We start from the raw sequence: 57,671 nt of genomic DNA, 5'->3' as shown, positions 1-57,671 counted from the left end.
TGCTGACGTGGCAGAAGAAGTAGCAGTTGCTGTTGAAAAAATGCCGGCACAGAAGCCTGTTGTCAAAACGGTAAAGGGCGGCAAGCTGCCAAACACCGCTTCGAACTACCTGCAAAACACTTTAGCTGGCCTGGCAATCATCCTTCTTGGTGCATTTGTATTCAGGAAAGTGAATGTTAAACGTGTTTAATTTTAATGGTAAAAAAAGAAGAACCAGTAAAGTGGTTCTTCTTTCGCTATCTGTTGCTGTTATCGCCTTTGGAGTGTGGTTCAGCGGGTCAAATGCCTATAAGTTCATGAAGGGCTATTTGCTTTTTAAAACCGAGCAGGCAGAACCAAAGCAAGTGCTCGCAAGCAAGCCTGAAAAAGCAGCGCCAAAAGCCGTAAGACGAGACAGTCTGTATCCGGAAGCACCGGAACAGGGTGAAGTGATCGGCAACCTTTCCATTCCTAAGTTAGAGGCAAATCTGCCAATCTATCACGGAACAGATGAAGACGAGCTGGAAAAAGGCGTCGGACATTTCGCCGGCAGCGTGCTACCTGGCGAAAAGGACAACTCCGTCCTATCAGGCCATCGCGACACTGTTTTCCGTAAACTGGGCGAAGTCGGTAAAGGTGATCTATTAGTAGTCTCCACTGAAGCCGGAAAATTCACCTATAAGGTTAGAAAGGTTCGCATTGTTGACGCCGACGACCGGACCGTCATCGTGCCAAAACCGCGGGCGACGCTGACTGTCACTACCTGCTATCCATTCAATTTTATCGGTGACGCTCCGGAACGGTATATTCTTGTGGCAGACCTGGTTAGCCAAAAGTAAGACGAAATCACGTGGGATGATTTCGTCTTTTTTTCTATTTATTCCAGGAAATCAATTCCGTCTCCGGCCGATCGGCAACCGCCCTCGTTCCCGGATCACGGTATGGCCCGCGAATCAAATCAGCAACCTTTGGCGGGTGGGATGATCTTAAAGCATGGACCCGTAAATTTTTTTCAAGCGTTGTGAACGAATATCCCTTCAAAACCTTGTGCCAATTATCTCCCTTCTGCTTGTTCACCCTAAAACTATCATAGTAGCTTTTTGCAATGGCCAGCAATGCGTCTACCTCCGCTCTCTCCATAAAACCACATCCTTTTTAGATTGACTCATCTTCTATATACTTAAAGACTTTGCAAAAAGACATCCCTATTTAAGCTTCCTTAAATTATCTGACAATCAGGCAAAAAGCAATTTTTGACGGCAGAAAAAATCTAATTTCCTATGCGAAATTGTGTTTTTCACCCATTTTCCTCTCCAAAAATAAATTTTCTTGAATTAGCTAACAATTTAACTTTCTTTTATGGTAAAAGCACCCGGGAATACAAAGGCAAAGCGCGCTTTCTGAAGGGATTTACGATGGAAAGCTTTGAACAGCTTGCGGTCCAGTACACACCTATGATTCATAAAATTATCCGCTCTCTCAATATCTACAAAAATAAAGATGAGTTTTACCAGCTCGCCCTGATCGGACTGTGGGAGGCGACCAAAAATTTCGATACAAGCAAGGGAGATTTCACTAATTACGCTTACTCTATGATCAAGGGGAAAATCCAAAACGAGATGACAAAAGCGAATAAAGCTGCAGAAGTAACTATTGCTGCGAAGGAAGAATTCTGGCATGGGATTGAGGATGAAAATGCTGCCATGCCTTTTGAGGAAGAAATGCTTCTATTCTATTGTAATAGCAGCCTGTTGACTGAAAATCAGACGAAGTGGGTGCTATACCATTTTGTCAAAGGCCTTAACATTAATGAGATTGCAGAAATTGAACAAGTATCCTTATCTGCCGTAAAAGCATGGAGGTCAGGTGCTAAGGATAAAATACGAAGGAATTATCGTCCTTTTAATAGAAGAAGTTAAAAAAAGAAGGGTTCAGTCCATTGATTAGGACTGAACCCTGAATTATTTTACATATTCTTCTCCCATGCAAAGCACATGTATCTCGCATCTGACGTCAGCCATCGCTTCGCATGTGCCTGGACGATCAAATCCTTGTGTTCCATGAATAACCTGCGGGCATAAGGAAATCTTACATCTCTGACTGCTTCATTCAGCAAATTTAAAATCCGCTTGTCCCGATTGGTTAATAAAGAAAACATCATCATCTCTTTTTCTTTTGCGATGATTTTCACCAGCACTTTAGCCTCATGGCCAAGCATGTGAAAATTGATAGGTTCTATAATTCGGTTCCACTCTCGTAAAATAACTTCCCGCGCTGCTGCGTACCTGTGCTTCAACATTAACCTATCGACGATGACGACAACACTTTCTATTTTCAACCCTAGCAAATCCACCTTTTTTAAAGTAATTACTTTCCATTTTATATAGGTATTTTTACCCAGTCAATAAAATCTTAATCATAAAATACCCCTAGTTATATAGGTATTTAAATCTATTATTTTATATCAAAAGAAAATATTTGGAAAATCTGTTAAACTACAAGTTGGGAGGAGATTGAGAATGAAAAAATTACTTAAAGTTGCAGCGGCTGCGACTCTATTAGTGAGTTTTGCGCCTAGTATAAGTGCAGAGGGATTGACTAATTCGAAGGTTGAGGCGGCATCGGTCGGTCAGGAATTGCCTGCTTTGGAAAAGCTGCAGATTTTGCGAGAAGTGGCTATAGAAAATGGCATTCCTGCTGAAATCTTAAAAGCTATTGCTTTCAAAGAAACTGGAATGAAGCAATTTAATCCTGACGGTACACCTATTGAAGCAAAAGATGGCGGCATCGGGATTATGCAGGTGACTCTGACTGATGCAGAAATAGCAAAAGATGGTGTAAATGTAGAGAAATTAAAATTTGATACAAAATACAACATTGAGCAAGGTGCAAGAATCTTACTGGACAAATGGCGTAATCCTAACCTGCCACGTGTTAATAGTCATGAAAGTGACAGGATTGAAGATTGGTATTTTGCAATTATGGCATATAACGGCCTATCAAAACGGAACGATCCTAATCATACGGGCCAGTATGCATATCAAGAAGATATTTTTAAAATCATTAGGGAGCGCAGCCAATTATCAATTGGAGCAACACCAAATCTTAAAATAGCTTACCCTAATCCTGCAGCACCGGACTTAATGGAGTTCCCTGACGGTGTGGATTATGTGTGGCCTACTAGCACGAAGACTGCTCAGAACTACAAAGCTGGAGAAATTGCCTATACTTATACATCTGGCAATTCATCTAACCTAAGAGATGGTGTCGATGGCCTTTTGAAAGCCAAAGTTCCTAATTACATCCCATTCCAAATTGTAAGCGGTCCATATCAAAGTAACAATACTAGTAATCACTTTGTCTTTTATAAAGTAAAAGCCAAAGGCTACGAAGGATACATGGCAGGATCAAATTTGATCACATCTAAAACCGTTAATGTCTTTACTGATGTAACACCTGAGCTTCAACCTGATGTCACTTATCTTCAAGCACGTGATATTATTGATGGCTATTCCGATACAAGATTTGAACCTAACAAAGACGTAACAAGAGGCCAGGCGACTAAACTTATAGTAGAGGCCCTAAAACTAAAGCTGCCAACAAGCGATTATAAATTAACTGCTACAGATGTTTCGCCAAGCCACCCTTTCTATGAGTATTTAAGAATCGCTGAAGCAAATGGAGTCATGAACGGAGTAGGCGGCAAATTCCTGCCTGGGAATACTCTAACTCGTTCAGACATGGCCAGCATCTTGGTCCGTGCTTTTGGAAATTCACTAGATACACCGCCAGCTGGCTACAAATATACTGGTGTCAGCACCACTGACCCTAACTACGCAAACATCAATAAGCTAGCATACAACAAAATTACAATCGCCAAAGATTTCGATCGCAACGGCACATTAACACGCGGAGACTTCGCAAGATTCCTCAAGCGTGCAGTTGAAAAGAAAGAATCAAAAGAATAATAGAAAAAAAACGCCATGTCAGCAGTCCGAGATCTGCTGACATGGCGCTTTTACATTTGATAGCCCACCGCTTCACCGCGTTGCAACACCGGGGGTCAGACCCCCGGTGCTTTAAAGCGATAAAGCTTTATATCCCTTTTATTCCACTTTCTCTGTTTCAAGCAGTTCATTCAGGTAGCGCAATATTTGCGATCTGAGATTTTCGTCTTTCAAAGCAAATTCAATGGTTGTCTTTACGAAACCAATCTTCTCCCCTACATCATACCGTTTTCCTTCGAAGTCATATGCGAATACCCTCTGGATTTGATTGAGTTTCTGGATCGCATCTGTCAGCTGGATTTCTCCGCCTGCACCGGTTTCCATTTGGTCCAGGAACATGAAGATCTCAGGCGTCAGGATGTAACGTCCCATAATCGCCATATTGGAAGGCGCCGTACCAGGAGCCGGTTTTTCCACGAGGTTTTCCACCACATATCGCCGTTCCCCCAGTTCTGTACCATCAATGATTCCATATCTATGAGTTTCCTCCATAGGCACCGACTGTACGCCGATGATGGTCGATCTTGTTCTTTCATATTGATTGATTAGCTGCACGAGGCAAGGGGTGTCACTTTGGACGACATCGTCCCCTAGCAGCACTGCAAATGGTTCATCCCCGATAAAATGGCGCGCACACCAGATGGCATGCCCCAATCCTTTTGGCTCCTTCTGCCTGATATAATGGATATTCCCCAGGTTGGAGGAATACCGAACCTTCTCAAGTAAATCGTGCTTTCCTTTCTGCTCAAGGTTCAACTCCAGCTCCGGGGAAAAATCAAAATGGTCCTCAATCGCACGTTTCCCTTTCCCAGTAACAATGATAATATCCTCAATACCTGACGCAACAGCCTCCTCCACTATGTATTGGATAGTAGGCTTGTCAACGATCGGCAGCATTTCCTTCGGCATCGCCTTCGTGGCCGGCAGAAAGCGCGTACCCAATCCCGCAGCAGGAATGATCGCCTTTCGAACTCTTTTTTTCATGCTCTTCCCCCTTGTAAAATCGGATATCCAGTTTCTGAGCAGTATCTTATCAATCTATATTACCAGCCACATGGTTTTATGAAAATTATGTTATCTAAGCTTTTCGCACTTTCCTCTTCTTAATCAAACGTTTGATTAAATCCGGTTAAACCCTATTATACCAAGGTCTCCTCTCCCAAACCGCCGCTTATCCTTTAACACATTAACGCACCGGGGGTCAGACCCCCGGTGCGTTAATGTGTTAAAGCGTTCCTCTTTATATAACTTCCCTCTCCCTTGCCCATCAATAAGTAGGTGCCTTCTGTTTTTATTTTCTAAAAATTCAATCTAAACAATCCGATATAAGAAGAAAACACTCAATTTTACGGAGAAGGATTGTGGGAAAATGAAGACGAAAAACACCGTAGATTTTAATAGCAAACTTTTTATGAGCGATCTCAATACGGCAAGGAAATCCCTAATGAGCATGAAACATACCGTATCCAATCCGGCTTTGATTTTAAAGATCGAGGAAATGCAAAAGACGCTCTCATGGTTATCCGAAAATCTAGACAAGGAATTAAAGTATCGAAGAGCCGAGTCGAAAACCAGGCCGGCGAAAAGTCATACCAAGAAGCCTAAACCAATCCACTACGGAAGTCCCGGAAGAAATGCCAGTTCACGTTCCCCTTTGTATAATCCACAAGGCGGCTTCGGCAAAAAGGCAACTTATCATGTAAAGGATTACGAGGATTTTTAATAATAAGTCTAATGGCTAATGGCAACATATAAAGTAATCCAAACCTACATAACAGAGAAGCATGGATCCACGGCTAAAACCTGCTGGATCGCTCACATGAAAGAGGTTTGCGGACTTAATCCTAAAAAGATCGCCAAATAGATACTCACCAGATAAAAGGGTTCATCCCTGCCCACCCGCCAAGCAGAATGATTTAATTGAAGCATTCACGCACTTCGACATGATCGAAAAATAGTTTACCAGAAGGAGGGGCCTCCCATAAATTGGATGGTTCCTTTTCTCTTTAAGGGCTCCAAATTTTGCCGATATAACTGTCATCAATAATCAAACACCATCAGAAAGGACATAACATGATTAGGTATAAACTTCAAAAGCTAATTGTCACTCCGCTGGTTGCCGCTGGTCTTATGGTAAGCTCTGTTTCACCGGCATGGTCCATGGCCGCACCTCTTGCTGCTGATGACCAAAAAGCGCAGGTAGTTGCAGTTTACAAGAATGAGGCGGGAAAGCAAAAGATTTTAAAGAATGCGGTTGAAGTCAAAGACGAATATACGACTCTTAAAGCTATCAATGTAGTATTACCGGAATCTGCAATTCTTTTATTAAAAAATGACCCGGACATCAGCTATATCGAGCATAAGGTGGAACAAAAGGTTGAAATATTAGGAACGCCAGCCCAGTGGAACGTAGAAGCGGTCAATGCACCGAAAGCATGGGCACAGGGCTACACTGGCACAGGGATAAAGGTTGCCATCGTCGACACCGGGATTGCCTATCATAATGAATTGCCGAATGTGGTCAAACGGGTAAGCTTCGTTGAGGACAATCCAGCTACCATCTCGGATGAATCCTCCCCTTTTGACAATAACGGCCACGGGACACATGTCGCTGGAATTGTCGGTGCAAGAATCGGCGGCCCTACTTCAGGTGGCAGAGAATTCGCTGGCGTCGCGCCTGATGCAAGCCTGTACTCCCTAAAGGTCATGGACGGAGAACAAGGAAGCATTCTGGATGTAATCGAAGCGATCGATTGGGCGATTGCCAATGACATGGATATTATCAATCTATCATTGGGGCTGTCGGACCATGTGCAATTATTGAAGGATGCGGTTGACCGGGCTTACAAGGCGGGCATCCTGCTCGTAGGAGCTGCAGGCAACGATGATGTAGGATTTCCAGTCAACTATCCAGCTAAATATGATTCAGTCATTGCTGTTTCATCTGTAGACAGCAGGAAAATAATTTCCAGTTTCTCATCAACAGGCCCTGAAGTCGAATTCACCGCTCCCGGCAGTTATATCGCGAGCACCTATGTGGAAGACGGGAACTCAACTTATGCACAGATGGGTGGAACATCGCAGGCCACTCCACATGTTGCAGGATTCCTAGCGTTGTTGAAGCAAAAAAATCCAGCCAAAACAGCTGCCGAACTTCGTGCCGAATTGCAGAAATATGCAGAGGATCTAGGTGTCCAAGGGCGTGACGAGCTTTATGGGTACGGATTCATCAATTTTTCAAAATTGGATGAAACGGCTCCCGGGAATGTTTCAGATTTTAAAGCAACAGCATCTGAAACTGATTCAATCACTGTTTCTTTCACGAATCCTGCCGATGCTGATTTTTCAAAAACGAAACTATACCTTAATGGCGTGTTTTCAGATGAAACGACTGGCATCTCATACACATTTACCAGCCTGAACGCTGACACTGAATATCAAATTACCGCCAGGACTGTCGATGTGAACGGAAATACTTCAGAGGGAGTCAGCATTATGGCAAAAACCAAGGCTTTGCCTGATGCGACACCACCTGCTGAGCAGGAACTTCCGGGAACTCCGACTGAGCCTGGAGATCAAGAGCAGCCGCCAGGAAGCACCACTCCATCTCAGCCTGGAAACCAAGAACAGCCGCCAGTAAGTCCAGCTCCTTCCCAGCCATTGCCGAGCGGCCCAATCGAGGCAGCACCAGGACCAGTTCAGGATGGGGAATTCCTCGTAACTGAAGAAAAATGGACTGAAACAAACGAGAAAATCGAAATTTCCGTGCCAGCAAAAGCAAGTAAATTCATATTCACTCCTGGCGTTTGGAACGAGTTAAAAATGGCACGGAAGGATCTTTCTATCTCGTTGAATGGATTGTCAGTCTTAATGCCGAAGGAGAATATAGCGGCATTGACGCTAAAAAACAAAACCGAGATCAATTTTAGCCCGATAACCGCGACGCCTCCAAAAGGAGCAAACCTTAAAACCGGTCTGATTAAGTTTGAAATGATTGACCAGGTAACGAAAACAGCGGTTAAAAGCTTTAACAAACCAATTAATATCGCCTTTGATATTCCAGCAGCCACTAGTACCGCTGCTGTAAAACCAACCTTTGGGGTGAGGCACGATAGCGGACAGTGGCAGTTCGCCGGGGGCAAAATCAGCGGCAGCCAATTTGTGATTCAAACAAAGCAGCCAGGATCTTTTGCGATAATGGAAAACAGCAGGACTTTCACTGATATCAAGGGACATTGGGCACAGCCGGAAATCGAAGACCTGTCTGCACGACTGATCATCCAGGGAAAAACAGCAGACCAGTTTTCTCCGAACGAAGAAGTAACCCGCGCTCAGTTCATCGTGCTGCTGGCAAGGATGCTGAGCATACCAACCGCTGAGTATGCAGGGACATTCAAGGATGTCACTGCAAGTCAGTCCTGGTCCGCCAGCTACATTGAAGCCGCCCATCGCTATGGAATCACAACCGGTTTTGCAGACGGCAGCTTCCGGCCGAACCAGATCATCACGCGCCAGGAAATGGCCGCCATGATCGTCCGTGCCTTAAAAACAGAAAAACCAGAAGCACTCCTTAGCAGCAGCCAAACAACAAAACCATTTTCAGACGATCAGCAGCTAAGCACCACATTCAAACAAGAAATCTATCTCGCAGCAAAAGCAGGACTGATCAAAGGCCGCGCAGACGGCAGCTTCGATCCGCTTTCCAAAACAACCAGAGCCGAAACAAGCGTCGTCCTGTACCGCGCTTTGCACAAATAACTGGAACATGGGGACGGTTCTCATGTTCCAAATATGATGACAGCAATGAGGGTTAAGCCCCAATTGCTGCTGTAACGCATTAACGCGCCGGGGGTCTGACCCCCGGCGCGTTAGTGTGTTAAAGCCTCTGCTTCTGCTTCTTTATTTCATCCCCGAAATCGTATATCCATCAATGATATGCTTCTGGAAGATGATGAAGATGATGACGATTGGGACGACCATGAAGGTGGAGCCGGCCATTTGGAGGGCGAAGTTGCCGCCGTATTGGCCTTTCAACAGGGATAATCCTACGGATAATGTGTACAGGCTTTCGTCGTTGGCGATGATCAGCGGCCATAGGAAGCTGTTCCAGCCGGCGATGAAGGTCAGGATTCCCTGTACTGCTAATATTGGCTTTGTCATCGGCAATACGATTTGCCAGAACACCCGCAGCTCGCTTGCGCCGTCCAGACGCGCTGCTTCGAGCAGCTCATCCGGAATGGTTGACATGAACTGGCGGAACAGGAAGATACCGAACGCGCCAACCAGTCCAGGCAGCACGATCCCTGCCATTGTGTTCGTCAAGCCCATCTGGTTCAGGATCAGGTAAACTGGAATCATCGTTACCTGTCCTGGAATCATCATCGTAGCTAAGACCATGAAGAATAACTGGTTGCGGCCCTTGAATTCAAACTTGGCAAATGCGTATCCTGCCATTGCGTTCAAAAACAGACCTACGAAAGACCATAATACTATGATGATCGTATTTTTCAAATAAAGCCCAAAGTTCATATTCACAAAGAGATTCTGGAAGTTTTCCAATGTGAATTCCTTCGGGAACAATGTTGGCGTCAGCTGCATGACTTCGCTTTCCGGTTTGAAGGATGATAGAATCATCCAAATGAACGGAATGGATACCATCAAACCGCCGATCGTGAGCACTAGCCCGACAAACCATTGCTGCGATTTTTCCCGCTTAACATGTGCGCTAAGTGAATCTTTCTGAATTGCACTGGATTTCATTTGTTTCCACCTCTGCTTTCATCAAATATCCTGTTGTTTGTTCTGAAGCTTGAATTGAATCATCGTTATGATAATGATGGCAATGAACAAGATGAAAGATCCAGCTGCTGCGTAACCGAAGTTGCTGAACTGGAACCCGTTACGGTAAATGAACAAGGCAACAGAAGTCGTGCTATCAAGCGGACCGCCATTGGTCATGACGAATGGCTCCTCGAAGAACTGCAGCCAGCCAATCATTGTCGTGATCGAAACGAAGAAAATCGCATATCTGAGCAGCGGAATCGTGATCTTCGTCAGCTGCTTCCAGTTATTTGCGCCATCCAGCTGGGCAGCTTCGTAATACGTCTTCGGAATACCCTGCAGCGCCGCAAGGAAGATGATCATATTGATTCCGATCGCTCTCCAAAGCGCAAGTAAAATCAACGAGATTTTAGCCATGATCGGGTCCTGAAGCCACGGGACATCAGGCAGGTTAAGAAGGTTTAATAAATGGTTGAACAATCCAAGTTGAGGGTTGTACAGATAGCTCCAGACAACAGCAACCGCAACAACGTTTGTGATGGAAGGCATATAGAAGACAACCCGGAAAGCCTTGAAAATGCGTGCTTTTCCAAAATTGATAAGAAGCGCGATTGCCAGTGAGATCACAATGACAAGCGGAACACCAATCACGACATAAAATAATGTGTTGAAAATCGATTTTAAGAAGATTGGATCGCCAATAACCTCTTTATAGTTTTCCAATCCGATAAAACTGATCGATGACCAGTCGGCAATCCCCACTAAATCAAGGTCTGTAAAGCTAATGATCAGCGCTACAAATATAGGCAGGATTGAAAATAAAGTTAAAAGGATAATGGCAGGTGCTAAGAAAAAGTAAGGAGTCTTGTTTGCCAGAAAGCTTTTCATCGTAAGTCCCTTCCTTCTTGGTCCAGAAGTTCTGGACTATTATAGGCAGCTAGCAGGCACAATGCCTGCCAGCCCACCTCTTGTTGAAGATTACTTGGCTAAAATTTCTTCAGCCTCTTTATCAAATGCATCCATTTCTTCCTGGATGTCTGCCCCGCCACGGTAGATTTTTTCAAATCTGCTTAAGAAGTCCTGGGCGATTTTTTCAAAAGGCTTGATTACAGGCATTGGCTGAGCGTTTTCAAGCTGCTCGCCAAATACTTTGTAGTACTGGTTCTCTTGAAGCTGCTTGTCGTTCCAAGCTTCTTTGTTCGCTGGAAGTGAGTTCGTCATTTCAAGCCATTTTACCTGAGTTTCTGGTTTGCTCATGAAAGAAAGGAATTTAAGGGCTTCTTCCTTATTTTCTGTATATTGGAACACAGACAGATCAGATCCGCCAAGAGTTGATGTATTTGTTTCCTTCGCAGGAAGGACTGCTGTTGCCCACTTGCCTTCAAGTTCTGGAGCCTGGTCATTGATCAGCTTGACCATCCAAGGACCAGAGATGAACATTGGCAGGATTCCATCACCTTTGAACGCCTGGATGATATCAAGACCAAGATCAACTGGTGCTGAGCCATCCTTGAAGAATCCATTCAAGTATTCAATTGCTTCAACAAATTCTGGTTCGTTAAAATATGCTTCGTTGCCTTCAATCAGCTTAGATCCATTTTGGCGAGCAAACATGAAGGATAAGCTTTGCTCATTTGTGTCAATGCTGATGCCGTACTTATCGTCGCCGCGCTCATTCAGCTTTTTAGCTGCATCGCGAAGCTCATCCCAAGTTTTTGGCGCTTCCTTATAGCCAGCTTCCTCTAAAAGGTCTGTGCGGTAGTAAAGGACACGAGTATCAACGTACCATGGCACGCCAACCACTTTATCATCGTATTTAGTCGTTTCAACTGAACCCTCGAAAAAGTTTTCTGCTGCCAGTTCAGGATAATCCTTAGTATACTCAGTTAAGTCAAGCAATGCATTCGCTGAAGCGAATTCAGGAATCCATGTTGTACCCATTTGCACAACGTCAGGACCTTTTTTAGAGGCAACCGCTGTTAAAAGCTTATCGTGCGCCTGATCCCATGGAATCGCCTGCACTTTTACATCGATATCCTTATTTGCTTTTTCAAACTCTTCGGCAATCTTTGGAAGTGTCTTCGCTTCTTCCCCCATGCCCCAGACTGTGATGACTTTCTTGCCATCTTTTTCAGAACTAGAAGAATCAGAAGAACATCCTGCAAGTGCACCAGAGACAACCAATGTACCGACCATTGCGGCAGCTGCGAATTTCTTGCTGAATACATTAAACATTTTTCGGCTCATACGTAAAACCCCCAAAATAATTTAATAAGTCCTTGCATTTAAGTTTCCCGGTATAGCAAATCATTACTATATAACCCACGAATTTGACCAATTAGGCACTTCGTTTACGAAAACCCCCTCGCAGTGAAACGTTTCGAAAACCAGTAAAAAAATAATAGACTGTAACTTGCGAAACGATTCTTAACTCTGTGCCTCTTTTACTGAAAAGATGCGATGCAAGTGATTGAAACGTTTCGATAGGGCTATTATATTTCATGGTGAAATCGTTTTCAAGTAAAAATTTCAGCAAAAATTTACTTTTTCATGAAAAGCCCCACCAGTGCTGGGTTTGTTTTTATACAACTATAGAAACGTTTCGATAATTCGTTGACTCGAGAAAAGAAAGCGCTTATAATGCAGTTGTATTCATATTCGAAACGTTTCTATTTAGTTAATATATTTTGGGAGGTTCGCCCCTATGAACAGTCAGAAACTTACTTCTTTATTAAAAGAAATGACGCTGGATGAGAAAATCGCGCAATTGCTTCAATTGGCGACACCATTTTTCGAAGGATCGAGGGATGAAGGACAAATAACAGGCCCTCTGGCTTCTATGAAAATAACAGAAGAGAATGTACGCAATACCGGTTCGGTTCTTGGTGCATCAGGCGGCGCGAAGGAAGCGATTGCCATCCAGGAAGCTCATTTGAAAAAGAATCGGTTAGGCATCCCTCTATTATTTATGGCAGATGTCATTCACGGTTATAAAACGATTTTCCCTGTGCCACTGGCTATCGGCTGTTCATGGGATATGGAAAAAGCGCAGCAGAGCGCGGAAATCGCAGCTAAAGAAGCTGCCGCAGCTGGTGTCCATGTAACCTTCGCGCCAATGGTCGATTTAGTGCGCGACCCTCGCTGGGGACGCGTGATGGAATCTACCGGTGAAGACCCATATTTAAATAGTGAATTCGCACGGGCTTTTGTTCGAGGCTTCCAGGGGGAAGACTTGAAAAATGATAAAAATTCAGTTGCGGCATGTGTGAAGCACTTCGCAGCATATGGTGCTGCAGAAGGCGGCCGCGATTACAATACCGTCAATATGTCAGAACGCCAGCTCAGGGAATCTTATCTTCCAGCTTACAAAGCAGCGCTCGACGAAGGCTGCGAAATGGTGATGACAGCCTTCAACACAGTCGACGGCATTCCAGCTACAGGCAATGTAAAACTGATGCGTGACCTGCTCCGTGATGAGTGGGGCTTTGACGGCATCCTCATTTCCGACTGGGGTGCGGTAAAGGAATTGATTCCGCACGGTGTAGCCGAGGATGAAGCGGAAGCTGCCTACAAAGCGATCCAGGCTGGTGTCGATATCGAAATGATGACAGCTTGCTATGTTGACCATTTAAAAAAGCTTGTCGATAACGGTAAAGTAGATGAAAAGCTGATCGATGAAGCGGTTATGCGGATTCTGACTTTGAAAGATAAATTAGGACTATTTGAAAACCCATACCGCGGTGCGGATGAAGTGCTTGAGCAAGAACTGATCATGAGCGATGCACACCGCAACGCAGCAAGAGAGCTTGCGGTTAAGTCCTCTGTTTTATTAAAAAATGACGGAGTTCTTCCTATTAATCAAGAAAAGAAAATTGCACTGATTGGACCATTTGCACAAAGCAACGATATTTTAGGACCGTGGTCGTTCCTTGGATCAAAGGAAAAAGCAGTCCAATTGTACGATGGATTGCTGGCAAAATTGGACTCCTCCCTTCTTTTAACTGCGAAGGGCTGTGAAATCGAAACAGGTTCAGATGAGCAATTAGCTGAAGCTGTAAAAGCAGCATCAGAAGCAGACATGATTGTGCTGGCACTTGGTGAAGCATCCGAAATGAGCGGTGAAGCTGGCTGCCGTGCTGATATCCGCCTTCCAGAGGTACAGCTGAAGCTGGCCGCTAAAATGAAGGATCTCGGCAAACCAATCGTGGCGGTGCTGTTCAACGGACGTCCACTCGACCTGCACGGAATCTGGGACGAAGCCGATGCGATTTTAGAAGCATGGTACCCGGGGACTGAAGGCGGAAACGCTGTGGCTGACATTTTGTTCGGAGACGCAAATCCATCGGCGAAGCTTTCCATGTCCTTCCCATTCTCCGTTGGGCAGGTACCGGTTTACTACAACCACTTCAACACGGGCCGTCCGCAGGGAGCGCCTGACGCACAGGAACGATACGTATCTCAATATTTAGATATTCCGAACGAGCCACTCCTTCCATTTGGATTTGGATTGAGCTATACAAGCTTTGAATATAGCAATGCAAAATTGTCCGGTGCAACGATGACTGTGTCCAACCCGATGACAGTTTCCGTCGAGGTTGAGAACACTGGTGATCTAGCTGGTGAAGAGATTGTTCAGTTGTATGTTCGCGATGTATCCGGTGAAGTCGTAAGGCCAATGAAAGAACTGAAAGGCTTCAAAAAGGTAGCTTTAGAACCAGGCGAGAAAGTGACAGTTGAGTTTGAAATTACAGAAGAACAGCTGCGTTATCATCATGCTGACTTAAGCTTTACGAGCGATCCAGGCAAATTCATCGCTTTTGTCGGGCGTAACAGCAGAGATACTGTGGAATTGGCATTTGAACTAAGTGCAGAAGAATAGTGTTTTTTTAAAAAAATAATGGAGTTTCTCTTTTAAGTCCGGTTTCAGTTGAGATAATTACGGTTTCGCAGATTTTATTTACGGTTTCGCAGATTTTATTTACGGTTTCGGACATTTTATTTACGGTTGCACAGTTTATCTACGGTTGCACGTACTTTTTCTACGGTTTCATGCATTTTATCTACGGTTACACGAATTATATCTACGGTTGCACGCAATTTATCTACGGTTGCACACCGCTAATCTAGTAAAGGGAAACTATAATACCAGTTGAAAAGCATTTAATTCCAGTTGGCGCCAATATAATACAAGTTGCCAGCGATTTAATACCAGTTGAACTCAATTTAATACCAGTTGCAAAAAACCACACCTGATTTTTATTCCTAACAGCCGGGACTTTCCGGCTGTCGGCTAATATAATAGGAAAGAAGTTGACACCGATGACACAGTCCAAGTTCACCATTCAGAACAATGACTTAAGCTTCACGTTTTTAAATAGCGGCGATTTGTATGAGATTGCGAACAAATCGACAATGATCAACCAGTGGCTATCGAATTCTATCGATGGCTCGATGAATAACTTGTTTTTACGTATCCACCACGAAGATGGAATTCAGTTCTATCCCCTGCTTGGCTCGAAATCAGCAAGCACTGTCAGCCATACAGACAGCCAGATTCTCTGGCAGGGTGAAGCCGGCGGCCTAAAGTATCAGATTACTTTTTCCGTGGCAGACGGCGGTGTCTGGTTCTGGGATGTTGAAGTTGAGGGAAACAATGCGGAAATCGATGTTGTTTACGGACAGGATCTTGGGCTTGCTGATAAAGGCGCTGTCCGCACGAATGAAGCCTATATGTCGCAGTACATCGACCATAATGCTTTTAACGACGCGGAAAAAGGCTATGTAGTATGCTCGCGCCAGAACCAGCCGATGAGCGGCGGCTGCTTTCCTTACCTGCAGCAGGGGTCATTGACAAAAGCAATCGGCTTCTCAACAGATGGATTCCAGTTCTACGGCTTATCTTATAAAGAAACAAACGTACCTGAAATCCTGGAACAACAAACTCTCGCGAATGAAGTTTATCAATATGAATTCGCCTACACTGCCCTTCAGTCTGAAAAAGTAACTTTGAATGGCAAAGCGCAATTTGTTTTCTATGGCATTTTTAAAGAAAATCACCCGACTGCGATTACCGAATTGGAATTTACAGATGAAATTAAAACAGCTTGGGAACAGGTTCAAAATCAATCACCACAACAAGCAAACAGCCAAGAACAAGTCGTCCTTTCCCCTGCTTTCGGAAAGCCATTGGAAACACTCTCGATGACAAAAGCGGAGATTGACGAGCTGTTCCCGAACCGCCATCAGGAAGAAACAGCTGGGGAAACATTGCTGTCATTCTTTACTGAGCAGCACGAGCATGTGGTTTTAAAGGAAAAAGAGCTTAAAGTAGAGCGCCCGCACGGCCATATTCTGATGAGCGGCGGCAATGTCGACAATATCAAGAATGTCCTTACGACTACTTTATATATGTATGGTATTTTCAACTCACACATCGTCGTGGGCAACACTTCGTTCAACAAGATGCTGACGAATGCACGCAACGCATTGAATGTGATGAAGACTTCCGGGCAGCGGATCTATGTGGAAATCGAAGGAAGCTACCGTCTATTAACACTTCCTTCCATGTTTGAAATGGGCTTCAACTATGGCCGCTGGTACTACAAAACGAATGACGACATGATCATCATCTCAACTCATACAGCTGTGGATTCACCGCAATTGCAGCTGCAGGTCCGCTCTGCTAACGGAAAAGCGTACCGTTATCTTGTGACGAACCAGGTATCGATGAACAATAACGAGTATGCACAGCCTTATAAAATGGAGCAGGACGGGAATGTCCTTACTTTTACAGCAGGCGAAGGCTCCGACAGTTCAACTGTCTTCCCTGATCTGAGCTACACCATGCAAATCATCGGCAGTGGATTCACTGTCAAGGATGCAAGCATGATCGGAGAAAATATTGAAGCAGACGCTGCTTCACTCGCGGTCATTGAGTTAAACGAAGCAAGCGAATGGAATATGACAATCCAGGGTCTGTTAAACGGCCAGGACATTCCTTTTGCAGACTCTGATGCAAAAACAGAAATCGAAAAATACCGCGAGTTCTTCGCAGAAACGATGAACGGCTTCAACCTTAAGCAAAATGGCGCAGCAACAGACGAACTCAACAAGATGAACGCGCTGGCTTGGTGGTATACGCACAATATGCTTGTCCACTATTCTGTGCCGCATGGTCTTGAGCAGTACGGCGGCGCAGCCTGGGGAACACGTGATGTGTGCCAGGGTCCGACTGAATATTTTATCGCGACGCAAAAGTATGAGAACGTCAAGGACATCATCAGGACGGTTTACTCTCACCAATACAGTGATGATGGGAACTGGCCGCAGTGGTTCATGTTCGATAACTACTACCGCTTCCAGCAGGAAGAGAGCCACGGCGACATCATCGTCTGGCCGTTGAAGGTCATCGTTGAGTATTTACGGGCAACGAATGACTTTACGATTTTAAGCGAAGAGCTTCCATATACGGAAAAAGGAAATTTCGAATTCACAGAGGAAAAAGTAACATTGCTTGACCATGTAAAAAAACAGCTGCAATACATCAAGGACCACTTTTTACATGATACGTACCTGTCTTCGTACGGCGATGGCGACTGGGATGACACCCTCCAGCCGGCAAACGCGCAGCTGAAGCAATTTATGGCGAGCAGCTGGACGGTCGCGCTGACTTATCAGGTCGTAAGCCAATTCGCATCGCTTTTACAAAAACAAGATGCCCAGCTGGCAGATGAGCTAAGCACGATGGCCGCAGGAATCAAGGAAGATTTCAATAAATACATGCTGTCTACAGAAACTATTCCGGGCTTCGTTTTCATGGAGCAGCCTGGCCAGCCTGAATTGATGGTCCACCCTACTGACACAAAAACAGGCATTCAGTATCGCCTGCTTCCAATGCAACGAAGCATGATCGGCGAACTGCTTACTCCTGAGCAGGCGGAGTACCACTATGAAATCATCAGGCAGCACCTGTACCATCCGGACGGCGTGCGTTTGATGGACCGCCCGGCGACGTATAAAGGCGGAGTCAGCACAAACTTCAAGCGCGCCGAGCAGGCAGCGAACTTTGGACGCGAAATCGGGCTGCAATATGTCCATGCCCACATCCGTTTCGTTGAAGCGATGGCGAAGCTGGGCAAGGTGGACGAGGTTTGGAAAGGCCTGCAGACGATCAACCCTGTCGGCATCCAGAATGTTGTCCCGAACGCGGAACTTCGCCAGAGCAATGCGTACTTCAGCAGCTCCGACGGCAAGTTCATCACCCGCTACGAGGCGGCTGAGAACTTCGAAAAGCTTCGCGACGGATCAGCTGCTGTTAAAGGAGGCTGGAGAATTTACTCAAGCGGCCCTGGAATCTATATGAACCAGCTGATTTCAAACGCGCTTGGCATCCGCCGCGACGGACAGAACCTCATCATTGACCCGGTTCTTCCGGAGGAAAAAGACGGTCTGGAATTCAACTTCATCATTAATGGCAAGCCTGTTACCTTCGTTTATCGCTATGACAGTGAAAACGGCGTGAAGATCAACGGACAAGATGTAAATGCTGAACGGGTTTCCAACCGCTATCGTGAAGGCGGCTACCGCATAAGCGCAGATGGGCTTGCGAAGCTCACTTCCGAGAACAATACAATCGAAATTCACTTGTAAAAATTAGAGCGGCCTATTCGGCCGCTTCCTTTTTCATATAATAGGGGTGGCAAAATGGAGAAAAAATGGTGGCATAACAGTGTGGTTTACCAGGTGTACCCTCGCAGCTTCAAGGATTCAAACGGCGACGGGATCGGCGATCTGAAAGGGATCATTTCGAAGCTCGATTACATTAAGGAATTGGGTGCGGATGTGATCTGGCTGTGCCCGGTCTATGCCTCGCCTAATGATGATAACGGCTACGACATCAGTAATTATTATCAGATTCATCCTGAGTTTGGAACGATGGATGACATGGATTTGCTTATTTCTGAGGCTGGGAAACGCGGAATCGGCATCATGATGGATATTGTCGCGAACCATACATCTGATGAGCATCCATGGTTCATTGAATCGAAGAGCCGCAAAGATAACCCTTATCGGGATTATTATATTTGGCGGGATGGCGTGGATGATGGACCGCCGGGTGACCTGCAGTCGATTTTCAGCGGCAGCGCGTGGGAATATGATGAGACTACGGATCAATATTACTTGCATATGTTCAGCAAAAAGCAGCCGGACCTGAATTGGCATAACCCCCTGGTCCGCGAGTCGATGTATGATGTGATGCGGTTCTGGATCAACAAAGGAATCAAAGGCTTCCGTTTCGACGCCATTGATTTGATTGCAAAGGAGCTGGATCAGGATATTATCGCAAACGGTCCCCTGCTCCATACGTACTTGCAGGAGATGCACCGCGAAGTCCTTGATGGGGCGGATATCGTCACAGTTGGTGAGACAGGCGGAGCCGACCTGGAAAAAGCGATCCTTTTTACCAGCCCTGAACGGAAAGAACTCGACATGGTGTTTTCCTTCGAGCACATTGCTTTAGACGAACAAAAAGGCAAGCAGAAATGGGACTTGAAGCCGCTGGAACTGGTTGATTTAAAAAGAGTCCTCTCAAACTGGCAGACTGGGCTTGCCGGCAAGGGCTGGAACAGTTTATTCTGGAGCAACCATGACCAGCCGCGAATCGTATCGCGCTGGGGGAATGACAAGGAATTCCGGTACGAGAGCGCGACGATGCTCGCTTCCCTGCTCCATTTGATGCGCGGTACGCCGTACATTTATCAGGGTGAAGAAATCGGGATGACGAATGTGAAATTTGCTGAATTGGACTCTTATCGTGATATTGAAACCTTCAATATGTACAAAGAGCGGATTGATCAAGGCTTTGCACATGAAGACATCATGGAATCGATTTATGTAAAAGGCCGGGATAACGCGAGGACGCCGATGCAGTGGAGTGCGGGATACCAGGGCGATTTTACAGCTGGAGAGCCTTGGATTGAGGTAAACCCTAATTACTCTAAGATTAACGTTGAAAATGATAGAAACCGTGACAAGTCCATCTATGAATTTTACAAAAAGCTGATTCAGCTGCGGAAATCGCATGACCTGATTGTCTACGGGGATTACGAGCTGCTTGACAGCGAGCCAGAAATCTTTGCTTATGCTCGAACTTTTGGAAATGAGGAATGGCGTGTTGTTTGCAATTTTACCAGCAGTGAAGTCGAGACCGGTCTATTGTGCGACGGAGAGATTATCCTCCATAACTATGACCGCCTCGGTTTAAGATTGCGGCCGTACGAGGCTATTGTCTATAAACTGAAAAATTAACTATAGCTGGAAACGCATACAAGGTATAATAACAATAGAGTTTATTGAAGAGACGGGAGAGAAAATCGTGGCAGGAATTAAAGATATTGCAAAAATGGCAGGTGTCTCGATATCGACTGTTTCCTATGCCCTGAACGGCAGCCCGAAGGTGACCGAAGAGACAGCAGCGAAAATCCTCGCGATCGCCAAGGAATTGAACTATGTTCCGAATGCGGCTGCCCGGTCTTTGAAAAAAAGGGAAACGAAAATCATCGGCGTCTTCCTGACCAATTATGGCGGAGCCTTTTACGGACAGCTTTTACAAGGCATCCAGGACGCCTTAAGCAGCAAGGGATACGAAATGATCGTCTGCGGCGGGAAGGAATCGCACCGCTTCATACCGGAACGGATGATTGACGGAGCCATCATTCTCGATTTTTATTTTTCAAGCGAAGAGCTGCTGAAGCATGCGGAAGCCGGGCATAAGATTGTCGTCATGGACCGGGAGCTTCAGCATCCAAATATAAATCAAGTGCTATTGCATAACACATCAGGCGCCACCCTGGCCATCGATCATCTGATTGAAAAAGGCCACCGGAAAATCTACGCTGTCTCCGGACCAGAAGGCTCGTATGATGCGACGCAGCGAATCGAGGCCGTTCGCCAGGCCGTGAAGCGTTATAAAGATGTGGACTATCATGAAATCCCCGGCAATTTCAACAAGCCCGCCGGCGAAAAAGCGGCTGAACAGATCGTCAGCGAATACACAGAGCCAGTGGCCGTCTTCTGCCTGAACGACGAAATGGCCATCGGCATGTACAATTACCTAGCAAAAACAAAGTACGAGATCGGCAAACACATCCACATCATCGGATTCGATAACATCGAGATCTCACACTACACCCAGCCAAGACTCGCAACCATCGACTACTCCGAGCAAAAATGGGGCGCCGTCTCCGCAGAACACCTGTTAAAACTGCTCGCCAACGAACCAGTCGAAAACGAACGCATCTACGTCACCCTGATCCCAGGAGACTCCGTGCAATCCATTTAGCGGAACATGGGGACGGTTCTCATGTTCCATTCTGGAACGCGAGAACCGTCCCCGCGTTCCAACCTAAAACATGTCCGAGGTATGAATGATGAGCTACCTAAGCTGGCAATACATAAGAAGAATAAACCTGAAGCGCGAAGAAGTCCCGTCATTCAGGCACTACCCCTTCAACCTTCCAAGCCTGAAAACTTTAGATGGGCTGGAACTTCATCCAAAGGTCACGTTTTTCATTGGCGAAAATGGAATGGGGAAATCGACTTTGCTTGAGGCTATTGCGGTGGCGATGGGCTTCAATCCTGAGGGCGGGTCGTTGAACTTCAACTTCTCTACCTTTGGTTCACATTCGCAGCTGGCTGACTACCTTAAAATCATTAAGGGAATCGAACGGCCGCGGGATGGATTTTTCCTGCGGGCTGAGAGCTTTTACAATGTCGCCTCTAACATAGAAGAGATGGACCGCGAGCCTGGCGGGCCAAGGGTGATTGATTCCTTTGGCGGGAAATCGCTGCATGAACAGTCACATGGTGAGTCATTCTTTGCCACTTTCATCCACCGGTTCCGCGGGAATGGCATTTATCTGCTCGATGAACCCGAAGCCGCCCTCTCCCCTTTGAGGCAGATGTCAATGCTCACGAGGATTCATGACCTGGTAAGCGAAAACTCACAGCTGATCATCGCGACGCACTCCCCCATCATCATGGCCTATCCGGACGCCAGGATATACGAATTCACCGAGGAAGGCGTCCACGAACGAAAGCTGGAGGAAACGAACCATTATACGATCATGAAGCAGTTTTTTGATGACCGGGAGCGGATGATTCACCGGCTGCTGGAGGAATGATGCGGAACATGGGGACGGTTCTCATGTTCCATTCTGGAACGTGAGAACCGTCCCCGCGTTCCAGAAAATGGAGGTTGAAATTCATTCCCTAAAATGAGAATCTATATAACTGGAGATGGACTTCCAGTTCATTGGAATCGGCACAGGTAAAACTCATCCTGGGGGGAAGGAAACAAGATGTACATGGAGATAGGATTGATTGCATTTTTGGTTTCTGGATTTTTCCTTTTAAAAGGATTATCAGACTTTTTTATGAGAAAGAGAGATAAGAAATGCTTCGTGATTGCTATTGGAGCATTCGCGGTCTTTCTGGCGGCGATCATCAAGGATCCGGCAATGGCTACTGAGGCTGCCAATGAGGATAAGCGTCAAAACGGGGAACTAAGAACAGGGGAAACACCAGTTCAGCAGGAGACTGAGATAAAAGCGTTTCTTAATAAAGAAGAAGCTGGAGAAGAGAACCAGAATGAAGCGATAATACCAACGATGACTCACAGCAGCGTGGAACCCATGGTAACAAAAGTCGTTGACGACCACACAATCGAAGTCTTGGTGAACGGTAAAATCGAAACTTATCAAAAAAAGTAAAGCCTGCCAGCCGGCAGGCTTTTTCCTTACTTCAAAAATCGATTGACCTGCTTAATATCAAATATCCGATTGCCCTGCATTTGTCCCCAACTGCTTAGTTCCTCATGATCCTCATGCTCCGGGTCGCTGATCGCCTTGAGATACTCCGAGTAACCTCCACTGCCGCCGACATCTTCAGGAGGAGTGTCCCCTTCGCCTTCAAGGCACACCGGATGATAGGTATCATAATCGCTGATGACCTTCTCCACCTCGATATAATGCTCCCAGTTGTCCCCAAAATCATAGACATATTTAAAATGAGTGATTTCCGGAACACACTCCGACAGTTTTACATCGTATTCCATCCGCCTTTCCATATCAATCGGGACAATCAGCGCTTCCGGACTGCCCACGATATTTAAAATCGGCTCATAGCCTGCTTCGTGGTATGCAGGGTGATGAGGTGACAGCTTCTTTTTCTTTTTGGGATCATAAAGGTAAAAGGCATGCAAATGCTGGTTATCCCATCTGAATGAATGTTGTATAACATCATGAAGCTCATGGAACGTACGATCAAGCGGCACAATGATCCTCCGCCAGCAAGGATGGTCATCCAGCTTTAATGAGATTTTCAGCTGGACAGCTTCTGAACTAAAAATCTTTCCGCCTGTCAGGTTTGCCAGCTCTTTGAACATTTCTTCATGAGGATAGATGTATTTATTTTTCCCTGCTCCGACCATATCCCGGCTAACCTTTAAAGCAAGCTGGGTATTAAAAAGTGCCGATGGGTCGAAATACTCCTCCAAATAATAAATGTAATCACAGGCCCGATTCAATTTCGAAACAGACGAGCGGTCTTTCGATTTCGTAAAACGGATCTCCCCGGCAGCCGAAAGATATGTATCTATCACATCGTCTTGTATGCCTTCAGCCACCCAAGTCTCCCGCAGCCCCTCCTTGATAAGCTCGTCCAATCTCTTAAAATCCTTCGCCTTAAGGCCATACAAAATCACGGCATAGCGATTCAAATTGTTCACAGCCACAACCATTTTCTTGCGCTGGATCGTGAGCACATGGGCACTCCAAGAGAAAAGCGGCTCCTCTTCCGGCACAGGATCTGGCTTGATCTTCAGTTCATCTAACAGCTTTTTCGAACAGTGGATTAGCATTTTTGAAAACTCCTATTATATTAGACTTATCCCTACTATAACCAACAATTTTATTCTATAAAAATAGAGGTACAGCAAATTGCACCTCTTTTTCATCCAAATCACCAGGACAGCTCGATCCAGCCATTCTCTTTTTTGCTGATTGTATAAGCCTCATATCGATCGAATTCAACTGTGACCTTCGCTCCGGTTTTACTTACGAAATTGATATTCTCTGAAACTCCTTCATATAAAAAGCCTTCTCCGGAATACAGCTCTTTCAGCATCTCAACGTATTGTTGGCTGGCGGATGCCACCCCGGTGCTCTTGCTGATGACCATTTCTGTACCTTTAAAAAAGCCAAATAAATCCGTGTTTTGAACCGCGTATAATTGTGTTCCATATTTTTCTGCAATCTTCACGAGCCGTTGATATTCAGGTTCATCCATTAAGCTGACGTAGAGCGAATCACCATATTTTATCGTATCCTCGGAATCCTCTTTTACCTCGTCATTAGGGGCTTCAGAGGATTGCTGTTTTTCTGGTTCTGGTTTTACCTCTGGCTTATCAGGGGGACTAACAGGAATTTCCTTATTCTCAAGCTCTCTAGGATCCATTTCTTTTATAGACTGAGGATTCTCCGCAGCCATGTAAACATTCTCTGTTGCGTCCGCTTTTTCCGGAGCTCCTCCATAATAAAACGCGCCAACCGAAGACAGAAACAGGGCACCGAAGATTGCAAACGCAGCTTTAGTTTTCATTTTTTATGACTCTCCCCTTCTTTTTACCATTTAGACGAGACGATTATCTAGGAAGTTTATTTTTTATCGAATTTTTTATTTCATTAATCTTTCTCGCAATCTTTCAAAATTTAGCCACACTAAAGAGATTGCTGATTGTCTAAAAATATTGTAAAATTAAAAAGTATCATTGTTGCAAGCGTTTGCATAATTTGGTTTAATTTTTTTATCCAGTTGTGCAAACGATTTCATTAGATAGAGTTTTAGATGTAACAAATCTAATCTCCCCCTCTATCAAACCAATTTAAAAGGAGGAATGTATGTCAATGAGCAGGAAGTCTAAGCGTAAGTTTTCTATTTTTATGACGGCGATCATGCTTTTGAGTTTGTGGCTGCCTTTTGTGCCGGCTCCTCAAGCATTCGCGGCAGACTCCACGGCTAACGTGGAATCTGCAGACAGAACTGTCCGGGTAACGTATATCCGAGAAGACCAACAGTATGATGGCTGGAACATTTGGGTCTGGAATACTGGCAGACAGAATGATCAAATTAATTTTCAATCTTATGAGAACGGAGTAGCAACAGCTGATATTGCGGTTGCTCCGGAAACAAAAAGTATTGGTCTATTAATCCGCAGTACAAATGACTGGAGTACTGCTGTAAAAGAATTTGATAAAGACCGTACTATTCCAGTAAATACAAACGACACCCTCACCAAGGCTTACATAACTAGCGGTGTCGAACAAATCCGCATCGTTCCGGACGGTTCAGCTCCTGTGATCGATCAAGGAAATGCGACTTTCTTCTATCGTGATAAAACCCTTTTTGCAAACGACCAGATGGACACAATCCAAAAGGTAGATTTGAAGTTTAATGGTGAAACTGTACCAATGACGTATGAGCCAGAGAATGAGAGATTCGCAGCAACTTACGAAAACATTCCAAATGGCAAGACGCCATACAAATACGTTGTGACAATGAAAGACGGTACGACTTCTGAAGTAATTGACCCTTATAACCCGTCTTCCGAAATCGACTTCCAAAAAGCTGAGCTGACTGTGTCTGGCTCTGTAACACCGGCAGCGATTGACTATAATGAAAACGCTGTCTTGAAGGTTGACGTTCAGGGTCTTGCAGACGGCCTGAAAATCAACAAAATCACTGCTGACGTATCAGCGCTTGGCGGATCTGAAAAGCTTGAAATCGATCCTTCGCTAAAAGCAGTCACGATCGCAGTGGATGACAATGTAACAGCTGGAACGAAGGAAATCCCGCTTACTGTAGTAGATTCATATGGAAACTCCTATAACGGTAAGGCCTCAGTAGAAGTGAAAACGCGCCAGGCTGTTGGCGAAAATGACTTTGACTGGGATGAGTCCATCATCTATTTCATGCTGACTGACCGTTTCTTTGACGGCGATTCAGCTAACAATGACCCTTACAATCAAGGTTACGATGCTAAAAACGACCGCGGTACGTATCAGGGCGGCGATTTTAAAGGAATCACACAAAAATTGGATTACCTTGACAAACTGGGCGTGAACACAATCTGGATTTCCCCAATTGTAGAGAACATCAAGCATGATGTCCGCTACGATGATGAGCATTCATACTATGCATATCACGGCTATTGGGCAAGCAACTTCGGTGAGCTGAACCCTCACTTCGGAACAATGGAAGATTTCCACACCCTGATCGATGCTGCGCATGAAAAAGGCATCAAGATCATGGTGGACGTCGTGTTGAACCACACTGGCTATGGACTGAAGGATATTGATTCACAATTAGAGAACCCTCCTGCCGGCTACCCGACGGACGCTGAACGCAGCACATTCAGCAGCCTGCTTCGCCAGGGCAATGTTGGCTCCGATGAAGTTGTCGGCGAGCTTGCTGGACTTCCTGATTTAAAAACAGAAGACCCTGCAGTCCGCGACACGATCATTAAGTGGCAGACTGACTGGATCACGAAAGCAACAACTGCCAAAGGCAACACGATCGACTACTTCCGTGTGGACACTGTGAAGCACGTTGAAGATGCAACATGGATGGCGTTCAAGAACGCGATCACGGAAAAAATGCCTGAGCACAAAATGATCGGTGAAGCTTGGGGTGCGAGTGCAGATAACCAACTAGGCTACCTTGAAACAGGTATGATGGACTCCCTGCTCGATTTCAACTTTAAAGAAATCGCTCATAATTTCGCGAACGGCAAGCTGAAGGCAGCAAACGATGCCCTGATTGCCCGCAACGGTAAAATTGATAACAGTGCTACTTTAGGATCTTTCCTCGGCAGCCATGACGAAGACGGCTTCTTATTCAAAGAAGGAAATGACAAAGGAAAGCTGAAAATCGCTGCTTCCCTGCAGGCAACGGCAAAAGGCCAGCCTGTCATCTACTACGGTGAAGAGCTTGGCCAGAGCGGAGCGAACAACTATCCGCAGTACGATAACCGTTATGACCTTGCATGGGATCAAGTGGCAAACAATGATGTCCTGGATCACTATACAAAAATCCTTAACTTCCGCGGCGCTCATTCTGAGGTTTTTGCTAAAGGCGAACGCGCAACGATTGGCGGTTCTGACGCTGATAAGTTCCTGGTGTTTGCACGTAAAAACGGAAATGAAGCAGCATATGTCGGCTTGAACGTGGCTGACAAAGCGAAGGAAGTAAAACTGACTGTTGATGCTGGTGCTGTCGTGACAGACCACTATGGTGATAAAACGTATACTGCTACAGAAGCGGGCGAAGTCACTTTGACAATCCCTGCAAAAGCTGATGGCGGTACAGTTTTACTGACAGTTGAAGGCGGAGATATCACGGCGGCTGCGGCGGCTGGCGAAGGCGACGGAAATGGTGATGTTGAACCAATCCCTGCCAACCATATCCGAATTCACTACAAACGTGATGACAACAATTACGACAACTTCGGTGCATGGCTGTGGAATGATGTAGCCTCCCCTTCTGCCAACTGGCCGACAGGCGCTACAATGTTCGAGAAAACAGACAGCTATGGTGCATACATCGATGTTGAATTAAAAGAAGGCGCGAAGAACATCGGCTTCCTCGTAATGGATATTACAAAGGGCGATGCTGGTAAAGACGGCGGCGACAAAGGCTTTACAATTTCTTCCCCTGAAATGAATGAAATTTTTATCAAGCAAGGCTCTGACAAGGTGTACACTTACGAACCAGTTGATTTGCCGGCGAACACAGTCCGCGTCCACTATGTACGTGACAACGCTGACTATGAGAACTTCGGTTTATGGAACTGGGGCGACGTAACTGCACCATCTGAAGGCTGGACTGCAGGAGCAGCATCTTTCGAAGGCAGAGACCGCTATGGTGCTTATGTCGACATTTCGTTAAAAGAAAATGCCAAGCAAATCGGCATGATCACCCTTAACAAAGCAACACAAGAAAAGGATGGCGGCGACAAGACGTTCAACCTTCTCGACAAATACAATCACCTCTGGGTAAGACAGGGCGATGACAATGTCTATGTATCTCCTTACTGGGAGCAGGCAACTGGCCTAACCAATGCAGAGGTACTCAATGAAGATACGATTCTATTAGGCTTCACGATGACAGACGGATTAACGGCAGATGCGTTAAAATCCGCTCTGGATATAAAAGATGCTGATGGTGCACAAGTTGCGATTGAAAGCGTCGAAATCACAAGCGCAACAAAAGTGAAAGTAAAAGCAGCATTCGACCTTGATAAGCTTCCTCTTTCCGTAACATTTGCTGGCAGAACAGTATCTGCTGCATCCGGCTGGAGAATGCTTGATGATATGTATGCTTACGACGGAAATGACCTTGGCGCGACTTACAAGGATGGCTCGGCTACCCTTAAGCTTTGGGCTCCAAAGGCAACCAAGGTAGTTGCGAACTTCTTTGATAAAAACAATGCCGCTGAAGAAATCGGCAGCATTGAGTTAACGAAGGGTGAAAAAGGTGTCTGGGTTGCAGATGTAAAACCAGGTGACCTGAACGTAACCGATCTTGAGGGTTATTTTTACCAGTATGATGTAACGAATGATGGCGTCACTCGCCAGGTTCTTGACCCTTATGCAAAATCAATGGCGGCCTTCACTGTAAATACAGAAGGCAATGCTGGTCCTGATGGAGATACTGTCGGCAAGGCAGCAATCGTAGACCTGATCGACACAGATCCTGAAGGCTTCAGCCACGCTAAAATTGATGGCTATACAAAGCGCGAAGATGCAGTCATCTATGAAGCTCACGTTCGTGACTTCACTTCCGATCCTTCAATCGAAGGCGACTTGAACGCAAGATGGGGATCTTACAAGGCATTCATCGACAAGCTGGACTATCTAAAGTCTCTTGGCGTAACACACGTACAGCTGCTTCCAGTCATGGCGTGGTATTATGGCGATGAAACGAAGATGGGCCAAAGAGAGCTTGAATACTCTGCTGGCGGCAACGAATACAACTGGGGCTATGACCCGCACAGCTACTTCTCGCCAGATGGTGCTTACTCACTGGCCCCAACTAAGCCAGAAGAACGCGTGAAAGAACTGAAGGAATTAATCGATGCAATCCATGATGCTGGAATGGGCGTTGTCCTTGACGTGGTATACACGCATATGGCAAAAGCAAGCCAGCTCAATGACATTGTTCCAAACTACTATGCGTTCCAGGACGCTCAAGGAAACTTCCTTGGCGGCTTCGGAAACAACCTGGCAACAAGCCACACAATGGCTGAAAAATTGATGGTCGATTCAGTGAAATACTGGTTCGATGAGTACAAGATCGACGGCATGCGCTTTGATATGATGGGTGACGCAACATACCCTTCTATCCAGAACGCATACGATGCAGCAGCATCCGTTAACCCGAATGCCCTATTCATCGGTGAAGGCTGGAGAACATTCGCTGGCCACATCGCTGAGCCAGAGCTTGCCGGCATGGGCGCAGACCAGGATTGGATGGATAAAACAGATGACGTTGGCGTATTCTCTGACGAAATCCGCAACGAATTGAAATCAGGCTTCGGTTCTGAAGGTGAGCCTCGCTTCATCACAGGCGGAGCACGCGATATCAATACGATTTTTAACAACATCAAGGGCCAGCCAGGCAACACAGCTGACGACGATCCAGGCGATATGGTCCAGTACATCGCAGCGCACGATAACCTGCCGCTTCACGATGTTATTGCGCAATCAATTAAAAAGGACCCTTCTATCCCTGAAAATGAGTTAGAGATTCACAAGCGCATCCGCCTTGGAAACTCGATTATTTTAACATCACAGGGTACTGCATTCCTGCACGCAGGCCAGGAGTACGGCAGAACGAAGCAATGGCTTGGTGAAGGCGTTCCGGAACAGAAGTACCATGAGTTAACAGACGAGAATGGCAACCCATTCGGATACTTCATCCACGATTCTTATGATTCATCAGATGCCATCAACAAATTCGACTGGCAGAAGGCAACAAACAGTGAGCTTAACCCTGTTAACACAACAACTCAAGCTTTTACAAAAGGCTTGATCGAGCTTAGAAAATCAACAAACGCTTTCCGCCTTGGCGAAAAAGACCTTGTTGATTCTAACGTAACATTGCTTGATTTCCCTGAAATTCAAGCTACAGACTTACTGATTGCTTATGAAAATGTGTCTACAGACAACACTGGCAACTACTATGTGTTCGTGAACGCAGATTCAAAAGCCCGTACTCTGACACTTGGCGATTACAATTTTACAGGCGGAAAAGTCCTGGTCGACAATGACGAAGCTGGCGTAAAACCAGTATCAGAACGCTCAGGCTTTACATTGACTAGAGCTAAAATGACAATCGACCCGCTTACAACTGTGGTCATCAAGCTGGACAGAAAAGCAACTGAAGCTCCTGCGGATAACGGCGATACGAACCCGCCTGCACCGCCAGCTGCTGAAAAGCCGAACACAATCGAGCTTCCAGCATGGGCTGCTGAAGTTGTAAAAGAAAAGAATCCTTCCGGCATGGTTGAGGTCGTAACGAAGGTTGCTGCTGACAAAGTAGCAGAAATCGTCAAAGCCATCACAGCTGAAAAGCACAACCTGGCAGTGAAGCTTGAAAAGCCAGCTGCAGGCGAAGTGGCGAAAGCTCAGCTTCCTGCAAGCTTATTTACAGAAGCTTTTGCTAAAAACAAGCAGGCAACAGTTGAAGTTGTGACAGAAGATGCAACATATTCACTTCCTGTTTCTGAAGTGAATGTCGCTGACCTTGCGAAGAAGCTTGGCGTTTCTCCAAGCGACCTGCAGATCACAGTTTCTGTGAACACTGTAAAAGCAAACACAAAGCTGAAGCTGAAATCACCAATTGTTGATTTTACAGTTGAAGCTCTAGCCGGAGGCAAGAAGTCCGAAATCAAGGAATTCAGCACCTATGTAGAACGCGAAATCCTTGGCGACTCTAACTTCAACGCTTCCAGAGCAGTAGCAGTAAAATTGAATGCCGACGGTTCATTCAGTGCAGTACCAACTTTGTTCGACGGCAACAAGGCCATCATCAAGTCATTGACGAACTCAACATACGCAATCGTTGAGAACGATGTAACCTTCACTGACGTCAACAACGGCAAAGACTGGGCTGAGAAGTATATCGAAACACTGGCATCCAAGTACATCATCAAAGGCAAAGGCAACAGCACATTCGGCAGCACAAGCCAGCTGACTCGTGCAGAATTCACTGCATTGCTAGTACGCGCACTTGGACTTCCAGGCGAGAAATACGACGGACGCTTCAAGGACGTCAAAGGCAATGAGTGGTTCAACGACAACAACGCCCTAATGGCAGCAATCGAATACGGCATCATCCAGGGCAAAGGCAACAGCACATTCGCACCTGGCGAAAAGATCACCCGTACAGAAGCAGCAGCCATGATCGGCCGCGCAATGAAGCTAAACTTCATCAACTACGATTTATCATCGCTTGATAAATCCAAGAAACTAGCAGACTTCGCAGACGCAGGATCAATCGGCAAATGGGCCAAATCAGACGTAGAAACAGTGTACCAGGCAGGCATCATCAACGGAAAAGCAAAAGACCAATTCGCGCCAGCCGGCAACACCCAACGCAACGAAATGGCCAAAATTTTAGCCAACTTCCTAGTGAAGGCTAAACTGATGAACTAGTGGAACATGGGTCTGGAACATGGGGACGGTTCTCGCGTTCCAAAATGGAACATAGGTGGAACATAGGGACGGTTCTCCTGTTCCAGCAATTTGGCTTACAAACAGCAGGCACCTCTTCGATTGAAGAGGTGCCTGTTTTTGTGTTGGGGGCTGGGTGGAACATGGGGACGGTTCTCGCGTTCCAACCCGGAGCGTGTGCTGGAACACAGGGACGGTTCTCCTGTTCCACTAGCCCTATATGTCTCAGAACAAAAGCAAGATCAAGTACCACCCCTCCAAGCCCTATTAATCACACTAACTGCAACGCCAACAATCCTCCCTGCCTGCCGCTGGCTAAGCCCCTGTATCCCTCTCATTTTCCGTAAGGCTTCCACCCGCTCCTCCCCGGGTAAACTTTTTACCTGAGCGATGATAACGTCCCCCAGCCTCTCCATAATCTCTTCCCTTGCCTCCTCATCCGTCAGCCGCCTCCGCCTCCATACCTCATCCAAACATTCATCTTCAGCAGCCATTTCATTGTATTCTTTGAATTTTTCCAAGGCGATTGTCGGGTCTTCCGCCAGCATCGTCAAAGCTTTTTCCCTGTTCAAAAGTCCCCTGGGATAGCTAACCAGTCCATAATATGCACTACAGCTGCTCCAGCGCCAGTCGGCAGGCTTATTCACAATCCCCGCCTTGACCGGATTTTGGTGAATATACCTGATCACAGTCAGGAAATAGCGCTTAGTCTCAACGACTTCACTCCTAAAGCGATCCTGGAAAAGGTGGCCGGTCGTACCATACTTCGAGTTATAGTACGAAACATAGCTGACAGCGATGCGTTTCATGGTCACCCACAGCTCTTCATTCACTTCCCTGACAAGGAGATGGACATGGTTGTTCATCAGGCACCAGGCATACACGCCCATACCTGATTCCTCCTTGTATCTCATAAAAATCTCAAGAAATTTCATGTTGTCCTCTTCATCATGGAAAATCTCCTGCTTATTCGCACCTCTCAGCATGACATGATAAAAACCGTTCTTGCTTTTCATTCTGGCCCTGCGAGGCATAAATTCAGATCCCTGCCTTTCATATTCAGATTCACTGCACTGTTTGGTTTGACGGAATTACTGGATAAAATCGTTCGAGAGAGATTGCTGGAATGGATAGTTTGATAGGATTAACGATGAGGTCTTAAGAAGAGGCAACTCTAGTATAACCTACTAAACATAAAATCAACTCCACATATATGGCGAATTTTGGAACATAGGGACGGTTCTTGTGTTCCAAACTGGAACACGAGAACCGTCCCCATGTTCCACGTTCCTGGTTTACTAGCGCAGGCACTACGGGTATGATTAGGTAGACTACTAGAATGGCTTAAGGAGATTTTGATGCTGGATTATAGGTTGTATAAGGGGCATGGCTCCGAGTATGTTGTTTTGCTGCATGGGATTGGCGGCAATTCGAGGATTTTTTACAAGCAAATAAAAGCGTATCTCAAGCATTTTAATGTGGTGGCGATCCACTTGCCGGGGCATGGGAAATCCCCGGATATAGATTCGTATAAGGAGCAGTTCTCCTTTGACCTTATCGTCAGGGAGGTCGGTAAAACGCTGGACAAGCTCGCGATCCGCAAAGCTCACTTTGTCGGCATCTCGTTAGGATCAATTATCGTCCATCAATTGCTAAAAACCCAGCCAGGCCGGATACGGTCTGCTGTACTTGGGGGTGCAATCACTCGATTCAATCGCTTTGCAAAACTTCTTATAAAAATTGCCGGAGCGATTAAAGGATTCATTCCGTTCATGTGGCTGTACAAGATCCTGGCGCTGATACTGATGCCAAAAGAAAACCACAGAGACTCGAGACGTCTATTCATCCGAGAGGCAACGAGAATGCACCGGGACAATTTCCTGGCATGGTACGAGCTCGCAACCGATGTCGAAATCGCCTTTGCAGATACTCATACAGTCATGGTACCAAAGCTTTATATATCGGGTGCCGAAGACCATATGTTTGTGAATGAGTTAAAAGAAGACCTCAGCGTGGATGAAAATGCAGAATTGGTGATCCTGGGACAGTGCGGTCACGTGTGCAATATTGAAAAGGCTGAAGACTTCAATCAGCTTTCTTTGGAGTTTATGAGCAAGCACAAAACCAAAGCAAAAAAGGTCGTATAATTAATGATAAAGTCACCATCGCTCATAGCTGATGGTGACTTTTCTGTCCTCAATCCTGTAAAAAATAAACCTCTATCTGGCTGCTATTCATCAACAGAGTCTGAATCCGGACTGCAGTTTCGAACCCCGATATCCTGGCACTACCTTGTAAAATAGCAGGAGCGGTTATATCAACTGAAACATTACTTTTTGACAGTTCGATTGAAAAATGACCCCCAATCATATTTCCAATCTCACCCGCAAATGACCCAAGCATCGCACCTTCCAGCCTCATTCCATACATCATTTCACTAATCTCCTGAAACGTACTCTCCAGCCCAGATAACACCAGCTTCCCGCTGAAACCGCCGGTAATGCCGATGATGATCCCCATGGCAAGCTCGATGGAAGTCTCCCCTTCTTCTGTTAAAACTGTTTCTGCCACACCAGGAATAACTGTCTTCACAGCCTGCTGCAGCATTTGAGCATGTTCAAGCATTCGCACACCCTTTGCAATAATCGTCACGATAGTACCCCTTTGTTGTTTACTCTAATTCATAAGTACTATTAATATCGTGCGAATCCGCAAAATCTTTAGGAACATTGGAACATGGGGACGGTTCTCACGTTCCAGTTGGAACACGAGAACCGTCCCCATGTTCCACTTTGCTCCAATCGAATAGGCTGCCTGGGTCTGTTTTCCGCCCTGGCGCATATTCGTCGTGACCAAGGATGTGGTTTCTATCATTTTTGATTTTAGGATTTCGTGCCAGAATGTCATCGAGCAATAGATTAAGAGATTGATATTGAGCTTCGGTATAGCCGATATGCTCCAGCGGAATCTTAAGATACTGTTCTGGCGTCATAATGGTTTCCATTTCGGCTTCTGTCCCGATTGCCATAAGCTCGATGCCAATTGAATAATCGTTCAAATGATCCTTATAATCCGGAAACTCCACCAGTTCTCCCTTTCCAGAATGCCTCGCCACGCGATTTTCCGGCAGCAGGTAGTAGATAACCCCCTCCCGATCGATCAGATAATGCGGAGCGACATCGTACTCCAAAAAGATATTCCGGATATCTTCATAGATATAAGGGTTCTCAGGATTCACCGCTGCATTGCTGATAAAATGAAGGACAACATGCGTTTTCGTCTCTTTACGCTGATCAAAATCGAATTTTTGCAGAAAATCGTTCACCACCGGCACCTGTATCTTTGTTTGACGTATCACGGGCTTTTCGGCATCTTCCTTGGCAACTGCCTTTTCGTTTGAACAGCCGCCTAACCATACCATCGAACAGGCAAGCAACATCAGCATAAAGTACTGTTTCATCCTTCTCCCCTAACACCCTTTGCATTTATTTATATAAATAATTCGATTTGATGAAGTAAATTCCTTTTCTGCCTTACGCTAATTTCACTGTATAAAAAAAAGACCAATTAAGGCCTTTTATTAAAATACATATCCCACTCAATCAGTCCACATATCGTTATCAATCATATCCTCGATCATTTCAAGGAATAATTCATAAAAACTTGAATGATGCTCAAAAACTCCTGGTTCATACGGACTCCAGTTCACCACCGGACATTCACCTTCTGCTATCCGGTTTGTATCTAAACAGTATCCAAATTCATCGCACCAATAAATCATGACATACCCATCCGGCATCGACGGATATTCATTTCTATAGCCCGCCAACATTTTGCTGCTGCTTAAGAAAAAGCCAAGTCCGCCCCCGCCATAGTTCGATAAAAACCATTTATAACTGTTGGGCAGTGTTACATTCAACTGTTTTTCTGTATTTTTTATTTCATCTTCACTTTCTCCGCCAAAAAATTCCTTCTCCTGGTCATATAGACGAATAAGCTTTTTTATTGTCTCTTGATACAAGTCGCTAACCTTCCTTTATCATTCTCTGATTGCTAAAAAACACCTGCTGATAATCTGTTATCTCGTATCAATGATAACATGTCAGCCTGCTGCTTCGGATTATAGCTTTCTTGTAAAATAAAAACGGAGGACAATTTAAGTCCTCCGATTTCTTCCACCCTTAATCACAACATCTCTCCTGGAACAAAAGAACCGTCCCTCTGTTCCAGCCTGGAACACGAGAACCGTCCCCATGTTCCACCACTTAAATCTTGAATTTCCCTACCATATCTCTTAGTTCTTCTGCGAGTTTGGCGAGGGATGCGGATGATGTGGCGACTTCGTCCATTGAAGCTAGTTGTTCTTCGGTTGCGGCGGCGATTTCGCCTGTGTTGGCTACGGATTGTCGCGCGATCCGGGTTACTTCATCGATTGATGCGTTGACCTGCTGGACGCTGGCTGACATTTCTTCGGAAATCGCGGAGACTTCCTGGATTTCAGAGCTGACGTGTTCGATGGATTTCATGATTTCGTTAAAGGTCTTGCCTGTCTCTTCGACCAATTGCGTTCCGGTCGAAATCTCGACTGTTCCTTTGTTCATCATGCCAACGACTTGATGGGTATCCTTTTGGATTGCTTCGATCAATCCTGAAATCTGCCCTGCCGACTGTCTTGAAAGCTCGGCCAGCTTACGGACTTCATCAGCAACGACCGCAAATCCTCTGCCGTGGTCACCCGCTCTTGCCGCTTCAATAGCTGCGTTCAGCGCCAACAGATTCGTCTGGTCCGCAATACCTGTAATAACCTCAATGATTTTGCCAATCTCCACTGATTTTTTATCCAGCTCTTTGATGACAGTATTGGTTTCATTTGTTGTATGATTGATTGATTTCATCTGGTTGATGACTTTTTCAAGTGCTTCATATCCAAGCTGAGCCTGTTTCGTTGTGTCGGATGCGGACTCGGCCACGTTTGATGTAGTTGTTGCTACTTGCTGGATGCCGATGGACATCTCGCCGACTGCTTTCGCGCTTTCTTCAGTGTTCTTGCCTTGAAGCTCGGCACCGCTTGCGACCTCCTGGATCGCAGTAGCCACCTGGTTCGTTGCGGCATTCGTCTGGTCGGCGCTGGCCATCATCTCTTCGGCTGATGAAGCAACCTGCTCGGACGTACTGCTAACCTGAAAAATAAGATCCCGCAAATTGGTCGCCATTGCATTGAAGGAGGCTGCCAGTTCTCCGATTTCATCTTTATTTTTCACATTGATTTTTTCAACGGCAAGGTTTCCATTTGCAACCTCTTCTGCCGCACGCGAAACCAGCTTCACCGGCTTCGAAATCATGTTGCTGATGAACATGGCAATACCGATACCGATAATGAAAGCAGCAATGCTGATTGCGATGATGACCACCGAGACTGTCCCAACGTTGCCAGTCAGAGTTTCAATCGTTCCTTGCAACGTTTCCTGCTGATACTCCATCGCATCCTCAGTTGCTGAATTCAGGCTAAAGATAGCCGGGTTTCCTTTTTCCTGCATCAACAGCCTGACCTTCACAGTTTGTTCGTCCCTGATTAATGTAAAAGCCTCTGAAGCTACCTCATAATATTCCCTTTCGGCCTTCACAAGGGCTTCTCCGACCTTCTTGCCCTCAGCAGACCTCGTCACATCTAAATATTTTTTCGATGTTTTTGCAAAAGCTTCAACAGCACCCTCAAACTCAATCATGCTCTCGCCATCACCATTGGCCATATACTTGTACAGAGCCTGCTGCTCCTTCATGACGGCATCCTTCATATTCACTATCAAATCCATCTTCTCCATTCGGTCATCGATGGAAGTGGAATACTGATTGTTAATATGGCTAATCTGGTAATTTGTAATGACCGCTACCAGCGCCAACAGCGCCAAAACTGAGAAAAATCCCGTAAATAATTTCTGCCTTACAGAAAAACTCCGATTAGAACTCTTCTTGGGCCTCGGTGTCGATATCTTGCTGCTTTTCATTTTGAAGTTCAGCTTCTTCAATTTCATCATCCGCTCTCCTGTCCTGAATACAGTCTTTCTATTTATTTCGGATAAAAAAGAAATACATTTAGGACTTTCGCCACAAAAATTTGGAACATGGGGACGGTTCTTGCGTTCCACTTTGGAACGCGAGAACCGTCCCCATGTTCCGCTAGATTTTTTCGTATACTATAAGCTTGGAATTAAGGCGCTGAAGCAGGATCTTGTCGTCGATCATGTCTGATAGATAGATTCGGAGTTCATTCCGGACTTCCCCGAGTTCCTGCGAATTTAAGCCTAGGTCAGTAAACATTCGGTAAGTAGGAATGATTTCCCGGAACAGCTGGAATCTTGAAGGCTTGAAAACAAGTTCATCTCCCGAGCGTTCTGCAACCTTTTTCATGGCAGGTATGCTTAATGTGTTTTTACGGATCAATTCCTGTGATGCCTCGCCGGAAATAAAATCAACAAACTGTCTTGCAGCAGATTTCTTGGTTGAATGTTTATTAATGGCCAGCCCGATGATCAGCAGCAATGTTCCTGGATCCCTTAAATAAGGGAGTGGAGCGATATCATATTCAATAGAATGCTTCCTGATTTCATTCAGCGAGAAATAGGATGCCATAATCATGGAAGCTTTTTGCTCAAGGAAAATCTTCTCTGCATCCCCGTCACTGTCCGACAGGAAGGTGTTCATGATTCCCTGTTCATCGAAAGTCTTCCTGATAAAATTTACGCTCTGCTTCAATTCTTCAACAGGAAAAGTCGTGATTCCCTGGCCATCCCTTGAAAACTGAACACGGTTTTGCAGCATAAAGATCGGCCATCTGTTTAATGAAAGAGGATGGAAGTAAAGGCCGCATGCTTTTTCATCTTCATGGCCAGACATTAGCTGATTTGCTGCTTCCAGGGCTTCCTCCCATCCCCAGCCACTGTCCGGGTATGGGATATTGCTGGCATCAAAATGATCCTTGTTATAGCAAAGAACAATTGGCGAGAATACAAAAGGCCGGACATATACAGTATCGTTCTCTCCCTTTTTGGTGAATGGCTGTTGAAGAAATGAATAAATTTGCGGTTCCCTTTCCATTTCCTCAAATACAGCCTCCGGCACTGGATCAAAGTCCCTGAAATCCTTGAAATTGATCGTGACAACATCAATCATATCGTTATGAAAAAAATCATATACAGTCTGCTGGTAATGATCGTATGGCAGCGCAATTGCATGAACTTTGATATTAGGATGTTCTGCTTCAAAACTCTTGATCAAATCCGGAAATTGCGCATCATTAATTAATGAAGGATAGTATCCCACTCTTAAAATAACCTGATCATAAGCCTTGCTAGACACAACAAGATTTCCGATTCTTGATTTCTTAACAATCAGCCCTTCCGCCACCAATTCTTCCAATCCCCGTCTTACGGAGTTTTTGCTTAAACCGAATTGTTCAGCAAGGATTAATTCTGACGGCAAATAATCTCCGATCCGGATTTCGCCTGATACGATCTGCTGCCTCACACTCGAGACCATCTGATTTAATTGAACCTTGAAAACCTCACGACTTTTCTTTCCACGCATTAGGTACTAGATCCCTTCTAAAACTAAATTATATTTTTTCCTGACACCGACTTATTCCTGCATGCAGGGAGTCGTTTTGCTAGTTATCGCCTTCCTGGTTCATATCTGGCTTGTTTTTCAACCCGATTATAGCACTATTACGAAAAATAAATAAGCAACACTTTTGAAGTGTTGCCGTTCATTTAATTTTTATAGAAATTAGATCATGCTTTGTTATAAACTGGAGATTTCCATTTCCTAATAAAAGCTCTGTTATACAAGCCTGTTGATTTTCGTTCCAGGCGCTTCGCTTTCCTCGGGGCGTGCGGCGAGAGCCTCTTCGTCGCTTCGCTTCTGCGGGGTCTCACCTGCCCGCTAAATCCCGAAGGAGTCTACGCGCCTTCCACTACAATCAACAGGGTTAAAAATTCAATATTCAGCTTTAACAGAAACAATTCCAAAAGTGTATTGCCATTTGTCACTTCCTCTCACCTTCCAACCCTCTGGCTATTCCTTCACAGCCCCTGCGGTTGATCCCTCTATTAATTTCCGCTGAAAAATCAAATAGAAAAGGACAACTGGAATGAAAGATAAGACAATTCCTGCATATAGCGCTCCCCAGTCTGTATGGTACTGCTGGACCATCATGATGTTGGCCAGCTTGACCGGAAGGGTTTTAATAGTATCGTTGCTTAAAAGAATCAAGGCCAGAATATATTCATTCCATATCCCGACAAAATTGAAGATTGCCGCTGAAATGAGGCCCGGCTTTGCCAATGGGAAGATGACCTTCCAGAAAACCATATATGGACCACAGCCATCAATAATTGCCGCTTCCTCCAAAGAAGCAGGGATTTGCTTGAAAAAAGCAATGAGCATAAAAATCGTAAAGGAAAGCGAGTAGGCAACATAGACCAAAATCAGCCCGAGGTGTGTGTTAACAAGCCCTAACCCATTTACGAGCAAAAATAACGGAGCCATTGCCAGGAAGGTCGGCAGCATGAGCCCCATCAGGAAGAAGTTTTGGACAAATCCTCTAAATCTGAAGGTTTTTCTGCTTAATGGATAGGCAGCCATAGCAGAGATTATGACGATCAGGAACACAGTGATGAATGTTACGAAAATGCTATTCAAAAACCCGATTCCAAGTCCGGCATCATTCCATGCCCTTCCATAATTCGATAATGTGATTTGCTCTGGAAAGGACAGAGGTTTTAAAAGGATGTCTGCAGAGCTTTTTAATGAATTTATGAATACCCAGATAACAGGTACAATTATTAGAAAGGAGCAGAGCATCAGCAATGCGTGGGTATAGCCTTTTCGTAAAAATTTGCTCATGCATCATTCCCCCTTGTGATTTTTAACGTCAGGCTTGATGCCAAAAAGATCAGCAGCAAGAAGAAGACACCCAGTGCGGACGCATAGCCAAAGTTAAAATTCTGGAAGGCCTGTTCGAAAATATAAAGAGAAATTGGCTCTGTCGACCGGTTTGGACCGCCCCCGGTAAGAAGCTGCGGCATTTCAAAAACCTTCAGCGTGTTGATTACCGTAAAAATAATGACAACCTGAAGGACATCCTTCAAAAGCGGTAAAATGACATAAATCACCTTTTGGATTTTCCCGGCTCCGTCAATTTCCGCCGCCTCTAGTAAATCAGATGGAATATTCAAGATGGCAGCAAGGATGAGCACTGTATAAAATCCAACCATGCTCCAGACGTTTACGAATAATACACTGCCGAAAGCTGTTTCAGTCCGGCCCAGCCATTCAGTAGCAAGCGATTCCAGCCCGATGACATTAAGAATGCCGTTCAGCATCCCGCCAATTGGATTAAAAATAGTCGACCAGAGCATGGCAATGGCCACTCCTGGCAGGATGTACGGGAAAAATACGATGGACCGGTAGAAATTCAGCCACCTGGTCTTAAGCAAGTTCGCGATGACCAATGCAAGGACAACAGAAATGATCAGCACAAAAGGAACCTGATACAAAATATACTTTCCTGTTACTTTTACCGAGTTTAAAAAGACTTCATCCTCCATCATCCTCTTATAATTATCCAGCCCTGCCCATGTCTTAGTCCCAATCCCCCGCCAATGGTATAAACTCATCCGAAGCGCATTGATCGATGGATAGATCACGAACAAAATGTATAAAAACAGAGCCGGAAACAAGAAAACCCAGATGGAGATTTTTTCGCTCCTGGTGTTCACCTTTCCACACCCTTTCCTTATGAAAAGAGAGGCCCGTTAACAGCTGGAGGCCCCTCTTCCTTTTACATGAATCAATTTGATTTCCCTACTAATCACTTTTTAAAATCGTACTATTCAGCTACTTTGGCAAAATCAACGGCAATACCCTTACCATTTAAACTCTGCTTTTTCAATATTCTTATCTTCCCTCGTTTTCTTGGCAAACTCCTCTGCTTTTTCCGTAATTTCCTCAGGAGTGATTTCGCCGAGCATCAGGCTTTGGAAGATGTTCGTGATATTGGCAGTGAGCTCTGGGTAAGAATCGTTGATTGCTGTCGGTGCATAAGTGCCGTCTGCATCCTGAACAATCTGCAATGTACTTTTCAGCGGTTCAGACTTGATATACTCGTCTGTTCCCTTGACGACACTCGCAAGCCCCCGGGATTCAACCATCTTCGCTACTTCCTCTTTACTAGATAAAAACTTCAGGAACTTGATTGTTTCTTCTTTCTCATCAGAGCCTTCCGTTACGTACCAGGCACCTCCCCAGCCAGTGGCGACCGGAGCCAGTTCCTTGCCTTTTCCGCCTTCCCACATCGGCTGGTTAATCGCACGCAGCTTGAAGTTTTCGGGAATGACATCCTTCATCTCACCCTCAAGCCATGATCCTGCTGTAACAAAAAGCGCTTTACGCTGGAAAAATAGCGTCTGGGCTTCAGTATGTGTCAGACCAAATGTGCCCTTAAGGAACATGCCTTCGCTGACCCATTTTTGCATTTCAGCTGCAGCCTGGACAAAGGCATCTGATTTCCAGGCTCCTTCTTTCAGGTTAAAAGCATCTTCTACTGCCTCTTTGCCGCCAATTCTCTGGACCAGCGGCAGGAAGTGTCCGAAATAGTAGTAGCCAGGATGTTTGCCCTGTACGCTGAAAACGGCAATTCCCTTCTCAGCGGCCTGATCCTTTAATTTATACAGGTCAGCAGTCGTTTTTGGCAGCTCCCATCCGTTGTCTTCGAAAAGTTTCTCATCATACCACCATACATAACCAGGCGAAAAGATCGTTGGCAGTCCATATGTTTTACCATCGCGCTTCAAGTTGAATTGTCCTTGTTCGAAGGTATCAATCCACTTGCCTTCCCCATTGGAGGCGGGTTCCGCAAGCGCATCGTCAAGAGGTGCGATCATTCCATCCTTGATGACACCTTTAATATCAAAGCTTGGTCCAGGATTGATCAAATCAGGAACATCATTTGACAGGAACCTGGTCTGAAGCTGTTGATGGATATCAGGGCTGGCTGTCACTTTGATTGTGACATTCTTGTTTTCCTGCATATATTTTTCAGCCGAATCTTTAACCCATTCTGAACCAAAGCCGCCTTCAAACATCATGACTTCAAGTGTTACCTTCTTTTCCGATCCCTTACTATCATCGGCATCATTCTTGTCCGGCTCCGTACTCGCCCATGGCGCATTACAGCCGCTCAATAGCACTATGGTTAATAACAGCAAGCTGAATTTTTTCATTTTATCCCCCTCATTCCTCTATAAATCTTTTAAATTCAGGCTCTGTTAATCAAGGCTGTTGATTTCGGTTCCAGGCGCTTCGCTTCCTCTGAAAAATTATGAAAAAGCCCAATTGCCGGCTTTTTCAAGAGCAAATTTTTCTTGGGGCGTGCGGTGAGCATCCTTGTCGCTTTGCTCCTGCGGGGTCTCACCTGCCCGCTAAATCCCGAAGGAGTCTGCGCGCCTTCCACTACAATCAACAGGGTTTAAAATCAACATTCAGCTTTAACAGAGCCAAAATTTAACATGAAAAGTATCGTTAAAGATAGGGAAAATGACTTCTAATGCATAAATAGCATCAAAGCATCTTCCCCAAGATAGGATCAAATATATTCACCTAGCATAAACCTCTTTAAGAGAACCAACACACGCTCCCCAATTTCAGGATCAATTCTGTCCCCTGTTTCCATTGGCAATTGTGACTCTGACTTCCCCGGAGGTATAGCTTTTGCCATTCAATACGGCTTCTGCCTTAATAGTCGTCGTTCCTGGTTTTGTTCCTGTTATTGAGGCACTGGCAACTTCCAACAACTGTGGATCGGCTGCTGTAATTGTGAATTGGCTTTGGTCCAATGTTACTTTCTTTCCATTTACCATCGTTGCGGTAACGCTTGTCTCCACACTGCGACCAGTGACTAGTTTAGGGTCAACTTCCACCTCTATTTTTTCCACTTTGGCAGGCATCTTGAATAGGGTTGCGCCAATCGCATAATAGATGCTTCCATCATCACCGAGATCCATCAGTTGGACTGATTCGCCAACGAGTTGTTCTGATTCCAAAGTTTCCGGATTCACAACAGTCAGCTTTCTATTCATCGTCGTATAAAGATTTCCATCAGGTCCCCATTGTAAATAGAACGGTCGGAACTTCGAAGAGTTAAAGGTAGTCTCATAGATTTCTTTGCTTTTAACTACCTTGTAAGTTTCTGGGTCCATCGCAAAAATAGTGCCATCGACCAATCCCCAGAGAAGGCCATCAGGACCAAAGGAAAGGTCGCCAATTGTCTGGAGCTTCACATTCAAGCCTGGTATTTCAGGCGTGAATTCAGCGATTTTCTCACCTTTTTCTACATCGAAAACAAACATTTTCGCTTCATCAGCGACAGGGTCGATGCCAAGGCCCCCATAAATGGATGTGCCTCCAAAAACCTTGCCATCTTTATAAGCCAGTCCAAAAATGCTTTGATTCTCGACTACATTTCTAAAGGTTCTTGATTCGATATCTACATTTCCACTAGCATTTTCTTTTTCTTCCATAATCGTCAAAGCTCCGCCAAGTTTGCCGTATCCAGGGAAGGTTCCGATAAACAGCTTTCCATCCCCGCTCGTCATCGCATATGGACGGTCCTGTTCTTCTTCAATATCGAGGTAAAGTCCAGGGTTTGCTTTGCTGGATTCACTGTATCTCAATGGAAGTTCAGGATCATACCGGTACATCTTTGCCCCCGTATAGGTCCCGAAATAAATCTTTCCGGTATATTCGTGAATCCCCTCTGGCTGGTGGAATGAAAAGTTCGTGTACGTGTAACCCTGGCGCTTCTCATCGTAAAAGCTCAATCCGCGCTGGTAGCCACCTGAATACACTACTCCATCAGAGGCTGTTATCGCATTGATTGTTGCCCCTTGCGCATCCACATTCGGAAAATGGAGTGAGTAATCTTTTGTTTCAGGGTTAAAGAAAAATGAATCGGTAAATGCGGTCATTCCTGCTAGAACAGTTTCCCCTGAGCTTAAGGTCAGCCAGCTATGCGCCTTCGCTGCCGTACCTGCCGGAAGGGGCGGAATATTTTCTATCAGTTTAACGGTGTCTGTTTCTGTGTTATAAGAATAAAGTTTGTCCTGCAATTTGTAGTAGATCAAATCTGGATTATAAGGAGATGGGGGAGAAATTTTGCTTTGGAATGCTATCGTACGGATATATCGCTCTGTTTCCTCATCAACTACAACCAGCTTTCCTCCAAAATGGATAAAAAGCTTACCATTATAGATGGCAATTTCTGAGACGATTCCACTTTGTCCTAATTGAGGTATCAGGATTTCCTTTTTTTCGCCAGTAGCACGGTCATATCGGACAACTCCTGGGGTTGTTCCGATCCCTGCGTATACATACTTATCAGTAACACCGATGCCGCGTGCGTATTTTTGCCCTTCTTTCATAGTCCCAAGATCTCTGAAGCTATTGCTCGCAATGTCGTATTCAAATACCTTTGATTCATCAAAGGTAGCACCATAAATTTTTCCGTCATTGCTGCTTTTTATATCCCAAACGAAATTAGCCGATGGATTTTTCCCGATAATCTCCATTCTGTTCTCTTCCGTAAGGTACCGATAAAGCACACCATTGATTGTACTCGCAAAATAAACATTGTTATCGCTTCCAATTGTCATCGCCCAAATTACATCTGAATTGGGGATTTGCTGAGAAAAAATACGTTCACCTGTTTCAGCATTCACAGCATAAAAAACAGCTGGATTTCCTGCGATTGCAATGTATTGCAGATTCTCTCCTTTACTGTTCTGGCCGTAAGCCGCCACCTGGGATAAAGGAGTCATAACTGCATCGCCTAAATTAAGTGTATCTTCAAACTGGTCCTTGACTGAAAAAGCAGGTTCCTCCGCGCTTACAATAGCATTCATAGGTAACGCAGATGAAACAATCAATAAGACCATGGCCAAAATAACGCCAATTTTGGTTTTCAAATTTTCCCCCTCCAATTTTCAAGTGTATTGTTTACGCTTAAAGATCCAGAAGCACTTTTGACGGTATGTAGCATTATTGAGATTTTTAATCACCTCTTCTTCTGGTTTATTTCTGGTTCATGTCCTATACTATAAATGCTGGTTTAAATTGTCAATAAATTTTGTATATTCAGAATATTTTTGGGTTTTTATTCCTATATCATCATTTACTTCTGTAGGATAAAAGGATTATTTCAGTGTAAAATTATATAGATATAACTTCTTACAAAATTTTATGAACCAGTTTTAATCCAGATAATCAAAAAAAAAAAACACCTCCAACTAATTGGAAGTGTGGAACATGGGGACGGTTCTCGTGTTCCATTCTGGAACACAGGAACCGTCCCTATGTTCCAGCTTTATTTCAATTCCAGCTCTTCTTTAACATAACCTACTGGTTTGAAGCTGGAGTCATAGATGACGAGGGTGATATAGAATTTGCCGTCTTTATTGGTTTCTTTAAAGTTGGTTACAGCGACCGCTGATATTCCAATTTCCTCGTCAATTTTAAAAATGCGATCTCCTACTGCTGAGATGGCGTCGTTATAGGTGAAGTCTGAGTAGCTGCCATGCAGGGAGAAGTAAGAACCTAGTGATTGATAATTGGCTGGTACCTTGAATTTTATAAAATGAGTTCCTTTGTTGTTAAAAGTCTCAAAGAACCCAGAAGCATTGATTTTTTCTGCGTTAGTCTGGATAATCATTTTTGGCTTCAGAGTAATATCATTCTCCTGATAGGCCACTGGCTTTCTATTTTTATCATAAAAAATCACAATGACATTTCGGGCTGGATTGGTTATTTCCTTTCCATCAATCCGATAAGTAAAGCTTGTCATGCGGTCAATCTTTTCAATCCTGCCAGGCTTTTTCAGCATCGCCGCCAGATCAATCGGCTTCTCTGAAATCTGGACTGCCAGATATTCCATACCAGGTTCCACATAATCCTTGATCGGTTTCCTCTCTTCTTTGCCACGCAAAGTAACATGAGCTCCGTTGGTAATCCAGTATGATGTATTGTCTGTATCGATTTCTACTAAACTGACTTTAGGCAGACTGACAGTCTCTTTTTGATCAGAAGGTGTCTTAAACTTATCGTCAATCGCTCTTGCCAGGAACACTGAAAATTCTACCCGCGTCAAAGGCTTGTTCGGCTTGAAGGTTTTGTCCGCAAAACCGATCGTAATATTGTTTGCAGCCAGCAAGTTGATGTCATCCCAGGCAAAGTCCTCCTTGCCGACATCCTTGAATTGTCCATTATATGTACCCTCCAGCTTATAGGCTTTGGCTACAATCGATGCCATCTCTCCGCGAGTCAGCGACTTCGAAGGCAACAGTTTATCTTTATCAATGACCTCAGCTAAAATCCCCTCGCCAACCAGCGCCTTAACAGCATCAAAATATGGACTTGTTTTCCCCACATCCTTCAATCCTGGATCCTTGTATTTCGAACTGTCCAGCTTAAAAGCGCGCGCAATCATGACGACCGCCTGCCCGCGGGTGATGTTCTCCCCAGGACGGAAAGTCCCATCCTTATAGCCGCCAATGATTCCTTTTTCAATTAAAAAAGCAATCTCCTCCTGCGCCCAATAAGACTCCTTCACATCCTTGAACCCAGACTTTGCAAAACCTCTCTCCATGCTGAATACCCCTGAAAGCAATAACAAGATGACCAAAAAGCTAATGATTTTCCTCATCACCCACACACCCTCACCATAGACTATTTACCCAGGAATATTTTAACAGAAAATTCCTAAAAATAACACAAGTGCTTGGAGCTAAAGGTGTTGAACACCGCCCCCCTCCTTAAAACATATAGAACACAGGGGATTAACTCCGATTGATGAATAAGCATTCTTGTTCCAATCGAATTTTATTTTTTAATAGATCCTCAATTAGCGGGTGCCATAATTTGTAGTTTTCATCATATAAAAGGGCAATAAGTTTTTCTGCATATTCTTTAGAAAAGGGTATTCCATAATTTAAATATTTGTTGTAGATGGACTTATCCATGAATAAAGGTTTTAGTCTAGGAAAATAGTTTGTACGCAAGTGTTCAAAGATTAGGATGCCTCCATAATCTATGTCTCCCCAATGATAGATTTCGATATGAGATTTAATTGAGTCTTTAAGTTTATATAATAATTTGCGTAAAGCGTGATGAGGAAATCCACCTGTATAGATAGTCAAAACATGATTAGGATTTGCTAAAATGCTTGAAGGAATCACCACTTCTTCTGGTACTTTTCCAAGTAAATATTCATGAAATACAGTAAGATTTTCAATTAAGAGTATCCCCTTAACTGGTATATCAACGATATCCAGCTCTTTAATCGTTTGAGACGAAAGGCCCATACCACCGGATAGGGCAGCAACTTCTACCGATGTTGAATTACTTTTAAAAAATAATGGACCAGCCAATAAGGTAATACGAGGATTTTCTATAATTCCGATAGAGTCTAAATACTCGATATCGGTATCAAATTCCATACTTCCAAAGCGCTTGTAGATGTTTAACAATCTATTTTGGATAAACCTCTCAAAGTACTTTGTATCATAAAACAAATGCTGGCTTAATACTCTTTTCATCATTCCCTCATCAATTTGAGGCAAGAACAGCAGGGTTTTGACTAAATCTTCATACCCTTTTGAATCCTGGATATCCAATCCGGCTGTTTGATTTTTAGATAAAGCCATATCACAAACTTCCCAAAATTTCCTTACCCATTCCCAGGGATGTTCGGATAAGGGCATCAGGATGGTTAATAGTTCTTTTAGCTGATATTTTTTTGGAATAATACCAGTAAGCTTATAAGCTTGTTCAATCGCCTCATAATTGATGTATACTTTGTCGATTTCTTCACCCTTTTTGAACTTTGGCCATTTCACTTCAATAATCTGCTCCCCTTCAAGCTCGTAGAGTGCCTGGTGAATCCACTCTCTTTTCCGGTAATTCATTTCATCAAAATAATCTTTAGAGAGTGTATTGCTTAGTTTCTTTATAGTAAACTGGGGTCGCTGCAAGCTTCCCTCCCCCGTTTTGAACGCTTTACTTGCTTCATACTTCTTCAGGAGTAAAGAGAGAATCTTGTTTTTGTATCCCCATATCATCTCCTGTTCCCTCGACAGTCCTTTCAAGATCAATCACTTCCTTATTTACCATATCGGTAAAGCACTCGTATCCTTCTCTATGAACAACGATGATTGTTGAGACTTCCGCTGCCATACTTGACAGCTTTTCATCCGGTACAGCAGCAATTAATTGAAAGTTCATATTTTTTATCAGGCGCAGACTAGTCCGAATCCGTTCTTCATCCATCTTATTAAATGCTTCATCAAAGACAACCAAACGCATCGTCTTCCCCGAGCTATATAACTGGTTAAAAGAAGAGAGAATCGCAATATAAAAGGGTGTTTGTGTTTCTCCTCCTGATTTTTCTTTTAAAACCTCAGAGAACCTTGTTCTGTTATCTAGGGACGTAATAATAATGTCAAAATCCAAATATCGACGATAATCAGAAAATTCTTCCTGTTCACCAACTTCGCCTTTTATCAAAATTTCAAATAACTCATGTAAGGAAAAATCATTTTTGTCATCTGGAAGATCAAATAAAGATCCCTTTTCAATCACTTGTGGATCCATGATGATATCGTAAAAACGTTTATATTTCTCACTTGGCTTATATTCAAACTGATAGCTTTCTTGATGGAAGGGGAATCTTTTCAACGCCTCATTGAGTTGTTGAAATTGCCTTTTGGCTCCTTCTATTGCTTCCTTCATCTTATAAATAAAATGGGATCGGAACTCTTCTTCTGATTGCTTCAGAGCTTCGTCAAGTTTTTTTTGATAGGAATCAATATCAATATCGATTTGGCTCAACAGATGATTGTATTCATCATTATTTACAACTTCTTTGTCTCCGTTAAAATGATGTTGAACATTGTAATCATGTCTTTCGTCCCTAATCTTACTAAACTTATTGCTAGCTTGAGTGCTATTGCCTTTTTGATTGTTAAGCCAGTTTTCAATTTGTTTATCTAGAGGGCCTTCTTGTTTTTCTGCCTCTCTTAATCTTTCCAAAGCCAGACTTAAAGTTTCTTGATCGTTATCGTTCTGCCATTGAGAAACTTCGTCCTCCCTTTCAGTAAGGTACTTCTTTCCTTTTTCGACTCCTTTTTCTAAAGATTGTACTTGTACTGTTTTTTCACTTATCGACCCAATTAAATTTTTCACCTTACTATCTAGTTCTTTTTCTCTACTCTCCCAATAACGATAATTCTCTTCTAGTATCTTTGTTCCACTTAAGTCTAATTGGATTATTTCCTGTTTAAGGCTTACTAGTGTTTTCTCCAACTGTTTAACAGTTTCCGGGAGTTCCATTCCTTTGCTTAAATGGTTATAATAACTACGTTTTTCTGTAAGTTTGGACGACCATTCCTTAAAGAGATTGTTAAAATGTTCTATTTTTTGAATCTCTAGATTCGTCTGTTTAAGTTCTTCTTTCTTTAGTTCAATTTGCCGTGGAATAGCCTTTGAACCTATATAAGGTATTTGGTATCGTTCTTTTTTGATTTGCCTGGCCACCAGACTGTGATAGAGCATACAACTTGTCGTTATGGCGGCATCATGGTGGCTCAACTCTTTTTCAGAGTTTGCTTTCATTAATCTTCCTAACAAGTGCTCAACACGCGCTTTAACTACAGGATTGACAGTTTCCAACTCCTCTGCCAAAGATCCTCTTTTAGAAGAACCCAGATATCTTTGTTCCTTTAGTGTATTTACTAATCCTACTCCTTCAATATTGTGCTTCCATTTTTCCTTTTCATAAATTGATAGAGCTTGTTGAAAATAATCAGGTTCTACGAGTAAATCAAACTTTTGAGTGTGGAGATAGCCTTCAATAGCGTTTCGCCAATCTTCCTCGAGAACTTCCATCTCTTCGCAAAGAATCCATACTCTCGATTTACCGTTCAAACCTTTCTCCAGCAATTCTTTTAGTTTATTAATGGAAGAAGGGTATGTCCTCTGCTTATTTTCCAAGTTACTGATCTCATGTTCCAAATCAGTCTTCTTTTCTTTCAACTCTTCTATTTTTCTTTCAGTGTTGTGTTTTGCTATAATTAAGCGGCTATAGAGAGAGGACAATTTTTCACCAAGTGAACACAACTCTTGTTGAATCATTTCCTCTATAGCAGGCTCAGAATACCTTAACTGACGAGAAATAGAATCTAACAAGTGAAGACCTTCTTTCAAGCTGTGCAGCTCTGTTTCTTCAAACTTCCAAAATTCATTATCTGTTAAAAAGATTAACTCCTGTATTAGGATACTTTCTTGATTAATATCATCAATAAGTTTATTCAAGAGTCTTCGGTTCACTTCAAGGTTGTTTTTGGCGCTTTCAATATCTCGACGGAGCTCTTCTTCTCTCAATCTTTCCTTATTGTTTTGCCAAACCTGATAGGCTATCGTTTTTTTCTCTTTCGCTTCATTATGTTGCTCTTCTGCAAGTTTCTTTTCATTTGATAACTGTTGTACAGCATCTTCCATGACATGTTTTTCATTTAATAATTTTTCATATTCTTCAAACTGCTGGGCAACCTTCAAGTTTCTAATGACGAATTCTTGTTGAGAAACAGTATTTAATAATTTCTGATATTGTTCAAATAGTGCATTAATCTTTTGCAGACTAGTTTGCCTAATTCTAAGATTATCCAACTCACTTTTATACTTTTGATGAACCTCGAAGTTTTCCTTCATAATACCCAGCTGTAGTTCTTTTTTATCCAAAATATAATCATAGACGAAATCTCTCACATTATGGATAGGCTTGAACGATAGTGCTTTTGAAAAAGAAGAAAAAAAGCGGTGATTTACCTGACCCATACGATTAAGCAAAGCCTTTTGATAACCATCTTTCGTTCTTTCTAAAACTTTACGATTTTTAAGACTAGATACATATCGGTGAAATTCATCTCGATTCTTTAATTCCCCAGTTTCTTTTATAAAGTCAATATTATTTAATGTACAATTGTTTATGATAAAGTACTCTTGATCGTATGTATCATCTCGATAAACGTCAATAACAACTCCCACAACAAAATAATCATATTTCTTTTCATCAAAGAATTCCGTGACAAGATAGGTGGTGAAATCTCCCTCTCGGACATATCGCTGCTCATCACTTCCCACTTTCCCCCTTAAATAACTGATTAAGGAACGTTTGGCATCATCATGAGCAGAAGAATTGAAACGAATCATCTTTAAATTCGCGATAAACAGTACCTGCAGAGCATCAATGATGGTTGATTTGCCCGCCGCATTCCTTCCTGTGATCATCGTCTGCCGCCCAAAGTTAATTTCCTCATCTTTGAAATAGTGCCAGTTAATCAGTTTCAGCTTCTTCATCCATTTCATGTTCTTCATCCTCCTCTCCTTGTTCTAATTCATACCTTAGAACCTTTTCTTTTAGTTTCTGGAGAGACTCTCCATCAATAATATGTAATAAACTATGAAACAAACTGAATCGGCATTCATCTGTATGCCAGTCAGAATCAATAGGCTGCAACAGTTGATAATTGGTACAAAAACGAATAAATTCATTAAGTTTTGACTTTGTAAAAATGGGGACGCGAAACATCTCATACTTTGCCTTAATTTCGTATAAAGTCGTCAATGGAAATTCAGACAAAGATAATCCTTCTCTTTTTTCCTGGTAAATCAACCTAATGATCAGCAGCCAAATACTTTCTTCTCTGTTAAGCTTTTTCAAGTGTAATCCTCTTGGAGAAGACACGAATATGGTTTCATGCCGATCGTCAATTACTAAATCCCAGCCCAAGAAGCGAAAGAATTCTTCTAATTTTACCTTATGGCGATTTGCCAAGTAGTAAGAGGAGCGATCCACCTCTTTAACAAGTACATTAATTGAAATCAATTTATTTATGATGGATTGTAATTCTTTCTGCTCCGTCTCATTTACGTTTTCGAACATTTGTGCCACCCCCTTTATGTTGCATACTCCTTACCACCTTCCTATCATTAAAACGATATTGTCCGATATGGAGGATTTGCTGTTTTTCCTGTCGTATCAATCTATATTCAGAATTTGGGTCATATCCAAATAAATAGACGAATGGTAGAAAAATATATTCTTCTGCCGTTTCTGGAGCTAAATCAATCATGCCTATTTCTTCACGGCCTGCCAATCGTTGTACGACAAAATCGTTTACCTTATCCCTGGTAATGGCATTTTTTAATCGTTCTATACTTTGCGCCCTGATTTGTTTCTTTAATTCTTCTGAGATAGGAACCACTGTATGTTTTTCTGCCTGGTGTGGCGGCTTCTTTTTTCTTGGAGTTAGCAATGATTTTTCTGATAACAGCTCCGTATCATGCAGCCGAAACATACTACTAATGGCCTGGTTCCAATACTGTTTATTTGCTACATACCTTTCTAATAAAACAGCTATTTGCTGATCAATCCCTTGACTATGCTGTGTTAAATATCTGGCACGATCATAGGAGGATTTAAGGTATTGGTGATGCCTTATATCGATTTGTTGGTAAATCTCGTCCAGACTTTCATATGTTTCCTCAATGAATTGCAATGCTTGCCTAATCTTCTTCTCTGCATCGTCTTCTGAATTACATAAGTTCGATTCCAAAGCATCCTTTTTAGCCACGTTAAATAATTCCTCATCCAAAGACCATTTCTGCACAGTCTCAAGTATCATGGTTCTATATCTTGCAACATGGTCAGATGTCTTCAAACGGTGATAACTCTGATCGACTATTTTTTTCATATAGACATCAAAATGGTGATCGAGGACTTCTTGAAGGGATTGCTTACTGACTACTTGTTCCATATGATGCTTCATGTTGTTAATCAGAAGCCGTAATTCATCTAATAATCTCTCGGTAATTCGCTCAGCTTCCATTATTGCAAGACTTGGTTGCTTCTCCATACCCTCATCACTTAATAAGTGATAGGTACTTAATGTATAGCTTTGATACTCAACAGTCCTTACCTGACATAGTTCATGCAGGACACCTAACAACCGAATGGAATAATGCGGCAGGACAATATACTGTTTAAAATTGTTCCTAGTTTCAATGTCAATCCATTCTAGTTGCAATAACTTTCTTAAAAGCGCATTTGCCTTGGCACGATGGACATTTTCCGACTCCCCACCATCTAAGGTGCTTTCCTTTTCCAACTCAAATTCGTCACCTAACTCTTCTTTAACTTCTATTAACTCTTGCATCAAATCCCTCATGATGTCATATTCGATGCCAACCCGATTGATCTTGTATTGCTCGTATAATTCCATAAGTGCTTCAGCGTATATTTCTTTATTACTGCCAGAAAACAATGTAAAAAATCGCTCTGGCACTACTTCAAAGAGCTTCATATATTTTCTCCACATGAAAATTTTTTATTGTAATCGAAAAATTTCCCCTAACTTCCAAAATAATTATTACAGTTTCATAGCCTAATACTTTTTTCCTCATGTACTCACACCTTTTATGATTTAGGTTTATATAAAACCAGTGCACAATAAAAGAAAATTGGCGAAACAAACTTAACCTCAATGATTTCATGAGAAGAATCCGCCAAAAATCGATTCAGCTTCCTATTAAAACCCGTTTCCGTATAGCCAGTGATCGTAATAGCCCTCATAGTATCTCTCCTTCTATTTTCCTATAAATTGTATACGATTGGAAATTAAATTTGTTTCAAAAAAAGGAACATAGGTGGAACATGGGGACGGTTCTCGTGTTCCATTCTGGAACACAGGAACCGTCCCCATGTTCCACTAGTACCTTAGACTCATTTTCTGTTTTCCAGGTTTATTCAATTTAATAGAGGGAATGAAGTTCCATAGTGCATTTATTCAGAATTTTCATGTCTAAAGGGCAAAATTGCTGAAAGGCAATGACGCAAAGCTATAGGGGCTTCAGCATCGGCTAAGCCTGCCAGCTGCCATCAAACTACATAATAATGGGGGATCATTTGATGTCGACAATCTATCAACACCTAACACCGGAAGCCAAGATGAAGAGGAAAAAGCGGAATAAAGCGATTATGTATATTTCTTTGATTCTTCTTTCGGTTGTACTTAGTGCGCTTGTGACGCTGCTTGCTAATCAAATATAAATAAAAAAGCCAGGCACTATCCTGCTTAAGGATAGTGCCTGGCTTTTTTGGAACGCAGGGACGGTTCTTGCGTTCCACTTGGAACGCGAGAACCGTCCCCATGTTCCACACTCAGTAGTTATATTTAATATTATTAACAATGTTTCCCCATTCCATGGTGAGTTCTGGCTGGTTGGATTGGGTTGGGTTTCCGCAGGCTTTGGTGAATTCTTGGCTGTTTACGTATGTTGGTGTGCCCGTTACTTTTGGTTGTCCTTTTCCTATTCCTTTTATGGTCCCTTTTATATATAGTTTTCCGGAAATGTTGATTGTGTTTGCTGACAGATTGCCGGCAACACACATTTTTGAGTTGGAGTCGATGTTTAGATGATAATTTTTATCCATCAATACATTTCCACCTATATAAGCATAAGAATTTTCTAATTCAAAATGTTTAAAAATATTTAGGTTTTCACCTACATAGATTTCAGAATCCTTAACCCTGAGGTGGTCAAAGGTCCCTGTCTTTTTTATCTCAAATAGCATATTGCTCATATTATTCATATTCTTTTCAATATAAAAGCCACCGTCAGTATGGATTTTAACAGTATCCATGCTGTTCCCGTTGCCAGTTAAAGATAATGAATCATTGGAATAAATCGTTTTATCGGACAACTTATTATTGTTTTCATCGTATATTTTTGATTTTTCTACGAGAATACTACTGCAAGTAGTATTTTTTAGTGAGGTAGGGTTTTTACATGTTAAAGTCACTTCAGGTTTCGGAATCTTATTAAAACCAGGCAGTTCATAAAACCCACCGCTGCCGCCAGTCCCGCCCCCCGGATTGCTGGCTGACTCCAAACCCTTGATCGGAATCTTCAACTCCGCTCCGAGCATCGCCTTCTGCGTCCCCTCAATACCTGAACTTCTGTATTCAATGCTTATTCCTTCAGGCATCTTAACAACCGAAAGATTATCGATTAAAAAAGAAGCTCCAGGCTGATCCATCGATTTTGTCTTGCTTACTGCACTCAGGTGTCCATTTATCGCATTGACCATGAGCGAGATGGCCCTCTCGCCGTAGTACCCCTCTGGGCGGGTCACTTTATTCAGGTTATCTTTTAGCAGCTCGTCTTGCACTTGAATTCCTATTGCCTGTTTATTTTCCACATAGGCATTTTTAATAGCCGTTTGGTAATACGTAATCCCCATTTCAGCCAACGCCACGGACTGATTGTTCTCTTCCACAATCTTATTTTGCTTCGTACTGTTGTAGGAATGGGCGAATAATGTCATACCCAAAGACATGAAGATGATCATCACTAGCAGAACAGTCAACAGCGCATACCCATTTTCATTCTTTAACTCTCTCAAACTAGCCGTCTCCCTTCAGCCTATAAAGAAATGTATCCTGCACAATCCGGTTTTCAGCATTGGATGGATCATAGATTGTCAATTTTAACGGCAGATCATTAAGGTCCGGGTCCACTACACCGGTAAAATCAAGCTCAAAACACATCTTGGGATCACTGAACTCCTCCACCGTCGTCGTCCCCTGCTTCGTATAACTGACAGTAACCTTGCAGGCAGAATTAGAAAGCTCATAATCATCAGAGGTTTGATGGATCTTGGTTAACTTGGCAGTAAGAACCGTGGCTTCCTGCTGCATTTTATTTTTTGATGCTGCCTTTGAAGAGTAGTTCATTCCCTGAAAAAACACTTGCCAGACTAGAATTCCGACTATGGCAAGGATCGTCAAGCTAGCCAGGACTTCAATTAAGGTCAATCCCCGCTGATTTTTCACCATACCCAAATCCCCTCTACTAATCGACGATGACATATCCATATGTATCACTGATTTTAAGATTTTTATCATCTGATAATTTCACATAAATACGATATGGCTTACCTGTTCCTGAAGATAAATCAGGGGTCTTTTTAATCTGAATATCCCCAACGTAACCATTGATGGTTGTCTTAAAAAAATATGACTCCGAATCTTCGCTGGTATATTCCGCAGGCCTGTTCAGCTCAACAGGATTCTTCAGAAAAATCTTCAATTCACTGGAACCCTTCCAGTCAATAAGGAGCTCCTTTGCAGACTGAATGCCATTCGACTTCGACTCATTCTTCGCATTCAGCGCGCCAACCTGAGGAAAAAAACTCATCACCGAAACCAGGATAATCGACAAAATCACCATCGAAAGCAAAACCTCAAGAAGCGTCAAACCCTTTTCATTAGAAACCATGCAAAAACCCTCTCAAAAAAAACTAATTATCTCAAATTATACCACCAGGACTTATTTCCTAGCATCATATTTTTGGAACATGGGGACGGTTCTTGCGTTCCACTTTGGAACGCGAGAACCGTCCCGATGTTCCGCCAATGGTATTCAATACACAAAGGAAGCGCAGGGTACGTCCCTACGCTTACCACTTCCTTTGATTAAAAAGGCCTTCCAAATATTTTAAATCTGTTTCATATGCATTGAATGATTTGCTGATGTCACCGCTCCGTTTTTATAATGGAACCCTTTCATTCTCTTATTCATTTGTTTTAAATTAAAATTCTCTTGTTTTAGGAGTATATATTCTTCTGCTGTAAAACTCATCTGAACCCCGACCTTATACCTTGTATTTTTATTGTAGGCTTTCAAAATCAAACCTCTATCATTACCATTCTATATTTATTATAGGTGTTATTTTCCAATAATTTAAATCAAAAAAGCACAAGGTTTCATTCAGCGAAATAACAAAAAGCCAGGCACTATCCCGCTTTTGATAAGCTCCCCCTAAGGTAGACAGATTAAAAAATAAAAATCTGTTTTCACTTAGGGGGAGCTTTTTGTGTCCAATAGATATTATTCTAGTCAGTTTAAATATGAAGCAATAACCGCATATAAAAATGGTGATTACACC

General features: G+C 43.7%; 43 protein-coding genes and 1 riboswitch (1 of these 44 running past the window's edge). Of the genes, 15 read left to right on the top strand and 28 right to left on the bottom strand.

All coding sequences use genetic code 11. From position 1 onward, the window contains the following. Together AC3EBE_RS11160 and AC3EBE_RS11155 are read left to right on the top strand one after the other, a co-directional pair. Window positions 1-190 carry the 3' portion of a processed acidic surface protein gene (locus AC3EBE_RS11160; protein WP_488595107.1) on the top strand. The gene continues 1,001 nt to the left of window position 1, outside the view, so the window shows 190 of its 1,191 coding nt (coding positions 1,002-1,191); its start codon lies beyond the left edge, outside the window; it ends in the stop codon at window positions 188-190. Further along, window positions 174-818, top strand: a complete 645-nt coding sequence (locus AC3EBE_RS11155; RefSeq protein WP_488595106.1) for a class D sortase — start codon at window positions 174-176, stop codon at window positions 816-818. Before AC3EBE_RS11160 ends, AC3EBE_RS11155 begins: the two co-directional genes overlap by 17 nt. Before the next feature lie 34 nt (window positions 819-852). Here the strand turns inward: AC3EBE_RS11155 and AC3EBE_RS11150 are convergent, their stop codons facing one another. Next, entirely contained in the window at window positions 853-1,119 is a 267-nt protein-coding gene (locus AC3EBE_RS11150; protein ID WP_488595105.1) for a replicative helicase loader/inhibitor, read from the bottom strand. 275 nt (window positions 1,120-1,394) lie between these two features. Between AC3EBE_RS11150 and AC3EBE_RS11145 the strand changes: the two genes are divergently transcribed. Continuing rightward, window positions 1,395-1,898: a sigma-70 family RNA polymerase sigma factor gene (locus tag AC3EBE_RS11145; RefSeq protein WP_488595104.1), complete on the top strand. Its 504-nt coding sequence runs from the start codon at window positions 1,395-1,397 to the stop codon at window positions 1,896-1,898. Window positions 1,899-1,945: 47 nt separating this feature from the next. On the opposite strand, the gene AC3EBE_RS11140 is transcribed toward AC3EBE_RS11145, so the two are convergent. Beyond that, the gene (locus tag AC3EBE_RS11140; RefSeq protein WP_488595103.1) at window positions 1,946-2,317 is read right to left on the bottom strand and encodes a hypothetical protein; all 372 of its coding nucleotides are present in this window, start codon (window positions 2,315-2,317) and stop codon (window positions 1,946-1,948) included. A gap of 181 nt (window positions 2,318-2,498) precedes the next feature. On the opposite strand from AC3EBE_RS11140, the gene AC3EBE_RS11135 reads away from it, so the two are divergent. Continuing rightward, a complete protein-coding gene (locus tag AC3EBE_RS11135; protein ID WP_488595102.1) occupies window positions 2,499-3,947 on the top strand; it encodes an S-layer homology domain-containing protein in 1,449 nt (482 codons plus the stop codon). A 138-nt stretch (window positions 3,948-4,085) separates the two neighbouring features. On the opposite strand, the gene galU is transcribed toward AC3EBE_RS11135, so the two are convergent. Then, window positions 4,086-4,970 carry a UTP--glucose-1-phosphate uridylyltransferase GalU gene (gene galU / locus AC3EBE_RS11130; RefSeq protein WP_488595101.1) on the bottom strand — a complete coding sequence of 295 codons (885 nt, stop codon included), beginning with the start codon at window positions 4,968-4,970 and terminating at the stop codon, window positions 4,086-4,088. A 460-nt stretch (window positions 4,971-5,430) separates the two neighbouring features. Between galU and AC3EBE_RS11125 the strand changes: the two genes are divergently transcribed. Both AC3EBE_RS11125 and AC3EBE_RS11120 read left to right on the top strand, forming a co-directional pair. Further along, window positions 5,431-5,709 (top strand): hypothetical protein, encoded by a 279-nt coding sequence (locus tag AC3EBE_RS11125; RefSeq protein WP_488595100.1) that lies wholly within the window; start codon window positions 5,431-5,433, stop codon window positions 5,707-5,709. Window positions 5,710-6,059: 350 nt separating this feature from the next. Further along, window positions 6,060-8,744, top strand: coding sequence for a S8 family serine peptidase (locus AC3EBE_RS11120; protein ID WP_488595099.1), 2,685 nt, complete (start codon window positions 6,060-6,062; stop codon window positions 8,742-8,744). Between the two features lie 141 nt (window positions 8,745-8,885). Here the strand turns inward: AC3EBE_RS11120 and AC3EBE_RS11115 are convergent, their stop codons facing one another. From AC3EBE_RS11115 to AC3EBE_RS11105, 3 genes are all read right to left on the bottom strand, one after another. Next, window positions 8,886-9,746: a carbohydrate ABC transporter permease gene (locus tag AC3EBE_RS11115; protein WP_488595098.1), complete on the bottom strand. Its 861-nt coding sequence runs from the start codon at window positions 9,744-9,746 to the stop codon at window positions 8,886-8,888. Window positions 9,747-9,767: 21 nt separating this feature from the next. Beyond that, the gene (locus tag AC3EBE_RS11110; protein WP_488595097.1) at window positions 9,768-10,655 is read right to left on the bottom strand and encodes a carbohydrate ABC transporter permease; all 888 of its coding nucleotides are present in this window, start codon (window positions 10,653-10,655) and stop codon (window positions 9,768-9,770) included. A gap of 90 nt (window positions 10,656-10,745) precedes the next feature. After that, on the bottom strand, window positions 10,746-12,014 hold the full coding sequence (locus tag AC3EBE_RS11105) for a sugar ABC transporter substrate-binding protein (protein ID WP_488595096.1): 1,269 nt from the start codon (window positions 12,012-12,014) through the stop codon (window positions 10,746-10,748). Between the two features lie 457 nt (window positions 12,015-12,471). On the opposite strand from AC3EBE_RS11105, the gene AC3EBE_RS11100 reads away from it, so the two are divergent. The 6 genes from AC3EBE_RS11100 to AC3EBE_RS11075 all read left to right on the top strand — a co-directional run bounded on the left by AC3EBE_RS11100 (window position 12,472) and on the right by AC3EBE_RS11075 (window position 22,537). Next, entirely contained in the window at window positions 12,472-14,646 is a 2,175-nt protein-coding gene (locus tag AC3EBE_RS11100; protein ID WP_488595095.1) for a glycoside hydrolase family 3 N-terminal domain-containing protein, read from the top strand. A 440-nt stretch (window positions 14,647-15,086) separates the two neighbouring features. Continuing rightward, a complete protein-coding gene (locus tag AC3EBE_RS11095; protein ID WP_488595094.1) occupies window positions 15,087-18,416 on the top strand; it encodes a GH36-type glycosyl hydrolase domain-containing protein in 3,330 nt (1,109 codons plus the stop codon). Between the two features lie 54 nt (window positions 18,417-18,470). Beyond that, window positions 18,471-20,075 carry a glycoside hydrolase family 13 protein gene (locus AC3EBE_RS11090; RefSeq protein ID WP_488595093.1) on the top strand — a complete coding sequence of 535 codons (1,605 nt, stop codon included), beginning with the start codon at window positions 18,471-18,473 and terminating at the stop codon, window positions 20,073-20,075. A 67-nt stretch (window positions 20,076-20,142) separates the two neighbouring features. Further along, window positions 20,143-21,108, top strand: a complete 966-nt coding sequence (locus AC3EBE_RS11085; RefSeq protein ID WP_488595092.1) for a LacI family DNA-binding transcriptional regulator — start codon at window positions 20,143-20,145, stop codon at window positions 21,106-21,108. 85 nt (window positions 21,109-21,193) lie between these two features. Next, window positions 21,194-21,949, top strand: a complete 756-nt coding sequence (locus AC3EBE_RS11080; RefSeq protein ID WP_488595091.1) for an AAA family ATPase — start codon at window positions 21,194-21,196, stop codon at window positions 21,947-21,949. A 177-nt stretch (window positions 21,950-22,126) separates the two neighbouring features. Beyond that, complete coding sequence (locus AC3EBE_RS11075; protein WP_488595090.1) at window positions 22,127-22,537, top strand: hypothetical protein; 411 nt, start codon at window positions 22,127-22,129, stop codon at window positions 22,535-22,537. A 26-nt stretch (window positions 22,538-22,563) separates the two neighbouring features. On the opposite strand, the gene AC3EBE_RS11070 is transcribed toward AC3EBE_RS11075, so the two are convergent. Beyond that, window positions 22,564-23,685 (bottom strand): plasmid pRiA4b ORF-3 family protein, encoded by a 1,122-nt coding sequence (locus AC3EBE_RS11070; RefSeq protein ID WP_488595089.1) that lies wholly within the window; start codon window positions 23,683-23,685, stop codon window positions 22,564-22,566. Window positions 23,686-23,786: 101 nt separating this feature from the next. Then, window positions 23,787-24,425 carry a hypothetical protein gene (locus tag AC3EBE_RS11065; protein WP_488595088.1) on the bottom strand — a complete coding sequence of 213 codons (639 nt, stop codon included), beginning with the start codon at window positions 24,423-24,425 and terminating at the stop codon, window positions 23,787-23,789. Between the two features lie 305 nt (window positions 24,426-24,730). On the opposite strand from AC3EBE_RS11065, the gene AC3EBE_RS11060 reads away from it, so the two are divergent. Then, entirely contained in the window at window positions 24,731-31,540 is a 6,810-nt protein-coding gene (locus tag AC3EBE_RS11060; RefSeq protein WP_488595087.1) for a pullulanase, read from the top strand. 260 nt (window positions 31,541-31,800) lie between these two features. Here AC3EBE_RS11060 and AC3EBE_RS11055 read toward each other — a convergent pair whose 3' ends face one another. Further along, the gene (locus AC3EBE_RS11055) at window positions 31,801-32,574 is read right to left on the bottom strand and encodes a transposase (protein WP_488595086.1); all 774 of its coding nucleotides are present in this window, start codon (window positions 32,572-32,574) and stop codon (window positions 31,801-31,803) included. Between the two features lie 342 nt (window positions 32,575-32,916). Here AC3EBE_RS11055 and AC3EBE_RS11050 point away from each other — a divergent pair, with 342 nt between their 5' ends. Next, window positions 32,917-33,705: an alpha/beta fold hydrolase gene (locus tag AC3EBE_RS11050; RefSeq protein ID WP_488595085.1), complete on the top strand. Its 789-nt coding sequence runs from the start codon at window positions 32,917-32,919 to the stop codon at window positions 33,703-33,705. Between the two features lie 49 nt (window positions 33,706-33,754). On the opposite strand, the gene AC3EBE_RS11045 is transcribed toward AC3EBE_RS11050, so the two are convergent. The 15 genes from AC3EBE_RS11045 to AC3EBE_RS10975 form a co-directional block, all read right to left on the bottom strand. Further along, window positions 33,755-34,210, bottom strand: coding sequence for a chemotaxis protein CheX (locus tag AC3EBE_RS11045; RefSeq protein ID WP_488595084.1), 456 nt, complete (start codon window positions 34,208-34,210; stop codon window positions 33,755-33,757). Window positions 34,211-34,307: 97 nt separating this feature from the next. Beyond that, complete coding sequence (locus AC3EBE_RS11040; protein WP_488595083.1) at window positions 34,308-35,018, bottom strand: N-acetylmuramoyl-L-alanine amidase; 711 nt, start codon at window positions 35,016-35,018, stop codon at window positions 34,308-34,310. A 138-nt stretch (window positions 35,019-35,156) separates the two neighbouring features. Continuing rightward, on the bottom strand, window positions 35,157-35,579 hold the full coding sequence (locus tag AC3EBE_RS11035) for an SMI1/KNR4 family protein (protein WP_488595082.1): 423 nt from the start codon (window positions 35,577-35,579) through the stop codon (window positions 35,157-35,159). Between the two features lie 244 nt (window positions 35,580-35,823). Beyond that, window positions 35,824-37,593 (bottom strand): methyl-accepting chemotaxis protein, encoded by a 1,770-nt coding sequence (locus tag AC3EBE_RS11030; protein ID WP_488595081.1) that lies wholly within the window; start codon window positions 37,591-37,593, stop codon window positions 35,824-35,826. Between the two features lie 142 nt (window positions 37,594-37,735). Next, window positions 37,736-39,142 (bottom strand): extracellular solute-binding protein, encoded by a 1,407-nt coding sequence (locus tag AC3EBE_RS11025; RefSeq protein ID WP_488595080.1) that lies wholly within the window; start codon window positions 39,140-39,142, stop codon window positions 37,736-37,738. Window positions 39,143-39,628: 486 nt separating this feature from the next. After that, window positions 39,629-40,459 carry a carbohydrate ABC transporter permease gene (locus tag AC3EBE_RS11020; RefSeq protein ID WP_488595079.1) on the bottom strand — a complete coding sequence of 277 codons (831 nt, stop codon included), beginning with the start codon at window positions 40,457-40,459 and terminating at the stop codon, window positions 39,629-39,631. Continuing rightward, complete coding sequence (locus AC3EBE_RS11015; protein ID WP_488595078.1) at window positions 40,456-41,334, bottom strand: carbohydrate ABC transporter permease; 879 nt, start codon at window positions 41,332-41,334, stop codon at window positions 40,456-40,458. Before AC3EBE_RS11015 ends, AC3EBE_RS11020 begins: the two co-directional genes overlap by 4 nt. 147 nt (window positions 41,335-41,481) lie before the next feature. Next, a complete protein-coding gene (locus AC3EBE_RS11010; protein WP_488595077.1) occupies window positions 41,482-42,837 on the bottom strand; it encodes an extracellular solute-binding protein in 1,356 nt (451 codons plus the stop codon). A gap of 426 nt (window positions 42,838-43,263) precedes the next feature. Continuing rightward, window positions 43,264-45,576, bottom strand: coding sequence for a hypothetical protein (locus AC3EBE_RS11005; RefSeq protein WP_488595076.1), 2,313 nt, complete (start codon window positions 45,574-45,576; stop codon window positions 43,264-43,266). A gap of 398 nt (window positions 45,577-45,974) precedes the next feature. After that, window positions 45,975-47,309, bottom strand: coding sequence for an S-layer homology domain-containing protein (locus tag AC3EBE_RS11000; protein ID WP_488595075.1), 1,335 nt, complete (start codon window positions 47,307-47,309; stop codon window positions 45,975-45,977). A gap of 133 nt (window positions 47,310-47,442) precedes the next feature. Beyond that, on the bottom strand, window positions 47,443-48,636 hold the full coding sequence (locus tag AC3EBE_RS10995; protein WP_488595074.1) for a Wadjet anti-phage system protein JetD domain-containing protein: 1,194 nt from the start codon (window positions 48,634-48,636) through the stop codon (window positions 47,443-47,445). Window positions 48,637-48,670: 34 nt separating this feature from the next. Then, window positions 48,671-52,027, bottom strand: a complete 3,357-nt coding sequence (locus AC3EBE_RS10990; protein ID WP_488595073.1) for an ATP-binding protein — start codon at window positions 52,025-52,027, stop codon at window positions 48,671-48,673. After that, on the bottom strand, window positions 51,996-52,604 hold the full coding sequence (locus AC3EBE_RS10985) for a DUF4194 domain-containing protein (RefSeq protein WP_488595072.1): 609 nt from the start codon (window positions 52,602-52,604) through the stop codon (window positions 51,996-51,998). Before AC3EBE_RS10985 ends, AC3EBE_RS10990 begins: the two co-directional genes overlap by 32 nt. Then, the gene (locus tag AC3EBE_RS10980) at window positions 52,585-54,024 is read right to left on the bottom strand and encodes a Wadjet anti-phage system protein JetA family protein (RefSeq protein ID WP_488595071.1); all 1,440 of its coding nucleotides are present in this window, start codon (window positions 54,022-54,024) and stop codon (window positions 52,585-52,587) included. Before AC3EBE_RS10980 ends, AC3EBE_RS10985 begins: the two co-directional genes overlap by 20 nt. A 113-nt stretch (window positions 54,025-54,137) precedes the next feature. Beyond that, a complete protein-coding gene (locus tag AC3EBE_RS10975) occupies window positions 54,138-54,293 on the bottom strand; it encodes a hypothetical protein (protein WP_488595070.1) in 156 nt (51 codons plus the stop codon). A 225-nt stretch (window positions 54,294-54,518) separates the two neighbouring features. Then, window positions 54,519-54,601, top strand: a riboswitch (cyclic di-GMP riboswitch). A 28-nt stretch (window positions 54,602-54,629) separates the two neighbouring features. On the opposite strand from AC3EBE_RS10975, the gene AC3EBE_RS10970 reads away from it, so the two are divergent. Further along, a complete protein-coding gene (locus tag AC3EBE_RS10970; protein ID WP_488595069.1) occupies window positions 54,630-54,770 on the top strand; it encodes a hypothetical protein in 141 nt (46 codons plus the stop codon). Between the two features lie 111 nt (window positions 54,771-54,881). On the opposite strand, the gene AC3EBE_RS10965 is transcribed toward AC3EBE_RS10970, so the two are convergent. The 4 genes from AC3EBE_RS10965 to AC3EBE_RS10950 all read right to left on the bottom strand — a co-directional run. Continuing rightward, the gene (locus AC3EBE_RS10965) at window positions 54,882-56,126 is read right to left on the bottom strand and encodes a hypothetical protein (RefSeq protein ID WP_488595068.1); all 1,245 of its coding nucleotides are present in this window, start codon (window positions 56,124-56,126) and stop codon (window positions 54,882-54,884) included. 1 nt (window position 56,127) lies between these two features. Further along, window positions 56,128-56,559 (bottom strand): PulJ/GspJ family protein, encoded by a 432-nt coding sequence (locus AC3EBE_RS10960; protein ID WP_488595067.1) that lies wholly within the window; start codon window positions 56,557-56,559, stop codon window positions 56,128-56,130. 16 nt (window positions 56,560-56,575) lie between these two features. After that, complete coding sequence (locus AC3EBE_RS10955) at window positions 56,576-57,001, bottom strand: type IV pilus modification PilV family protein (RefSeq protein ID WP_488595066.1); 426 nt, start codon at window positions 56,999-57,001, stop codon at window positions 56,576-56,578. A gap of 424 nt (window positions 57,002-57,425) precedes the next feature. Continuing rightward, a partial coding sequence (locus tag AC3EBE_RS10950; RefSeq protein WP_488595065.1) for a hypothetical protein occupies window positions 57,426-57,671 on the bottom strand: 246 nt, incomplete at its 5' end.

The sequence above is a fragment of the Mesobacillus sp. genome (genome assembly GCF_057785455.1).
Note: the sequence above shows the minus strand (reverse complement) of the source record. Positions and strands in the feature narration are given on the sequence as shown.

What these genes read in the sequence shown, in the direction of transcription:
- AC3EBE_RS11110 (WP_488595097.1), bottom strand. Translation starts at nt 10,655, where the DNA reads ATGAAAAGCTTTCTGGCAAACAAGACTCCTTACTTTTTCTTAGCACCT.
- AC3EBE_RS11105 (WP_488595096.1), bottom strand. Translation starts at nt 12,014, where the DNA reads ATGAGCCGAAAAATGTTTAATGTATTCAGCAAGAAATTCGCAGCTGCC.
- AC3EBE_RS10955 (WP_488595066.1), bottom strand. Translation starts at nt 57,001, where the DNA reads ATGGTTTCTAATGAAAAGGGTTTGACGCTTCTTGAGGTTTTGCTTTCG.
- AC3EBE_RS11115 (WP_488595098.1), bottom strand. Translation starts at nt 9,746, where the DNA reads ATGAAATCCAGTGCAATTCAGAAAGATTCACTTAGCGCACATGTTAAG.
- AC3EBE_RS10970 (WP_488595069.1), top strand. Translation starts at nt 54,630, where the DNA reads ATGTCGACAATCTATCAACACCTAACACCGGAAGCCAAGATGAAGAGG.
- AC3EBE_RS11150 (WP_488595105.1), bottom strand. Translation starts at nt 1,119, where the DNA reads ATGGAGAGAGCGGAGGTAGACGCATTGCTGGCCATTGCAAAAAGCTAC.
- AC3EBE_RS11100 (WP_488595095.1), top strand. Translation starts at nt 12,472, where the DNA reads ATGAACAGTCAGAAACTTACTTCTTTATTAAAAGAAATGACGCTGGAT.
- AC3EBE_RS11010 (WP_488595077.1), bottom strand. Translation starts at nt 42,837, where the DNA reads ATGAAAAAATTCAGCTTGCTGTTATTAACCATAGTGCTATTGAGCGGC.
- AC3EBE_RS11065 (WP_488595088.1), bottom strand. Translation starts at nt 24,425, where the DNA reads ATGAAAACTAAAGCTGCGTTTGCAATCTTCGGTGCCCTGTTTCTGTCT.
- AC3EBE_RS11000 (WP_488595075.1), bottom strand. Translation starts at nt 47,309, where the DNA reads ATGAGGAAAATCATTAGCTTTTTGGTCATCTTGTTATTGCTTTCAGGG.
- AC3EBE_RS11155 (WP_488595106.1), top strand. Translation starts at nt 174, where the DNA reads ATGTTAAACGTGTTTAATTTTAATGGTAAAAAAAGAAGAACCAGTAAA.
- AC3EBE_RS11090 (WP_488595093.1), top strand. Translation starts at nt 18,471, where the DNA reads ATGGAGAAAAAATGGTGGCATAACAGTGTGGTTTACCAGGTGTACCCT.
- AC3EBE_RS11025 (WP_488595080.1), bottom strand. Translation starts at nt 39,142, where the DNA reads ATGCGTGGAAAGAAAAGTCGTGAGGTTTTCAAGGTTCAATTAAATCAG.
- AC3EBE_RS11120 (WP_488595099.1), top strand. Translation starts at nt 6,060, where the DNA reads ATGATTAGGTATAAACTTCAAAAGCTAATTGTCACTCCGCTGGTTGCC.
- AC3EBE_RS11030 (WP_488595081.1), bottom strand. Translation starts at nt 37,593, where the DNA reads ATGATGAAATTGAAGAAGCTGAACTTCAAAATGAAAAGCAGCAAGATA.
- AC3EBE_RS11080 (WP_488595091.1), top strand. Translation starts at nt 21,194, where the DNA reads ATGATGAGCTACCTAAGCTGGCAATACATAAGAAGAATAAACCTGAAG.
- AC3EBE_RS11075 (WP_488595090.1), top strand. Translation starts at nt 22,127, where the DNA reads ATGTACATGGAGATAGGATTGATTGCATTTTTGGTTTCTGGATTTTTC.
- galU (WP_488595101.1), bottom strand. Translation starts at nt 4,970, where the DNA reads ATGAAAAAAAGAGTTCGAAAGGCGATCATTCCTGCTGCGGGATTGGGT.
- AC3EBE_RS11135 (WP_488595102.1), top strand. Translation starts at nt 2,499, where the DNA reads ATGAAAAAATTACTTAAAGTTGCAGCGGCTGCGACTCTATTAGTGAGT.
- AC3EBE_RS11020 (WP_488595079.1), bottom strand. Translation starts at nt 40,459, where the DNA reads ATGAGCAAATTTTTACGAAAAGGCTATACCCACGCATTGCTGATGCTC.
- AC3EBE_RS11060 (WP_488595087.1), top strand. Translation starts at nt 24,731, where the DNA reads ATGAGCAGGAAGTCTAAGCGTAAGTTTTCTATTTTTATGACGGCGATC.
- AC3EBE_RS10990 (WP_488595073.1), bottom strand. Translation starts at nt 52,027, where the DNA reads ATGAAATGGATGAAGAAGCTGAAACTGATTAACTGGCACTATTTCAAA.
- AC3EBE_RS11070 (WP_488595089.1), bottom strand. Translation starts at nt 23,685, where the DNA reads ATGCTAATCCACTGTTCGAAAAAGCTGTTAGATGAACTGAAGATCAAG.
- AC3EBE_RS11055 (WP_488595086.1), bottom strand. Translation starts at nt 32,574, where the DNA reads ATGAAAAGCAAGAACGGTTTTTATCATGTCATGCTGAGAGGTGCGAAT.
- AC3EBE_RS10960 (WP_488595067.1), bottom strand. Translation starts at nt 56,559, where the DNA reads ATGGTGAAAAATCAGCGGGGATTGACCTTAATTGAAGTCCTGGCTAGC.
- AC3EBE_RS11040 (WP_488595083.1), bottom strand. Translation starts at nt 35,018, where the DNA reads ATGAAACAGTACTTTATGCTGATGTTGCTTGCCTGTTCGATGGTATGG.
- AC3EBE_RS11145 (WP_488595104.1), top strand. Translation starts at nt 1,395, where the DNA reads ATGGAAAGCTTTGAACAGCTTGCGGTCCAGTACACACCTATGATTCAT.
- AC3EBE_RS11125 (WP_488595100.1), top strand. Translation starts at nt 5,431, where the DNA reads ATGAGCATGAAACATACCGTATCCAATCCGGCTTTGATTTTAAAGATC.
- AC3EBE_RS11050 (WP_488595085.1), top strand. Translation starts at nt 32,917, where the DNA reads ATGCTGGATTATAGGTTGTATAAGGGGCATGGCTCCGAGTATGTTGTT.
- AC3EBE_RS10985 (WP_488595072.1), bottom strand. Translation starts at nt 52,604, where the DNA reads ATGTTCGAAAACGTAAATGAGACGGAGCAGAAAGAATTACAATCCATC.
- AC3EBE_RS11095 (WP_488595094.1), top strand. Translation starts at nt 15,087, where the DNA reads ATGACACAGTCCAAGTTCACCATTCAGAACAATGACTTAAGCTTCACG.
- AC3EBE_RS10975 (WP_488595070.1), bottom strand. Translation starts at nt 54,293, where the DNA reads ATGAGGGCTATTACGATCACTGGCTATACGGAAACGGGTTTTAATAGG.
- AC3EBE_RS10980 (WP_488595071.1), bottom strand. Translation starts at nt 54,024, where the DNA reads ATGAAGCTCTTTGAAGTAGTGCCAGAGCGATTTTTTACATTGTTTTCT.